Source organism: Micromonospora sp. NPDC023814, from assembly GCF_040639595.1.
Taxonomy (GTDB): domain Bacteria; phylum Actinomycetota; class Actinomycetes; order Mycobacteriales; family Micromonosporaceae; genus Micromonospora.
On record NZ_JBFAAF010000052.1, the window covers coordinates 1 to 56,384 of the forward strand.

The following is a 56,384-nucleotide window of genomic DNA, read 5'->3' on the forward strand; positions in this document are numbered from 1 at the left end:
CCCGCTTCCACCTGCACTTCACACCAACCTCCGGCAGCTGGCTCAACCTGGTCGAACGCTGGTTCGCCGAACTGACCAACCGCAAGCTTCGCCGTTCCACCCACCGCAGCGTCAAAGCCCTCGAAGACGACGTCAACGCCTGGATCGCGGCGTGGAACGACAACCCCAAACCCTTTGTCTGGACCAAAACCGCCGACCAGATCCTCGATAATCTCGCCAACTACTGCACCCGGATCAATAAAGCTTCCAACGACTCAGGACACTAGTAGTGCTTTGTTAGGTCGTTGTGGCGTGTCGCTTGTATCAGCGTCGTGGCGGTGTTTGGCTGCCGCGGTGGATGAGCGGGATCTCGTTCGGGTGCGGGCGCGGTTGGAAGACTTCGCGGCAGGGATCTTCGCGGGGTTGCGGCGGTCGGATCAGCGGGCGACCGGTCTGCGGTATCTGCGGGGGCTGATGCTGGACGGTCGGCGTAAGCCGATGCAGCCGATGGCCGGACGACTCGGGGCCGCGCCGGCCGACCTGGCACCACTGCCCTACCGGACGAACGACCTCGGCCCCGTCCGCGGAGGCTGGCGGCCCTCGTGATGCACGGCCAGGCGCTCCGCGACGGCAGTCGCCTGGGACGGCGCGGCGACTGTTCCGCTGAGCATCTGTTCCCCCAACGCGGTGAGGTGGTGCCGCACGGTTCGACCCTGACGGACGGTGAAGACGAGCCCCGCTCCGCGGAGCACCGTCGCGTGCTCGCTGGCGCTCGCAGGTGAGATCGCCAACCGATGGGCGAGCTCTCCGGTGGTGTAAGGCGCGGTACCGATGCTGCGCAGGGCGTAGGCCCGGGTGCGGCCGACAAGGTCGATCAGCGCGGGCAGCCGGTCCGCTCCGGCGGGCTCGGCCAGGACGGCGGCCAGGTCAAGGGGTCCGCGCATCGCGGGCAAAAAGAGCATCGACGGCGCCTGCTCGTCCAGCCCGCTGGTCCACAAGACGGGCCGTGGGTCGAGGAATGCCGACGGCACCAGCAGCAGCCCTCGCCCGCCGAGATGGATGTCGGCAGTGGATGCACCATGGCCCACCTCCAGCACGGGGTAGCGCCAGCGGGCGAAGGGCACCAGCCCGGCCAGTAGACCCTCTACACCACTGGTGGCGAGCAGGTGGGTGAGGGCGGCGTGCTCGGTATCGAGCCGAGCCTGGATGTGAGACCAGTGCGGCGCCACCGCGACCTTGTGGTAGTCGTGCAGGAAGGTCGCCAGACGATGCCGGTCGGCCCGGTTACCCGCCGGGTCACCCACCCCGGCAGGCCAGCGACGACGGTCCCCGGACCGCCACCTGGTGTCCGCCGCAGCGACCAGCTCGGCGCGCAGGTGTTCCGGGCGCACGGCGAGCAGCGAGGTCAGTCCCTCCTCGATGGACTCGGCGGGGCCGGTGAGGGTGAACAAGTCCAGCCACCTGTTGTCGAACAGGGAGGCGCACGGATGCACCAGGCCGGAAGAGGACCGAGCGACCCGTGTCGACCAGTCCCGCAACCCGTCACCCGGCTGGCCGCGCCGCAACCGCCCCAGGCTCAGATACGTCTCGGCCAGGGGCCCCCAGCTCGGCATCAGCCGGACCCGGGCCAGGTCCTCGGCTGTGAACTGGACACGGTACATGAGCCCTCCGACATGCGCTCCGGTCGATCATCGACCGTACGTGGAAGCTGCGCTCACTGTCACGCCGGGTCGTACAGGGCGGGTCGGCGCCGCGACGCACACCCGCCGTAACCTCCGCTCTTCTGTGTTTCGCGTCAGGAACTTCGGCACCGCGCGTTAGGGCGATGTCTGAACGGATCCTGCTGCTGCTTGCCGTGGCATTGATGGAATCCTTCGGGATCCACACCGCGGTCACGGACGACCCGGAGTACGCCACGCTGCGCACAGCTACGGAGCCACCTGGTCGGAGCTCAGGCGTTGCTCGTGCCGGACAACGTCGCCACTGACGCCCAGGTCCGGCAACTCGTGCCCGGCGATGCGGGCTGTCTGATTCTGGTGACGAGCCGCTCCCCGCTGAGCGCCCTGCGGGAGATCGGACACGTCACGCTGACCTCTCTTCCGCAGGCATTCGGCGCTACCCGCGCCGGTTCCGCACCGGCTGCGGTCACGCTCCCTACTCCAACGGCCTGACCCCGCCGTACGGCTCCGGCGCCCGAAGGCACCATCGACCGCCGAGCGCTGGGACGTGATCGCGAAGGCGCTGAGACCGGTCCACACCGCGCCCACGGAGGCGGCCGCGTAGGAGCGATTTCCGGAGTCTGCCGAGGCGTGGGGCGACAGGTGCCCCGCCGAGGCCGGCTGCAACGCCCCGGATGGCTGGTCCGCTGGAGCATTCCGCTACTCGCACTCGTGGTGGCCACGCCGGTCAGCGCGATCGCACCGATCACGCCCCGACCAGCCGGCGCCGCGCCCGCGGCTGTGCCCACCGCGCCAACCGGGACGGTGGTTTCCGCCCGGGCCTTACGGCCCCATCCCCGTACCCCCGACCGGACCCTGGGTGGTTACGACGGCGCCGAGCGTCCGCTGGCCCTCCCCGGGGTGGCGCTGGTGGAGCCGCCGGCCGGCGGGACCGCGCCGGTCGTTCCGTGGCCGCACCGACGCTGGTCCGGGCCGGCCGGACCCCGGTCGGGGTGGGCGCCGACAGCCCGGTACGGGTTGAGGTCCTGGATCAGAAGACCGCCGCGCGGATGCACACCCACGGGCTTTCCCTGCGCATCGCGCACACCGCCTCAGCATCCAGCGTCGCCACCGTACGGGTGGACTACTCAGGGTTCCGAGGGGCGTTCGGCGGCGACTACGCCGCGCGGTTGCGCCTGATCAGGTTGCCGGACTGCGCGGCCACCAAGGAACCAGGTTTCGCGCCAAGCACCGATACTGCGGCGACGCGTCCCCGCGGCAAGCCGGTCGCGGTGACGCGCCCGCCAGCGCGGCGCCAGCTCCGCAACCAGAGCCTCGATCACCAGCCGGGACAGCCGCGTCATTCGACGATTCATCATGATCGCAGCACCAACAATGACAGGACAACTATCATCGATACCGAATGATCCGCAACCGTGCACGAGGCTGTTAGAGCCGGGCCGAGCGGGTCGGCGCGGCGAGGGGCCGACCGACCCGGAACAAGGCGAGCGGCTTGCCACCCACCCGTTCCGCGAGCCGGGCGGCGGTCACCGGGCAGTCGATGAGCTGGCTGAGCGGATGGACCGCCAGGCCGTGCTCGGCGAGGGCCAGCCACGTGCGCAGGAGACGGCGTCCCGCAGCGATGTGGTCGTCGCCGTCCGCCAGCATGACCAGGATGCTGCCGTCGTACCGCAGCAGGCTCCGGCCGCTGACGGCCAGCAGCACCGCGAGGCCCAACCGCCGGGTGACGGGGTACGCGCGCAGCGAGGCGGCCAGGAACCGCGCTTCGATCCGGGACAGGACGAGAGCCCGGTCGGTGAGTCCGTCGAGGTGGTACCGAAAACGACGACACCAACCCGCCGATCTTTAGCGTTGCTTTTGGTCCGGAAACACGGGCGACCCGACCGCGGGTGGCACCGGTCGGCGGCGCAGCCGCCGGACGTGCAGGACCATGATCGCCGCGGTGGTCAGTTGGACGAGCAGGTTGTAGCCGAGGGTATGGACGAAGGCGTCCCGAGCGGCCACCGTCACCGCCCGGTCCGCGGCCGCGCCCACGAGGGCCGTCCAGCCGTCCGCTCCGGCACAGGAGTGCCCGGTCGCCCCGGTCAGTTCGCCGGCGGCGCGCGCGGCGCAGTCGGCCACGTCCGCCACGGCCCGCTGTGCCTGCGCCTCGGTACCTCCGGAGTCGACGACCGAAGTCTGTACCTCCCAGGCCCGCTCCGGCGCGGTCCGGTCGATCTGGTGGGTGACGAACGCGGTGAAGATGATGACCGCCAGGGCCACCCCGATCTGCTGGGCGATCAGTTGCACCGTGGTGAACACCCCGGAGGCGGTCGCGGCGATGCCCTTCGGCACGTGACGCAGCAACATCTCCATGAGCGGGGTGGTCACCAGCGCTTGGCCGAAGCCGAGCAGCGCGACGCCGGGGGTGAGCCGTAGCACCGTCAGGTCGGTGCCGGCGATGTGCACGGTGAGACCGACGACGACGGTGCCGACCATCATCACCAGCACGCCGACGATGATCACGGACTCGTTAAGCCGTGCCTTAAGCCGCTTGACCACGTCGGCGGAGACGAAGAAGAGCAGGCTGAATGGCAGCAGTGACATGCCCGACTCGAACGGCGAGAAGTCCAGCACCGACTGCAGATAGATGCTGGTGAGCAGGAAGTATCCCGGTGGCCCGAGGAAGAAGATCCCGATCACCAACAGGCCGATGTCGAACTGGCGGTCCCGGAACAGATGCGGCGGCAGCAGCGGGGCGCCACCGGCCCGCGCGGTACGCCGCTCGACCCGGATCAGCACTACCGCGCCGACGGCGGCGAAAAACAGGCAGAGAAGCGTCCACATCGGCCAACCCGCCGGTGGGCCCTGGATCAGCGGCACCAGGACCAGCGCCGTGACGACGGTCAGCGCGAGCGCGCCGGCGGTGTCCAGCCGGGTGGTGGAGGATCGTTTCGTCTCGTCGAACCAGCGGGCGGTACCCAGCCAGGCGAGCAGGGCCAGCGGGACGTTGACCAGGAAGATTGACCGCCAACCCGAGCCGGCAATGTCCGCCTCGATCAGCAGCCCGCCGAAGACCATGCCGCTGGCCCAGGAGAGCCCCATCGCCGCCCCGAAGACCGCGAACGCCCGTTCCCGGTCCCGCCCGGAGAACATCGCGTGCACCGACCCGATCCCCTGCGGCAGCACCAACCCGGCGGCGAAGCCCTGCAGGATCCGGGCCACGACCAGCATCGGGGCGCTCCACGCTAGGCCACCGAGCAGGGAGGCGAGCGCGATACCGGCCATGCCGACCAGGAAGATCCGCCGGCGGCCGTATACGTCGCCGAGCCGGCCGCCGGTCACCACGGTGAGCCCGACCGCGCCGGCGTAGCTGACCGCCACCAGTTGGATCTCCGACAGCGTTGCGTGCAGGTCCTGCTGGATCGGCGGGAGCGCCACGTTGACGATGAAGAAGTCCACCTGGACGACGAACATGCCGGTCAGCAGGGCGGCCAGCCCGAGCCAGCGCCGGACGCGGGCCGGCCCGGCGGGCTCCATGGCGCCGACAGGCACGGTGGCGGCGGACGGCACAGTCATGCCTCCTGACCCGGCCGGGCCACCACATCTGCGGCGAGATCCGCGATCACGGTACGCAGGGCGTGGTCGCCGACCGCGTCCATGTGGTCCCCCGGAAGCTCCCGTACGGTCAGTCGCCCGCCGGTCAGTTCGCGCCACCGGGCCACCTGCCGGTCCCGCCGTTCGGGCGCGCGGTCGGCAACCACGTAGAGCGTCACGGGCACGGTGATCGGCTGCGGGGTGTGCCGGCGCCCCATCGCCAGGTAGACGCTGAAGGTGTCGAACGCCTCCCGCAGGGTCCGTTCACCGTCCCCGTCGTCCAGCAGTCCCTGCCGGGTGGCCTCGTCGACCACGTCCGACCATGTGATCCGGCTTTCCGGTCGGGTGTTGCGGCCCACCTCCGGATGGCGTCCCGAGCGGCGGCGCAACTGCCAGTGGAACTCGCGCAGCAGCAGGTCCCCGTCACCGTCGACCGGCCCGGTCAGCACCTCCGCGTCGAGCAGCACCACCCCGGCCGGCGGCCGGCCCGTCGCCGCCAGGCGTCCGGCCGTGGCGAACGCAAGAAGGCCACCGAACGACCAGCCGAGCAGCCGTAGCGGGTGGGCCAGCGGAGAGGCGGTGAGTAGTTCGGCGTATCGGTCGGCCAGCGTCTCGACATCGGTGTCCCGGTCGGGCGAGCCGGTGACGCGCAGGCCCCAGACCGGCTGCTTGGGGGCGCAGACGTCACGCAGCCGCTGGTAAGGCAGCAGGCTGCCGTCCGAGGCTGGTACGCAGACCAGTGGGCTGAGCGACCCGGCCGGCTGGATGGGTACCAGCCCACCGGTGGCCTCCCGGGACGGTTGCCCGTCGAGGTGGCGGACCAGTTCACGGACGCTCGGCGCGTTGAACAGGGTGCCCAGGCTGACGTCCCGGCCGGTTTCGGCGCACAACAGCGACACCAGACGCATCGCGCTCAACGAATGCCCGCCGGCGTCGAAGAACGAGTCGGTCACCTGGATCCGCTCGTCGCCGAGGACACGTCGCCAGAGCACCAGCAGCCTGGTCTCGACCTCGCTCGCCGGGGTCACCGGCTCGGCGTCGGTGGTCGCGCCCACCGGCAGGGCGGCCAGCGCCCGCCGGTCCACCTTGCCGTTGGCGGTTACCGGCACGGTGTCGACCCGGACGAAGTCGGCCGGAATCATGTAGGAGGGCAGGGTCCGGCGCAGTTCGTCGCGGAACAGCGGCGCGCCGATCTCGTCGTCGGCGAGATAGAAGGCGCGCAGCCGGCACTGGTGCCCCTCGCCGACGGCGAGCACGACCGCGTCCTTGACCATGGGCACCTGCTCCAGGGCCGCTTCGATCTCACCGAGTTCGATCCGGAACCCGCGGATCTTGACCTGGTGGTCGATCCGGCCGATGAACTCGATGGACCCGTCGGCCCGGTGCCGGACCCGGTCGCCGGTGCGGAACATCCACCCGCCGGACCGGAACGGGTCCGGCAAAAATCGTTCCCGGGTCAGCTCCGGACGGTTGAGATAACCCCGGGCGACCTGCGCGCCGCCCAGGTAAAGTTCCCCGGCGACGCCCACCGGCACCGGCCGGCGTCGCTGGTCGAGCACGTAGGCGGTGGTGTTGGCGATCGGCCGGCCGATCGGTGGCCGGGTCGACGCGTGTTCTGGCAACACCACCTCGATCGTGGACAGGATGGTGTTCTCCGTCGGCCCGTAGCCGTTGACCACCTCGAACGGCAGCCCGGCCAGGGCCGGGTGCGCGTGCAGCCGGTCGCCGGCCACCACCACCGTACGCAGCGCCAGCCCCGCCGGCATCTCCTCGTTGAGCATCGCCTCGAACAGCGGAGTGACCAGGAAGCTGACCGTCGTCGCAGAGTCGCGCTGCCACTGCCACATCCCGGCCGGATCGGTCAGCGCCGTACCGGGTGCGATCACCAGGGTCGCGCCGGCCGCGAGGGTCGGCCAGACGTCCATCGCGCACACGTCGAAGCCGACGTTGGCGGTCTGCCCGCACCGGTCCCGGGAGGTCAGTCCGAACCGCTGCACGTACCAGTCGACGAAGTTGGTCAGGCTGCGCCGTTCGATCATCACCCCCTTGGGGTGCCCGGTGGAGCCGGAGGTGTAGATGACGTACGCGAGGTCGTTCTCCGCCCTGAGGGCGGTGTCCGACCGGTCCGGGGTATCCGCGTCTTGCGGGCCAGTCGGGGTGGGCACCGGGCTGGCCTCCCCGGCGGGCGCCGCCCCGACGCAGAGCAGCCGGGTCCCGTCGGGCACCGCGAGGGTGCGTCCCGGCCCGACGAGCACTATCTGGGCACCGGAGTCACGCAGCATGAACTCGACGCGCTGCGGCGGCAGGTCCGGGTCGACGGGCAGGTAGGCCGCCCCGCAGAACAGTACGCCCAGACAGGCCACCACGAAGTTGGGGTCGCGGTCGCCGACGACCGCCACCACGCTGCCGGCACCGGTCCCCGCCGCCGCCAGCCGCCGGGCCACCCCGTCGGCGTGGCGGACCAGTTCGGCGTAGCTCAGTCGCCACCCGTCGCCCTCCACGGCAGGCGCGTCCGGCTGCCGCAGCGCGTGGTCCCGGATCCGCTGTTCGACCGGCGGCCCGGACGGCTGCTCGCGGTGGGTGTCGTTCCAGTCCCGCAGCACCGCACCGACCTCCCAGTCGGTGAGGAACTCGTAGCCGCTGACCGGCTGGTCGGGATCGTCGACGACTGCGGCCGCCAGGCGCAGATAGTGTTCGGCCATCCGGCGGACCTGCCCGACGTCGAAGAGATCCAGGTCGAACTCGACATAGCCGCGCACGTCCCGGTCACCGGGGGCGAGGCTCAGCGTGAGGTCGAACTTCGAGGTACGCCACGGAACCTCGACGTCGGCGACGTCAACGCCGTCGAGGCGCAGCTGCTGGGCGAGCGGCGGTTCGAAGGTGAACAGCACCTGTACCAGCGGGGAGAAGCTGACTTCCCTCCCCCGGTCCAGGTGCTGGACCAGTTGCTCGAACGGCACCGCCGGGTGCTCGTAGGCGTCCAGGCAGGTCTGGCGCACCCGGGCGAGTAGAGTACGGAACGTCGGGTCGTCGCGTACCAGGGTGGCCAGCGGAAGGGTGTTGGTGAACATGCCGACAGTCTCGGCGGCGTCCGTGGGGCGGTTCACGAAGGCGGTTCCCACCACCAACGGTTCCTGCTCGTCGGGGGTGTAGTGGGCCAGCAGCGCCTTGAAGACGGTGAGCGCGACGATGAACGTGGTGGCATCCTCGTCCCGGGCGAGCCGGGTCAGCCGTTGCCACAGCTGCCCGGGCAGCACCAGCGGCACCCGCGCTCCCCGGTACCGCTTGCTGGCTGGCCGTGCCCGGTCGGTGGGCAGGGCGAGCAGGTCCGGCGCCCCGGCGAGCCGTTCGTTCCAGTGCCGCAACGCGCGTTCGCGCTCCTGCGGGGTGGCCGTTCGCTGCCCCGCCTCGATGTACTGCATCGGCGCCGGCAGCTCAGGGCGACAACCGCGCAGTACCGCCGCGTACGCCGTGGAGAAGTCGCGCAGCAGGACCGACATCGAGGACCCGTCCGCCACCGAGTGGTGCACGCAGAAGGCCAGTACGTGCTCCTCGGCAGTGACGGTGGCCAGTGCCATCCGGAACAGTGGTCCGTCCGTCAGGGACAGGCCGGTGGCGGCGAAGTTGGCGAGCGACTCAGCCACCTCGGACTCGTCCGGGCGGTCGGCCCAGGTGAGTCGATCGAATGCCACGTCGGTCGCCGTCTCCACCGACTGGTACGCCCCATCCGGCCCGGAGCGCAGCACCGTGCGCAGCGCCTCGTGCCGGTCGAGCAGGTACTGACCGGCCGCGCGGACGGCGAGCGGGTCGACCGGACCGCGTAGCCGCCAGGCCCGGCAGATGTTGTAGAGCGCCGGCTCGTCGGCGACCTGCTGGTGCAGGTAGACGTTGCGCTGGTGGACGGCGAGCGGCGCCCGGCGCACGGTCTGCCGGTCCGTTCCCAGCTCTGGATAGCCGTAGCCGCGGCCGAGGGCCAGGGTCAACGACGAGAGTGAGCCGAGTTCGAAGCGGCCACGCCAAGCCTCGGCGATCTCCTTTTCGATCTGGCGGAAGCCGGAGAACTTCACGTCACCGGCCATCCGGGATTCCGGGTAGAGCCCGTCGATCATCCGGGTCGCCTGGTCGGCGTACGGGTCGAGCATGGCCTGATGGAACGGCACCCCGACGAACCGCGCGACGTCGCGCAGCACCTCGGCCGGATCGTCGAGCAGGTCCTCGAACCGCACGCGCAGCTGCCGCCCGGCGGGCACCGACTCGAAAAACTCCGCCACGTTGAGGTTACTGACCAGCCAGATCAGCTCGGCGAGTTGGCGCGGGGTGAAGTCGTGCGGATGCCGGAACACCTGGTCCAGCTTCACCTCCTGGTAGGAGGCGATCATCGCGGCCGGGTGGCGTATCAGGTGCAGGTAGCGGGCTTCGGGAAACAGCCGCCCGGCCCGGCGCAGCGCCGACAGGTCCATGGCGTAGGTGCTGGTCTTGTCAACGAGGCGCCGATGCCCGAGCAGCCGCGTGATCAGCTGGTACAAACCGCCGATCGTCAGGTCTCGCTGGCGCTCGATGAAATCGTGTGCCTCCCGCGGATCGCCACCGAGCAGTTCCCGCACCGCCCGGGCGAGCCCGTCCCGGGCGTAGCTGTGCGGACCCTCCAGTGCCCGGGTCCGCTCGGCCATGCTGTCGAAGCCGAGCAGTTCCAGTTCCGGAGGGACGAAGAGGTCCGGGTTACCTGCGAGCATCACCCGCAGCAGCGTCGAACCGGACCGGGGTGCCGACAGCAGGAACACCGGTGCCGGACCTGATAGGTCTACCGGCCGGGACGCACCCGGGGCGGGACCGGTGACCAGGCGGCGAAACCGGGCCACCTGCGCGCTGCTGACCGGCAGGTCCGCCTCGGAGGTGTCGGCGGCGGTGTCCGGCACAGCGGTGGCCTGCGGTACGGGAGTGGGCTCCGGCCCGACGGCGGGCTCCAGCCCGACGGCTGGCTCCGGCCCGACCAGGCCCGCCGCCACCCGGGGATACTCCCGCCGCAGGTAGTCGGCGAACCCGGCCACCGTCGGCGCCTTGAACAGCGCGGTCACGTAGAAGACCTCGGCGTGCGTCTGCGTCAGCCGGTTGATCAACGCGGCGGCGCGCAGCGACGTGCCGCCCAGGGCGAAGAAATTGTCGTCGCGGGCGACGGCGGGGCGACCGGGCAGGACCTCACGCCACAGCTCGGCCACCGCCCGCTCCAGCGCAGACCCGCCACCTGCCAGGCTGACCGGCGCGGCCGGGACTGCGGGAGCCGCCTCTCCGTCCAGCGCACCGCGGTCGATCTTGCCGTTCGGCAGCAGGGGGAACGCGTCCCGGAGGACGATACGGGCCGGCAGCATGGCCGACGGGAGTTCCGCGGCGAGGTGAGCACGCAGTTCCGCCGGGCCGGACACCGGGCGGGTCAGTTGTACGAAGGCATGAAGCTCCTGACCGCCGTCAAACGACTCGACCGCCTTGACGACCGCCTGGCCGATCATGGGCAGCCGGGTCAGCGCCAGTTCGACCTCGTGCAGTTCCACCCGGTGGCCGGCCACCTTCACCTGCTGGTCCCGGCGGCCGAGCAGTTCGATCTGCCCGTCGTCGTCGAGGCGTGCCAGGTCTCCGGTGCGGTAGAGCCGCTGACCTGGTCGGAACGGGTCAGCGACGAACCGCTCGGCGGTCAACCCGGTCTGGCGCCGATAGCCCCGGGCCACTCCGGCACCGCCGAGCCACAGCTCTCCCACGCAGCCGACCGGCACCGGCTGCATCTCGGCGTCCAACACGTACGCCCTGGTGTTCGCCACCGGCCGGCCGACCGGTGGCCGGGCACAGTTCCGCTCGTCGATGCGGGCTGCAGTCGACCACACGGTCGTCTCGGTCGGGCCGTACATGTTCCACACCGCGCGGGTTCCAGCGATCAGACGCCGGGCGAGCGCCGGTGACATCGGCTCGCCACCGCAGAGCGCGGTCACCGGGAGCCGCGTCGTGACCGCGTCGAGCAGCACCCGCCAGGTCGACGGGGTAGCCTGCACGACGGTCGGGCCGGCGCGGTGGATCAGCCGGGCCAGCAACGCGCCGTCCCGGGTCTGCTCCGCGCCGGCCACGATCACCCGCCCGCCGTGTGTCAGCGGACCCAGCACCTCCAGCACCGAGATGTCGAACGACAACGAGGTGAGCCAGAGGATCCCGTCGGACGGGTCCAGGCCGAGCAGTTCACCCATGCCGAGGAGGAAGTTGACCACCGACCGGTGCTCGACCTCCACACCCTTTGCAGCGCCGGTCGACCCGGAGGTGTAGCTGAGGTACGCGAGGTCGGCGGGCCGGGCCCGGTCCGCCGGCGGGTCGGCCGGCTCCGCGGCGACCAGGGTGGCCAGATCGCTGTCGAGGAGCAGCACCCGGCCGTCGTGTCCGAGCGAGGTGGCCCCGGCCCGGTCGGACACGACCAGCGCGGCCGCGCTGTCCCGGAGCATGTGGCGGAGCCGGGCGGGCGGATAGCCGGGGTCCAGCGGAAGGTAGGCGCCGCCGGCGCGGAGCACCGCGAGCAGCGCCGCGACCAGTCCGGCCGAGCGGGGCAGGTACAGCCCCACCACCGAGCCGGGTCGCACGCCAAACCGGACGAGCAAGTTGGCGATCCGGTTGGCCCGCGCCTCCAATTCCCGGTACGTGACGACGACGTCCCCGTCAACCACCGCCACCGACAGCGGAGTCGACCGTGCCTGCTCGGCGAAGAGCTGACAGATCGTCCGGTCAGCCGGGTACGGTCGACCCGTGGCGTTCCAGTCCTCCAGGACCCGTTGTCTGGTCCCGTCGTCGAGCAGCGACAGGGTGCCGTTCGGCGCGTCCGGCCGCCGCACCGCGTCGCGCAGCAGCGCGGACAGCGCCGGCAGCGTCCACGGTGCCTGACAGCCGGCCGGATCAGCTCCGGCGTCGTCGGTGCGGACCGTGACGCCCAGGTCGTCCCGCTCGTCGGTCAGGTCCACCCGCAGCCAGGTGTCGACCGGGTCCCGACCGTCGGCGGGCCCGTCGTCGGCCGCACCCTTACCGCCGGCGGACGCGATGTCGGCCGGGTCCCGACCATCGGCGAGCCGGCTGCCGAGCAGCCCCCGCATCGACGAGGCTGCGGCCAGGTCGTAGACGTGGGTGTGCCGACGTCCTGCCCGGGTCAGCACGACTCCGACCCGGCGGCCGCCCTCCGTGCGACGGTGCAGCACGGCCACTCCGGCGCCCACCGCGCAATACGGCGGGCAGGCGGTGTGCCGGCTCAACCCGTTGAGCGCGTCCACCAGCCCGGCCGGCAACAATTCCCGTCGTTCGACGGGTTTCCGACTCTCCATCACAACTCCCCCAGGGCGGCCCGAGCTGGCTCATCGTTTCCAACGCACCACGCCGACCGTTACGGCGTACCGGTCGGTTCAGCGGCCAAAGGACGTGGCCGGCTTGACCTCGCGGACCCCGAGGATGTTCGTCGCGCGCCACTGCTCGCCGGCTTCCAGCAGCACGGTGTCACCCACGTTGACCTGCACCTGCTCGCCTAGCGGGCTGAACGTCTCGGTGGTCCACAGCGGCCGCCCGGCGTGTGCCAGTTCCTGGGTCCAGATCACGCCGCTGAGCCGTCCCGGGCTCACCGCCTGCAGCGTCAGCTCGGTCGGGAACGGGGTGAACGCATCCGCGGTGTAATCAACCTCGACGAACGGCTGCGGTTCGGAGAGCAGCCGGACGTCCTCACGGTCGAACCGGATGCACGCCATCCGGGTGGGCGGACGCCAATCCCGGGAGGTGGGATCGATCGGCCGGCTGCGCTTGATCGCCAACTCTCGCCGGGTCAGTTCGACCAGCGGGGCGAAGTCCAGGCCGTAGCAGCCGTTGAGTAGGTCGACGGCGTACCGCAGGTCGGTGCTTTCGGTATGCAGGTCCCAGTCCCGGCGCTCGCAGCCGGTCACCTGGTAACGAATCACGCCCGGAACGACCGCGCAGTCCGGGGCTCCGTACCGGTCGCGGAGGGCGAAGACCATGCGTGAGCGGGCCTCGTCCACCAGCGGATGGTTGGTGTAGATGAAGGAGAGTAGGACGTCGAAGGTTTTCGTGACGTCGACCCCGGGGATGTCGAGGTCCATCAGATCGGTCTCGGCGAATGTTATCCGGTCCACCAGGCCGTTGTGTTCGGCGAGCGCCCGGGCCACGTCGACATGCTGGCGGTCCACCGCGACGACGTGGGACGCGCCGGCCCGCAGCGCCATGAACGAAAGGATTCCCGACCCAGTGCCGGCGTCGAGCACACGGCTACCCGGCCGCACCGCTTCGGCGACCGCGCGCTGCAGGTTGTGCCCCCGGTCGAGGCTCAGCAGAAGGCGCATGTGCAGGTCGGTGCTGAAGGACATGTCGACGATGCTCGCCACCTGGGCACACTCCCTTTCGTTAAAGCGAACCGATCACGAGGCACATGCCGGCCTGGACCGGGCATGGCTTGGCCGGCCAACTCGCCGCTGGCTGCCCCCGTACGACCAGGATTCGCTCTCGTTCCGGCGGTCAGCAATTCCTTTCGCCCTCACCCGAATAGTCGCGTCCGGGACCGCATCGACGATGGCCACTCGGCAGTCGGACTTCGCCGACGTCGACCCCGGCCGTATCGCCCTGGGTGCGATCCTCGCTGACTTCGTCCGGGCGCAGGTCAAGGAGCTGAAGAAGCGCCAGAGCCCCGAGCCTGGGCGTGCGGCGAGGAAGAGTGTCGCTTATCCATGACTACAAAGGGCCCGGGAACACCGTGCCGTGTATGAGCGCCGGTTCGGACCGTGACTCCAACAACTCTCGTTGAAGTCGGTGGGGCAGGGACATCTGTCCCTGCCCCACCTGGTCAACGGCATCTACTCATGATCTTCCGGCATGGGTTTGCGACTGCTGAGCATGCGCACGGTTGTGCTGAGCTTGATCGGCGCGTCGTCGGGGCCTCTGAGGAACGGGTTGATGTAAACGGGGCGGCGCAGCGCTCTGCCTGGCCCATGTGGCGGTTGCGCCAGTGGCCGGACACCCAGAACCGGTTGGTTCGGGAGCGTCCCGAGTCGCCTGGTGCCAATCGAGTGCTGGTCGGTGTGGTGCTGTTGTTGGCGCGGATGCGGACGATCCGCACCTCGGGTGCGGGTCGGTTGGTGCGGGCGTAGGTCTTACGAACGGCCTTGTCGATTTCTGCTGTCGTGACTTCAGCGGCCTGCTGCCCGATCAGCAGCCACGTCGCGAGCAGCGCTGCCGCTGGATGGTCACCGGGCAACGTGCGGCCCCTCAGCGACACCCGCGCTCACCAGCACGCCGCAGGGGCCAGGAAAGGAATCTGCCGTGATGACCGCAGGGCATGGCGGCGACAGCCGCAGTTCATCCCGGTCCTGGCCGCCAACCGCGGCCCCCGGCCGACCACCGTTCCCGGACCCGACTTCTGGTTCAACTCGGACTGAACAAGGCGTTACCGACTTCGATGCAACCCAGCAGGAGCGCGCATTTGATCGGAGCGGGTTCCCTTGGCGTTGGTGGCTCAACATGACATGGGTCAGGTCTTGCGGACTGCGCTGGTGAAGCCGGCGATGAAGAGGGTGGCGAAGGTCCAGGCGAGCAGTTGCAGGAACCAGCTGGCGATGGTGAGGGTTTGGCCGGCGGGGGCGTCGGTGGGTTGGCAGCGGTCGCGGGCGCCGGTCTTGATCAGTGGGGCGCCGAGGTCGAGGCCGACGCCGATCTGGTCGATGGTGGTGCAGGCGGTGGCTGTGACTTCTCCGGTGCTCGCCGGCTTCTGGGCGAGGCCGCCGTGGTGGCCGCCGGTGACGCTGAGGATGACTGCGGTCGCAAGCGTGGCGAGGAGCAGGAGCAGGGCGCGCCAGGGCTGGTAGCCGTATCCGAGGGTGATGCCGGTGAGGCGACCCCAGGCGCGTTCGGACCTGGCCAGTCCGGCGCGCTGGATCTGGTCGCGGCGTTGGGCGATGAGGATGGTGCGGGCGTCGCGGTCGTGGCCGGCGGCGCGGTAGGCGGCGGCGAGGTGCTGGTAGGGCTGGGCGGCGTAGCCGGGGGTGTGCTCGCGCAGCAGGGTCAGCCAGCGCGGCAGTGACGCTGGCCGCGGCAGCCCGCTGTAGGTGAGCCCGTCCAACTCGATCAGTGGTCCCTGGTCCGGTGCCGTGTGCGTCGTTCGGTCGGTGTCGAGGCGGAATGTCCCGCCGATCCGCGCACCGGTCAACACCAGCACCGCGTGGCCGTCTGCGCTGGTGGCGGTGAACCCGTCGTCCAGCAGTACGTCCTGGTCGACCCGGAGGCCGTCGGTGTTCAGGGCAGGTCCGGTGGTGTTCTCCAGCCGTGCCCCGCCGCAGTACAGGACGCCGCCGATGTGGGCACCGGGCAGCTGGATCGTGCCCAGCTCGCTGGCGCTGGTGGCGGTGAACCCGCCGTCCAGGGCCACGTCCCGGTCGACCTGGAGGTGGTCGGCTTCGAGGGCGGGCCCGGTGGCGTTCTTCAGCCGTGCCCCGGTGCAGTGCAAGGTGCCGAGGTGGGCGCCGAGTAGCCGGACCGTGCCCTGCTCGCTGGCGCTGGTGGCGGTGAACCCGCCGTGCAGGAACACGTCCTGGTCGACCTGGAGGTGGTCGGCGTTGAGGGCGGGTCCGGTGGTGTTCTGCAGCCGCGCTCCGCTGCAGTTCAGTTGGCCGCCGAGGTGGGCGCCGAGTAGCCGGATCGTGCCTCGCTCGCTGGCGCTGCTGGCGGTGAGCCCGCGCAGGAACACACTCTGGTCGACCTGGAGGCCGTCGGCGTCGAGGGCAGGTCCGGTGGTGTTCTGCAGCCGCGCTCCGCTGCAGTCCAGTGTGCCGAGGCGGGCAGCGAGGAGCCGGACCGTGCCCTGCTCGCTGGCGCTGGTGACGGTGCTCCCTTCGAGTGAGAGCACCCGCGCGGCAAAGCGCGTGGCGTCGACTGGTGCGTCGTCCGAATCTGCCGCTTGCGCGATGCGGCACCCGGTCAAGGCAACCGCCAACAGTTGGGCGTTGCGGAGATTCACGCCGCTGGGCAGTAGACAGTCGCGCAGCTCCAGCGCCAGGTCACCGGTGATGTTCTCCAGATCGATCTGGCCGGCGATCCGGGCTCCGCGTAGCCGCAGGCCGTGCGGGTCGGGCTCGCTGACCAGACGGCCGCGGACGATCTCACGGATGACCGAAGCCGAGACCGTCCGCTCGTCGCCCCAGGACCGCATCGCTGCCTCGTCGACCGGCCCGTCACCGGCCAGGTCGAGCACCTCGCCGCAGGCTACGGACTTGATCAGTCGCTGCTCGACAGGACTGTGCGCTCGACCGCCCGCATTCTTCACCCGCCGGCCACCTACTGAGTTCATGGCACCAATGATGGACAGCCACGCCATCTACCGCGATCCTCCTGACCGGGCCACGGCCCGCGACCCGTCAGTCGTTCCGCGTCGCGGACGGTGGGAAAGGGACGCGGCGGATCAGCTCAGCGGCCCGCCCGCCCCACCGGATCCGGTGGCGGCTCGCCCGGCCCCTGCCGCGCTCACCAGCGCCACGAGGTCGTCGAGGGTGTCCAGGGTGCGGCCGGGACCGTTCAGGTCCACCTCGACGCCGTACTCCAGCTCGATCGCGTCGACCAGTCGCAGCAGGCCGAAGGAGTCCACGCCGAGGGCGACCATCGACCCGCCGGCCAGCACGTCTGCCGCCGCGACCTCCCCGGCCGTGGCCTCGCTCACCAGCTCCGCGATCCGCTCGCGCAGGTCGGTGCCGCCCATGTCAGAACTCCTTTGCGGACTGCGGGCAGCGGGCGGGGCGCCTGCGGAATCGTCGTCATGGCCAACAACCGCTTCCAACCCGACCACGACCGCGCCGTCGGCACCCTGAACCAGATCGGGTTCTGCCGGGTGGACCTGGCCGACCGGCCCGGCTTCGCCGAGCTGCTGTCCCGTACGCGACGCTCGACCCTGGACGCCTACCGGCACGCCTACTACGACCCCGCGGCGTGGGAGCAGGCGGTCACCGAGCTGGGCCACGACCACCGGACCTTCCTGGCCCCGTTCTGCTACCTCAACGACGCCCGCCTGTCGCGCCCCGCCCGGCCCTCGACGGCCGGCCCGGACGAGGCCGACGTGCGGGCCATGCTGACCCGAAGCACCGTCCGGTGGCTGCCGGACCTGGCGCAGTTCCCCTGGCGCTGCCGCCTCCAGGTGCGCGACGCGCCCGACGCGGTCGAGCTGATCGTCACCGCCGACACCCGGTACCTCCCGCCCCGGCGGGCCGAGGGGTTGCTGCGCGGCGTCGAGGCGCTGCTGGTCGAGGCGGCCTTCGGCGACCCGGCGCGCAGCGCGGCCACTCGTTGACTGACCACAGCCTGACAGTCGCGGCTGAGGACCTCCAGCCCTCCGGCAACGCCGACGGCCACGGACGAGGCACCCGGTCTCGGTCAAGGACGCCCGACGTTCGACAGTTCGGCGGCGACGTCTGCGGTCGCGACGCGCCGGCGGACCCGGGCCGGCGGGGCGGGCAGGGCACGCCGGTCGACCTTGCCGTTCGCGGTCGCGGGCAGCTCCGGCAGGATCACGTACCGCAGGGGCACCATGTAGTCGGGCAACTGCTGCGCCATGAAGGCGCGCAGCGCGCGTTCGGCCACCCGCTGCGGGTCGGCGTCGCGTTCGGTCACCACGTACGCCACGAGAGTCGCCGCGGCGCCCAGGTCGTCGCGCAGCAGCACGACGCTGTTGGCGACGAGCGGGTGCCGGTTGAGCACGGACTCGATCTCGCCGAGCTCCACCCGCTGGCCGCGGACCTTCACCTGGGTGTCGATACGCCCGCCGTAGTGGAGGTGCCCGCCCGGCGACCACCAGGCCAGGTCGCCGGTGCGGTACACCCGCTGCGGCCGGCCGGCGACATCCGTCTCGACGAACCGCTCCGCGGTCAGGTCGGGCCGCCCGGCGTACCCCCGGGCCAGGCAGTCCCCGCCGAGGACCAGTTCCCCGGGCAGGCCCAGCGGGGCGAGCGCGCCGCGCTCGTCGAGGACGTACGCGGCGACGTTCGTGATCGGCCGGCCGATGGGGACGGTGTCGTCCGGTTCGGGCCGGCGGCACGGCCAGGCGGTGACGTCGATGGCGGCCTCGGTGGGCCCGTACAGGTTGTGCACCTCGACCTGCGGCAGGACGGTGGTGAGCTTGTTGACCAGCTTCGGCGGCAGCGCCTCCCCGCTGCAGATGACCCGGCGCAGTCCGGTGCAGCGGCCCAGGCCGGCCTCCTCGACGAAGAGGGCGAGCATGGAGGGCACGAAGTGCACCGTGGTCACCGACTCGCGGGCGATGACGTCGACCATCTCCTGCGGGTCGCGGTGCGCCTGCGCCTCGGCCGTGACCAGTGTCGCGCCGGCCATGAACGCCCACAGCAGCTCCCACACCGACACGTCGAAGGTGTACGGCGTCTTCTGCAGCACCACGTCGCCGGGGCCGATACGGTACTCGTCCTGCATCCACACCAGCCGGTTGGCCAGCGACAGGTGCGTCATCTGCACGCCCTTGGGCGCCCCCGTCGAGCCGGAGGTGAAGATGACGTACGACAGACCCCGCACCACCTCGGCCGGGGCCCGGTAGCCGCGCCAGTCGACCGGTGCGGCGGGCAGGTCACCGCCCGTCAGCGGCCGTACGGGCACGGACGGCTCGCCGCCGGAGCCCAGCGCGGCCCGCCCCGCGTCGTCGGCCAGCACCAGCGCGGCGTCGGCCGCGCGGAGCATGAGGTCCAGCCGGGGGCGCGGGTGGGACGGATCCAGCGGCAGGTACGCGCCGCCGGCCAACAGGACGCCGAGCACCGCGACCACCATCTCGGGGCTCCGCTCGGTGCACAGCCCGACGACCGACCCGGGCCCCACGCCCGCGGCGCGCAGCCGCCCGGCCAACGCCGCCGCCTCGTCCAGGAACTCGCGGTAGGTGCGGTCCCGTCCGCCGCCGCGCAGCGCGACGGCGTCCGGGGTGAGCGCCGCCTGGCGGCAGATCGTCTCGTGCACGGGCGTGCGCGGCGCGGAGGTCGGGGCGGGGTTGAAGCCGAGCAGCGTCGCGCGCTCCGCCGGCCCGACCAGCGCGGCCTCCCGGACCGGCCGGTCCGGATGGGCGGCGAGCCAGGCGTGCAGGGTGTCCAGGCGCTCCTGTAGGTACGCGGAATCGCCGTGATGCCGGGCGAACCGGACCGGCACCCCGGCCAGGACCGCCGACACCCCGGGGCCACCCGTCCTGGGCTCTGCCAGCACGACGTCCGCGGACGCCGGCTCCTGCTGCCGGCGGCGCGTCTGCTCGCGTACCTCCGTGAGGGTGTTGTCCGGGGAGACGCGCACCAGGACGTCGCCCCGCGGGCCGTGCACGGCGACCGACGTCGCGGCCGAGAGGCGGTGGCAGAGCACGGCCGCCACCGCCGCGACCAGGTCCAGATCGTCGTGGCCGCTCATGCCGTCACCAGCCCGGCCAGCGTGCGCGGCGTGGGGTCGGCGGAGAGCACCTCGACCGGGACACGCACCCCGAACCTGCGCTGCACCTGCGTGATCATGCGGATGAACAGCAGCGATTCGCCACCCAGCACGAAGAAGTTCGCGTCCGGCTCGATGTCGGGAGTGCCGAGCATCCTGCCCCACAGCTCCATGATCTCGTCCACCACCTCGGTCTCGCCGGCGCCGACGGAGGACTGCTCCGGTTCCACAATGCCGGCGGCCGGCGCCGCCGGTACGGGGTCGAGCCAGTGCCGGGTGCGGGCGAACGGGTACGTGGGCAGCGCGACCCGGCGCGCGCTGCTCTCGCCGCGCACCGCGGTCCAGTCGACGGCCGCTCCGGCGGTCCACAGCCCGCCGAGTCCGGCGAGCACGTCACCGGTGTCGACCTGCGGCCTCGGCCGGAGTTGCAGGGCGAACGCGGGCACCCGCCCCCGGTCCTGCGTCGTCTGCCGGGCCATGCCGGTCAGGGCGGTACCCGGCCCGACCTCGACCAGGACCGGGTCTGGCAGGTCCAGCGCGGTCAGCAGCGCGTCGTGGTAGCGCACCGGGCTGCGCAGCTGCGCGGCCCAGTAGCCCTCGGCACGGGGCAGCCCCCTGCCGAGCAGTACGCCGTCGATGCTGCTGACGACCGGGACGGTGCGGGGTCGCTGGGCGATGCGGTCCGCCTCGGCGCCGAGCAGTCGTGCCGCGTCGGCCATCATCCGCGAGTGGAAGGCGCGCTGCGCGGGCATCGCCCGGCAGTGCACCTCGGCCGAGGCCAGGCGCTCCCGCAACTCGGCGAGCTGCGCCACCGGCCCGGCCAGCACGGTGAACTCGGGGGCGTTGTACGCGGCCACGTCGAGGCCGTCCAGGCCCGCCAGGTGCTCCTCGACGGTGGACGGCGGCGCGAGCACGGCCAGCATGCCGCCCTCGGGCGCGTCCTGCATCAGCCTGCCGCGGGTCGCGACCAGGCGCAGCATGTCGTCGGCGGCCATCTCGCCGGCCAGCGCCGCGGCGGCGAACTCGCCGACCGAGTGGCCGATCAACGCCGCCGGGCGAACGCCCCACGACACCAGCAGGTTGCCGAGGGCGAGTTCGTGCAGCGCCAGCGCGGGCTGGGTGACGTCGGTGCGGTGCACGATCCCGTGCGGGTCGTCGTCGACCAGCACGTCGCGCAGGTCCAGCCCCAGGACCGGGGCCAGCAGCGCCGCCCCGTGGTCGAGGTCGGCGCGGAAGGACGGGTGGCGGTCGTAGAGGCCCCGCGACATGGCGGGGAACTCCGCGCCCTGGCCGGGGAACAGGAACACCACGCTGGGCCGGCGCGCCGCCTCGCGGACCGGCGCCTTGGGCAGCCGGGTCAGCGCCGTGGGGACGTCCCGCGCGGCGACCGCGAGCCGGTGTGGGAAGTGCCTGCGGTACGTCTGCGACGTCAGCGCGACATCGCCGACGGCCAGGTCGGGGCGTTGCCGCAGGTGCTCGCCGAGCTGCTCGGCGGCCTCGCGGACCGCCTCCGGGCTGCGCCCGGACAGCACGATCAGCTCGGTGCGACCGTCGAGCCCGGCGGGACCGGGCGCGACCGGCCCGTCGGCCTCCTCCAGCACGACGTGGGCGTTGGTGCCGCCGAGGCCGAAGGAGCTGACCGCCGCCCGGCGTGGGCCGCCGGCGGAGTCCCACTGCCGGGCCACACTGTCCACGGTGAAGGGGGTCGACCCGTCGAGCAGTTCGGGGCGGGCCTGCTTGAGGCCGGCCAGCGGCGGGATCTGCCGGAAGTGCAGCGCCAGCGCGGCCTTGATGAGCCCGGTGACGCCGGCGGCCGCGTCGAGGTGGCCGACGTTGGCCTTGACCGAGCCGATCGAGCACGGCTGCTCGCCGCGCCGGAACACCTCGGTCAGCGCCGCCAGCTCGATCGCGTCGCCGACCTCGGTGGCGGTGCCGTGCGCCTCGAGGTAGCCGACGGTCGCGGGGTCGACGCCGGCGGCGGCGTACGCGCGCGTCAGCGCGTCGATCTGTCCGGCGATGCCGGGCGCGGTGTAGCCGACCTTCATGCCGCCGTCGTTGTTCACCGCCGAGCCCTTGATCAGGGCGTACACGGTGTCCCCGTCGCGGCGGGCGTCCTCGGCGCGTTTGAGCGCCACCATGGCGACGCCGTTGCCGGGGACGGTCCCGTCGGCCGTGGCGTCGAAGGGCCGGCACGTGCCGTCGGGCGACATGATGCCCTTCGTCTCGTAGAGGTAGCCGGCCTGCTGCGGCACGGCCACGCAGGCGCCGCCGGCGAGCGCGACGTCCGAGTCGCCGGTACGCAGGCTCTGGCACGCCAGGTGCACCGCCACCAGCGACGTCGAGCAGGCGGTCTGCACGGTGACCGCGGGACCGCCCAGGTCCAGCCGGTACGCGACCTTCGCGGCCAGGTGGTCCTTCTCGTTGCCCAGCACCACCGACAGCAGCCCCTGGGTCTCGACCAGGCCGGGCTGCGCGAACACGTGGTGCAGCGCGTAGTAGTTGAACCCGGCCCCGGCGAACACGCCGACCCGGCCGAAGGGCTCGCGGGTGGCCAGGCCGGCGGACTCCAGCGTGGCCCACGCCGTCTGCATCAGCAGCCGGTGCTGCGGATCCATGGTCTCGGCCTCCCGCGGCGTGATGCCGAAGAAGGCGGCGTCGAACAGGTCCGGGTCGGCCAGCACGCCGCGCGCCGGCACGTACGCCGGGTCGTCGAGCCGGTCGGCGGGCACGCCCGCGGCCAGCAGCTCGCCGCGGGTCAGCTCGCTGATCGTGATCTTTCCGGCGGCCACGTTGGACCAGTACTCCCAGACGTCGGCGGCGCCGGGGAACCGGCCCGCCATGCCTACGATCGCGATGTCGCCGTTCATGAGGGTGTGCCTGCTCCTTCGGTCTGGGCGTGCAGATGCCGGGCCAGCGTCTGGACGGTCGGGAAGCGGTAGAGGTCGGTCAGCGCGACGGCCCGGCCGGCCAGCCGCTCCTGAAGCAGCCGGCGCACGATGGCGAGCCGCAGCGACTCCCCGCCGACATCGAAGAACGCCTCGTCGACGTCGAAGTCGTCGGTGCCCAGCGCCTCCACCCAGGCCCCCGTCACCAGCTCCTCGAACTCGGCTAGCGACGCGGAGCGCTGGGCCGGAACCCGCGCCGGCTGCCCGGCCGTCGCGGCGGCGGGCGACGCGGCAACGGCGGAGGGCGCGGCGGCGGGCTGCGGCGCCGTGGCCAGCGCGCCCAGGGCACGGAAGTCGACCTTGCCGTTGCGGTCGAGCGGGAACTCGGCCACGGTCACCCACTGCTGCGGCCGGGCGTAGGGGGCCAGCTCGGCCTCCACCGCGCGGCGCACGTCGGCCACGACAAGGCCGTCGGGCGCGGGCTTCAGCGCGGCGCACAGGCGTACGCCCGTCACCGGGTCGCCGGTGGTGAACACCACCGCGTCCAGAACGCCGGGCTGCGCCCGCAGCCGGCGCTCGACGTCGACCAGTTCCACCCGGTGCCCGGCGATCTTCACCTGGCGGTCGTTGCGGCCCAGGAAGCGCAGTTGCCCGTCCGCGCCCCAGCGCACCAGGTCCCCGGTGCGGTACAGGCGCACCCCCAGGCCCTCGTGCCGCACGAACGACGCGTCGGTGCGCACGGGGTCGTCGAGGTAGCCGTCGGCGAGCCCGCCGCCCGCCGCCCACAGTTCGCCGATCGCGCCCGGCGGGGCGAGGCGCCCCGACGGGTCGACGACGTACAGGTCGGTGCCGTGCACCGCCGCGCCGATCGGCAGCGGGTCGGGCGTCGCGTCGGCGTGCTCGACCGAGTACGTCGTGGTGAACGTGGTGTTCTCGGTGGGGCCGTAGCCGTTGGTGAGCCGCAGCCCCGGGCAGGCCCGCAGCACCCGGCGCACGTGCGCCGGGGAGACCACGCCGCCGCCGGTGAACACCTGCCGCAACCCGGCGAACGCGTCCGGTCGGTGGTCGGCGACCAGGTGGAACACGCCCGAGGTGAGCCAGGCGTGGGTGATCCCGGCGGTGGGCAGGAACTCGGCCAGGCCGCTCGGCGTCGGTTCGCCGGGCGGGAACACGACCACGGTGTCGCCGTTGGCGAGCGGCACCAGCAGCTCCAGCGTGGACGCGTCGAACGCCAGCGGGGACAGCCGCATCATCCGCATGCCCGCCCGGTCGGCGAACAACCGTGGGTCGTCGGCCAGCCGCAGCACGGCCCGGTGCGGCACGACCACACCCTTGGGCACGCCCGTGGAGCCCGAGGTGAAGGAGACGTACGCGGTCCGCGCCGGGTCGGCCGGTGCCGCCTCGACCCGGCCGTCGGACGGCCCGTGGTCGCCCGGTACCGACGTGACCGGGCCGTCTCCCGGCTGCGCCGCCCCGCCGAGGCGGGCAAGTGGGCAGCCGGCCGCGCCCGACCACTCCGGGCCGGGCGCGTCCGCGCCGAGGCGGGCCCGCGGCCCGACGGCCGCGGCCAGGTGCGCCCGCCACTCGCCGGTGGCGTGCTGGTCGACCGCGACGTAGTGCGCGCCCAGCCGCAGCACGCCCAGCACCGCGACCGCCTCGGCCGCCGAGCGCGGCACCTCCAGGATCACCGCGTCGCCGGCGCGCACGCCGTGCGCGTGCAGCAGCCGCGCCTGCTCGACCGCGTGCTCGTGCAGCTCGCGGTAGGTCAGCGTGAGCCCGGCGTGCGGGTCGACCAGCGCGATCCGTTCGCCCGCGGCCTCCGCGTGCGCCGCGAACCGGCTCCACACGTCGTCGGCGGTGTCGTGCGATCCGCCCGCGCCCAGCGACCGCAGCCGGGCGTGCTGCCCCGCCGACAGGGTCGTGACGTCGTGCAGGGCCGCGTCCGGGTCGGCGGCCATCTCCCGCAGCGCCGCCTGGAACGACTCGGCCAGCTCCCCGGCGTCGGCGGCGGTGAGCGCCGACGTGGCGTACTCCAGGGCGAAGCGGGGACGTTCGGACCACGACTGGAGGTAGAGCAGCGCGTCGAACACCGCGCCGTGGCAGTGGCCCTCGTGCACCCGCCAGGTGCGCCCGCCCGCGACCAGCTCTTCGGGCACCAGCTCGTGGTGGGCGGCGAAGCCGAGCTGCGCGAGCGGGTTGCGGCCCGGGTCGGTGGTGACGCCGAGCCCGGAGACGACCCGCTCGAACGGCACGTCGGCGTCGGCAGCCGCCTCGGCCATCGCGTCGGCGACGCCGCGTACGTGGTCGCGCACGCTGACGTCGTCGGGCGCGGCGCAACGCACCGGGACGGCCCGGGTGCACAGGCCCACGATGGCGTCCATGCCCGCCTCGAACCGGCCCGCCGCCGGCACCCCGAGCACCAGGTCGGTCAGGCCGGCGCGGCGGGACGCGGCCAGCGCCCACGCCGCCAGGGCCACCGACGTCACCGTCACCCGGCAGTGCCGGGCCAGTTCGGTCGCGGCCTGCGCCGCCCCGGCGTCGAGGTGGAAGTGCAGGCGCGCGCCGCGCCCGTCGGCCTCGACGACCGGCGGCAGGTCGGTGGGCAGCGCCACCGTCCACGGCGCGCCGTCCAGCCGGGCCGCGATCCGGGCCAGCGCCTCGTCCACCGCCCCGGCCTTCTCCCGCGCGGTGAGCCGCGAGCCGATCCAGTCGGGCGACGGCGCGGGGCCCGCCGGACCGGTGCCGGCGTAGAACTCGGCGAACTCGCGCCAGAGCACCCCGATGCTCCAGCCGTCGCTGATCGTGTGGTGCACCAGCATGGTGAGCAGGTCCCGCTGCCCGGCACGGGTCAACACGAAGACGACCGGCGGCTGCTCGAAGGGGCGCAGCAACTGCGCGGCCGAGCGGCCGTAGAGGTCGTGTACGGCGCGTACCGGGTCGTCGCCGGGCAGCGTCTGGTGCAGCAGCCGGGGCTCGTACGGCGCGGGCAGCACGATCCGGGCCTGGCGTGGCTCGCGGACGAACCGGGTGCGCAGCGCCTCGTGGCGGGTCGTCAGCTCCCGCAGCGCCGAGCGGGTCCGGGCCGCGTCGAGCGGCCCGTCCGCCTCGAGGGTGAACATCAGGTGGTAGGGCGCGTCCTGGTCGAGCAGGTGCGCGGCCAGCATCGACCGCTGGCCGGGCAGCAGCTCCAGCTCGGCGGGCCGCTGGGCGGCCACCGGCGGCGCGGTGTCCACGTGGTCCACCGCGCCGGCCAGTGCCTGCGCCAGTGGCAGCGCCGACAGCAGCCGGACGCTCTCCACGTGCGCGCGCAGCTCCCGCTGACCGAGCGAGACCAGCGCGATGGCCTGCAGCGAGGTGCCGCCCAGGCCGACGAACGACTCGGTGGCCGCCGCGTCCCGGAGTTGCTCGGGGGCGAGGCCGAGCACCTGCGCGGCGAGCGGCGCCCAGGCGGTGAGGTCCGGGGCGGCCATCAGACGCTCTCCGCCACGGGCCTGTCCAGCGGCACCTGGCCGGCGATGTCGCGCAGGTCGGCGAAGCGGGGGTTCTCCAGCACGTGGCCGAACATCACCGCGAGGTTGAGTTCCTGGCGGATCAGGGTGCTCAGCCGCAGCGCGCTGAGCGAGTGGCCGCCGAGGTCGAAGAAGTCGTCCTCGGCGTCGACGGTGTCGACGCCGAGCACCTCCATCCACAGCTGTTCGAGCTCGGCCACCCAGGGCCGGTCGGGTGCGTCGCGCATCAGTGGTGCCTCTCTGTGTCCAGTCGGGTCGCGGGGGCGTCCAGGTAGTGCCGGGTGGCCGCGAAGGGGTAGGTGGGGGCGGGCACGCGGCGCCGGCCGGAGTCGTGCGCGGGGTCCCAGGCGTCGACGACGCCCAGTTGCCACAGCGCGCCGACGGTCGCCAGCAGCCGGGCGTGCCGGTCGGCGGGCAGCGCGGGCTGGTCCGGGCCCAGGTTCGGGGTGACGCTCGTGCCGACCTCGATCCAGAGCACCTGGTCGAGGTCGACGGGCAGCGCCGCCGGCGCGGGCGGTTCGGCCGCCTGCGCCCGCCAGTACGCGAGGTCGTCGTACTCGGTCAGCGGTGCTCCGCCGCACGTGTGGACGGGCAGGTCGGGCGGGCCGAACCGGCTGCCGTCGACGTCGGCACCGCGGATCAGCGCCAGCGCGTCCGCGACGGACATGATCCCGGCCACGACCGCGCAGGCCACCGCGCCGAGGCCGACGCCGGCCAGGGCCCGCGGTGCCACGCCCCGGCTACGCAGCGACCGCGCCAGACCGACGCAGGCCAGCAGCCGGGTGCAGCGCTCCCGGACGGACTCGTCGAGGTCGCGCCCGCGCATCAGCGCCACGCCCTCGTCGACGACCCGGCGGTACACCGGGTCGGCGTCGTAGTTGGGCCGGTTGCCGGTCAGCTCGCCGGCCCCGGTGAGGTGCAGCGCCACACCACGCGCCCGCGCCTTGGCCACGACCTGCCGGAGCGTCGGCGGCGAGGCGTGCGGTCCGGTCAGGAACGCGGCCCGCCACGGCAGCTCCGCCCGGCCGGTCCGCAGCGTGTACGCGAGGTCGGCCAGCTCCCCGGGCGCGGTCCCGGCCACCCGCGCGACGGCGCGGTCCAGGCTGTCCTGCGCCGCGGTGGCGGTCTTGGCGGAGACCAGGACCAGCTCGGTGACGTGGCGGCGCGGCCGGGGCCGGGCGGCCGGGGCCTCCTCCAGCACGACGTGGGCGTTGGTGCCGCCGATGCCGAAGGCGCTGACCCCGGCCCGGCGTACGCCGTCGATCGGCGCCCACGGCCGGGCCGCCGCCGGCAGCTCGAACACCGAGCCGTCCAGCCGGACCGCCGGGTTGGGCGTGGCGAGGTGGGCGATCGGCGGGATCACGCGGTGCTTCAGCGCCAGCACCGTCTTGATCAGGCCGATCACCCCGGCGGCGGTGTCCAGGTGCCCGACGACCGACTTGGCCGCGCCGAGCGCGCAGGGCGCCCGGTCGGGCCGGTCGCTGTCGAAGACCTGCCGCAGCGCCGCCACCTCGATCGGGTCGCCGAGCGCGGTGCCGGTGCCGTGGGTCTCGACCAGGCCGATGGTGTCCGGGTCGACGCCGGCCACGCTCAGCGCCGCCGAGATCACGCCGGCCTGGCCGGTGGGGCCGGGCGCGGTGAAGCCCGCCTTGCGGGCGCCGTCGTTGTTGACCGCGCAGCCGCGGATCACCGCGTGCACGGTGTCGCCGTCGCGCAGCGCGTCGGCGAGTCGCTTGAGCACCACCACGCCCGCGCCGTCGCCGGGCACGGTGCCGTCGGCCGCGGCGTCGAAGGCCCGGCACCGGCCGTCGGCGGAGAAGATCCCGCCGGGCTCGTGCAGGTGCCCGCGCCGCGTCGGCGGGGCCACCGTGGCGCCCCCGGCCAGCGCCAGGTCGGCGTCGTACGTCAGCAGGGCCTGCGCCGCCTGGTGCACCGCGACCAGCGACGTCGAGCAGGCGGTCTGCAGCGTCAGCGCCGGGCCCTGCAGGTTCAGCTTGTACGCGATCCGGGTGCCGGCGAAGTCCTTGTCGCTGCCGATGATCAGCCCCAGGCCGCCGGCCGCCTCGACGGCGCGCTCGTCGGGCCACACGTTGTCGAGCAGGTAGACGTTCAGGCCGGTGCCGACGTACACCCCGATGCGGTTGCCGTCGGCGGCGACCGGCGGGTGGCCGGCGTGCTCCAGCGCGGCCCAGGCGCACTCCAGGAGGATCCGCTGCTGCGGGTCCATCAGCGCGCTGTCGGACGGCGAGTAGCTGAACAGCCGGTGGTCGAAGCAGTCGGCGTCGCGCAGCACCGCCCGGGCGGGCACGAAGTCGGGCCGCTCCACCAGGTCCTTGGGCACGCCCCAGCCGACGAGCTGCTCGGGGGTGAAGAAGGTGACCGCGTCGATGCCGTTGACCACGTGGTGCCAGAACAGGTCCAGGTCGCGTTCGGCGCCCGGGACGCGGACGGCCATGCCGACCACGGCCACCGCCGCGCTGTCGTCGAACTCAGCCACGGCTGCCTCCCCCGCCCCGGCGGGCAGCGAGCAGGGCGCGGCCCTGGCGGCGCTGCGCGGCGTGCGCGTCGGCGACCACGGGGGCCGCCTGCTGCAGGTGCGCGGCGCAGCCGGCGACCGTGCCGGCGCGGAACAGGTCCGTCACGGAGACCTCCAGGCCCTCCTCGGACAGCCGCTGCTGGAGGGCGATCAGCGCGAAGCTGTGCCCGCCCAGGTCGAAGAAGTTGTCGTGCAGCCCGATGTCGCCCCGGTCGAGCACCTCGCCCCAGGCGGCCCGGATCCGCTCCTCCAGCCCGGTGCCGGCGGTGTGCTCGCGTCGCGTCGCGGGTGCGGCGGCCGTGCGCGCGGCGCGGCTGTCGGCCAGCAGGCGGGCGGTGTCCACCTTGCCGTGCGCGGTGAGCGGGACCGCCGCGACGGTCAGGATCCGCGACGGCACCATGTACGCCGGCAGGATCCCCCGCACGTGGGCGCGCAGCTCGCGTTCGGCGTCCGGGCCGACCTCGCCGACGACGAAGGCGACCAGTTGGTCGTTCTCGGCCGCGACGGCGCACGAGCGTACCGCCGGGTGGGTCAGGAAGGCGCCCTCGACCTCGGCCAGCTCGACGCGGTAGCCGCGCAGCTGCACCTGGGTGTCGTTGCGGCCGAGGTACACCATGTTCCCGTCGGCGCCCCACTTGACGACGTCGCCGGTCTTGTACATGACGCCCCCGCCGTACGGGTCGGGCAGGAAACGCGCCTCGGTCAGCTCCGGGTTGTCCACGTAGCCGTGCGCGACGAGCACACCGCCGCAGTACAGCTCGCCGGGCACGTTGAGACCGGTCGGCCGCAGGTCCTCGTCCAGGACGTAGCAGCGCCCCGACGGCAGCGGCACACCGATGGTGCCCTCCGTGACCCGGGCCAGCTCGCCGGTGGGCACCTCGACGATCGTGACGTGGATGGTGCCCTCGGTGATGCCGTACATGTTGACGAACACCGCGCGCAGGCCCGGCGCGCCGGCGACCAGCGACGTGACCCGCGACCAGCTCAGCGCCTCGCCGCCGAGGACGACGTAGCGGATGCTGGAGACCTCGTCCGCGCCCAGCAGCCGCAGGTACGGGGGCAGCAGCCGGTAGAGCGCCCCCGGGGTCTGGAACACCACGGTGACGGCCTCGCGGCGCACCAGCGCGGCGAGCCGCTCCCGGTCCACCATGTCGGCCTGGTCGGCGATGACCAGCCGGCCGCCGGTGCTCAGCGCCCCCCACATCTCCCACACCGAGGCGTCGAACGAGAACGAGCTGGCGGCCAGCCACACGTCGTCGGCGGTGATGTCGAGGCCGGCGGGGGTGGGGCTGTTCAGCGCGTCCAGGCCGCCGTGCCCGACGATGACGCCCTTGGGCACGCCGGTGGAGCCCGAGGTGTAGATGATGTACGCCTGGTCGCCCGGCCCGGGGAACGTCTCGGCGACCACGGACGCCCCGTCGAGGGTGTGCGCGTCGGCCATCCGGATGTCGCGGCCCCGCGCCAACGCGGCGGCCGCGTCCGCGGTGCCGGCCTCCACCAGCATGATCGGCATGGCGGCGCTGGCCGTGATCAGTTCGAGGCGCTGCTGCGGATACTCCGGGTCCAGCGGCACGTAGACGCCGCCGAGCTTCCAGACGCCGAGGATCGCCGCGATGACCGCGGGCGAGCGGCGCAGCAGCAGTCCGACCCGGTCGCCGCGCCGCACGCCCCGATCGGCCAGGCCCGCCGCGATCCGCCCGGCCCAGCGGTCCAGTTCGGCGTAGGTGACCTCCACGTCCCGGTGGCGCACCGCCACGGCGTCCGGAGAGTTCGCCACGTGCCCGGCGAACCGGCGCAGCACCGACGGGTGGTCGACGGGCTGCTCCGGGATCGGCGGGTTGAGCCCCTCGGTCAGCAGCAGCCGCTCCGCCTCGTCCACCATGGACGGCTCGGCGCCCGGCTCGTCGACGACCGACCGGAGGAAGGCCAGGTAGTGCGTGAGCAGCGTCGCGACGGTCTCCGGGGTGAACAGCTCGGTGCTGTACTCGGCGCGCAGGAACGGCGCGGCGGTGGACACGTCGAGGGTCAGCCCCAGGTCGAACTTGGTGACGTCGACCTCGACGTCGACCTCGGTCAGCTTCACCCCGTCGAACTCGGGGAACGCGAACGGGAAGTTCTGCACCGTCAGCGACGTCTGGAACAGCGGCGCGTGGCTGAGCTGCCGCTCCCCCACCGTGGCCCGCACGATCTGCTCGAACGGCACGTCCTGGTTGGCGAACGCGGCCATGCTGGCCCGGCGGGCCCGCTCGACCAGCTCGGCGAAGCCCGGCCGGCCGGACACGTCGAGCCGGATCGGCAGCGTGTTGACCAGACAGCCGACGATCCGCTCCTCGGCCTCGTCCATCCGGTTGGCCACCGGCACCCCGACCACCACCTCGTCCTGACGCGCGTACCGCGACAGCACCGAGGCGTACGCGGCCAGCGTCACCGCGAACAGCGTCACGCCCCGCGACCTGGCCCACGCGGTGAGCCGCTCGACCAGCTCGGGCTCGACGGGGCGGCGCAGCACCGCGCCGCGGGCGCTGAGCACGCTCGGCCGGGGGAAGTCGGTGGGCAGCGCGAGCTGCGGGACGTCCCGCAGCTCGGCGCGCCAGAAGTCCAGCCCGGAGCTGTCGCGCTCCCAGGACTCGCGTTGCCGCTGCGCGTACGCCAGGTAGGACTCCGCCGGTTCGGCGTACGCGGCGGCATCCGGGCCGGACACCGCGGCGTTGTACTCGGCGGCGAGGTCGCGCAGCAGCAGGCCCACCGACCAGCCGTCGCAGGCGATGTGGTGCACCAGCACGGCGAGGGTGTGCTCGTCGGGGCCCCAGGACCGCAGGAAGGCGCGCAGCACCGGCCCGTCGCCGAGCCGGAACGGGCGCCGGGCCTGCTCGGCCACGAGGGCGTGCAGGAAGGTCTCCTGGGTGTCCCGGTCGGCCCGCCCACCCGCCTGGACGTCGATGTCCGCGTGCGGGGTGGCCGACACCCGCTGGGTGAGCACACCGTCGACCAGGGCGAACGTGGTGCGCAGCGCGTCGTGCCGGGCGACGACGCGGATCAGCGCCCCGCGCAGCGCCTCGGGCTGCAGGGCGCCCCGCAGGTGGACCGCGAAGGCCACCACGTACGCCGGATTGCCGGGCTGGAGCTGGTTGAGGAAATAGAGTCGTTCCTGAGCGAAGGAAGCACGACCGGTACGAACCATGCGTCGATCGTGGCCTGCCGGACGTCCCGCCCGGCAGAGCGACCTTCCCCGCCCCACCAGGGAAAACCTCCCGGTCGGGTGCCGGACACCCACACGCTTCGCCGGGCGCGACTCGGCCCCCGGTCCGGCGGGTCAACCGTCGGACCGGGGGCCGGTCAGGCTGGGTACGCCCGGCAGGTCCCCGACAGGACCAGCCGGCGGATGGTGGTGAGGGACGGTTCGGCTGCTCGGGTGGTGCGGGCCCGGCCTGGAGCGGCGCGTGGGGTGGCCGGCAGGTGCCGGCCACCCCACGGCAGTCGGTGGACGGTCAGAGACCGCCGGTGAAGACCAGCCGGTTGGGCGTGCCGGCCAGGTCGCCCTGGACGACGCCGGTGGTGGCGTTGCCGACCAGCCAGCTGTGCAGGGTGGCCTGGGAGGTGTCACCGTTCACGCTCTTGTAGAGCGCGGCGATGCCCGCGACGTGCGGGGTGGCCATCGAGGTGCCGTTGAAGACGGCGGTGGTGTTGTTCGGTTGGGTCGACAGGATCGCCGAGCCGGGAGCGTAGAGGTCGACGCAGGCGCCGGTGGAGGAGTAGCTGGCCCGGGCGTCGGTGCTGGTCGACGCGGCGACGGCCACCGCGGCGGTCACCGCCCGGGGCAGCCGGTCGCAGGAGTCCGCGCCGGTGTTGCCCGCCGAGGTGGCCAGGAAGACACCGGAGTTCATCATCCCGGTGATCGCGGCGGCCATCGTGTCGGAGTAGGTCCAGTTCCACGAGGTGTTGGCCACCGCCGGCTTCGCCGCGTTGGCGGTCACCCAGTCGATCGCGGCGATGGTGGCCGAGGTCTTGCCCGACCCCTGGCAGTTGAGGATCTTCACGGCGTGCAGCCGGACGCCCTTGGCCACCCCGTACGTCTTCGAGCCGATCGTGCCGGCGACGTGGGTGCCGTGCCCGTCACAGTCGGTGTTGCGCCGGTCGATGGCGTTGTAGTCGAAGGTCGCCCGGCCCTCGAAGTCCGGGTGGGTCACGTCGATGCCCGAGTCGATGACGTAGGCGTGCACACCGGAGCCGGTGGCGGTCGTCGTGTAGCTGTTGGACAGCGGCAGCGTGCGCTGGTCGACCCGGTCCAGGCCCCAGGACGGCGGGTTGGCCTGGGTGCCCTCGGCGACGCCGTCGAGCCAGGCGTCCTGCTCGACGGCGAGCACCGCGGGATCGCGGCGCAGCGCCTGCACCTGCCCGGCGGTCAGCTCGGCGGCGAAGCCGTTGACAGCCCGTTCGTAGACGAACCGCGGGTTGACCGACAGGGCACGGGCGATGCCACGCGGTTCGGCGCCCGGACGCAGCCGGACGATGTACTCGCCGGGCACCGGCCGCACGCCGGGCGCGGCGGACGCCGCGTTCACCGGTGCGGACGACGTGGACGCGGGTGCCGCCGCAGCCGGTACGGCGACCAGGGTGCAGCCCGCCGCCACCAGCGAAGCCATCAGGACTCTTGATCTCACATTGCCTCCCAGACTGACCCGGTGTCATCACGGGACGACGCCGCGGTGAAGAGGCACGCTAGTCGGAGCACTGTCGAGCGTCAATGCCTGCCTCGCCCGACGGACCCGAGGGCAAGGTGACGGACGACCGGTCGTGACATCGACCGTCGCGTCCAGCCCGGGGACGCCGGCCAGGGAAGGCGGTGGACACGGTGGCGGCGGGTGAGCCCCGCCGTCACCGCACGCTCAGCAGACCCGGCGTCGGCGTAGCCTGCACCACCTGCCACCAACCCGGGAAACCGTTCCCCCGCAACAAACGCCGCCGAGCCGAACGGAGCAACGACTAGTATTCGCCACGCCCGAAGGCGGCCAGCTCCGCGGAATGGCCGGGGTTGCTGACGTACGTCGCCCCGATCGGGGCGGTCACCCGGCACCACATGTCCAGCCGTTCCACGTCGATGCCGGCCGCCGCGGCCAGCTCGTCGCGCCGGCGCAGCATCTCCGCGCGGTCCAGGCCCTCCAGCACGTAGTCGACCGCGTCGAAGCACGGGTCGCCGGCGCAGGCCATCGGGTCGATGGCGACCAGACCCTTCGCGCCGCCGCTGAGCACGTTGCCCAGGTGCAGGTCGCCGTGCAGCAGCACCGTGTCGGTGGGCACCGCGAACAGGTCGTCGCGCAGCCGCTTCGACCCGGCGAGGTCGGCGCCGCGCCGCACCGCCGAGTTGAACAGCACGTCGATCCAGTCCTCCAGCCGCCGCGGCGCGGCGGCCGGGTCCCCGGCGCCGTGCAGGTCGTTGAGGAACGCGGCGTACTCCCGCGGCGACGGCGGCTGCGGCATCTTCTCCACCAGCGTGCCCGGGTGGATCGACTCCAGCAGCACGGCGCCCTTGACGGCCGCCAGCACCGCCGGCACCCGCCCGCCGGGCGCGAACTGGCGCAGCATGTCGACCTCCTCCCGTACGGCGTAGCTGTCGGGCGACAGTTTCAGCACCGCGTCGCCCTGCGGGCCGCGGCATCGGAACACCACCGAGGAGTTGCCGGACTTGAGCTGGTCGCCGAGGTCGAGCTGCCACTGTGCGACGAGTTCGTCCAGTCGCTGGGGCAGCGTGCCGACCCAGCGGTGCGCCGCCTTGCCGAACCGTGGCTCCAGCCGGTTCGCGATCGCTTCCAGATCCAGGGTCATTCCGCTCACCTCTCCATCGATCGCGCGCCGGTGCAGGCGGCCGAGCCGCCCACCCCCGGCAGGGACATGGCGCCACGCCTGCGGGCCAGCGGTACGCCGCCGCCGGACACCGTGTCGAGACTCGACCCGTACGGCCCGGGGCGTTCCAGCCTGGCCTTGCGGGCGACCTCGATCGCCTCGTGCCGGTCCGACACGTTCAGCTTGCTGAAGATGGTCGAGATGTGGTTGCTGACCGTCTTCGGCGAGAGGTTCAGCCGCGTGGCGATCGCCACGTTGCGCATGCCCGACGCGATCAGTTCCAGCACCTGCCGCTCACGCGTCGTCAGCTCCGGGAAGAGCTGCTGGTTGCGCGGCTCGCGACCCAACCGCCCGATGAGCTGGTCGGCCACCCGGGGGCCGAGGATCACCTCGCCCGTCGCGATGCCCCGGATCGTCCGCACGATGCCGTCGCCCGGGCAGCTCTTGAGCACGTAGCCCCGCGCGCCCGCACGCATGGCCGCGAAGACCGCCCCCTCGTCCTCCACGGCGGTGAAGACCAGCACGGCGGTCGAGGGCGACATCCGGGCGATCTCCTGCAGCGTCACCCCCACCTGGAAGCCCGGCAGCTCGATGTCGAGCACGAGCACGTCGGGGCGCAGCGACGCCGCGCATGTCATCGCCTCCCGCGTGCTCCCCGCCTCGGCGACCACGCTGACCTCAGCCGAGGAGGACAGCAGGGCATGCAGGCCCCTGCGTACCACCGGCTGAGCGTCGGCCAGCACCACCGTCACGGTGCGAGGTTTTGCCTCGTCCGCGACACTTCCCGGATCCCGCCTCATCGTATGTGCCAGTTCCGAGGTCGAGCCAACGCTGACCATTACGACACCTCACCCCGTCCTAACCGGCCCGCGACGCCTCCCTTCCGGAGGCGTCGCGGAAGCGCCGACCTCCGCGTCGGCGTGAACATCTACTGACGGCGAACAGAACAACACATGAAGTCAGTCGGACGGAAGCCATGTCAATCTTCTGACGCATTTTCCGAAATCAATTAAATACGACCATCGGAGACCCTTTTCGACCGACGGAGCAGGCCGCGACAGACCGGGAATGCCGGGACGATGTACCCGCAGGTCCCGCCTCCGCGCCGCACGCCGGGGACCCCTCGTCCACCTGGATCAGGCCGGGCGTCTAGCGCACCGCGCGCCGGACGTCCACCGGGAAAGTTCCCTGCCCACCCGGGAACTCGTCCCGACCCCGGTCCGCCGAACGCCCTGTCCCGCCCGGCCCCGCCGCCGCGAGGATTGACGCCGGCCGCTCCACCACACAAGGATGTGCGAATATGCCCTTGTCACGAATGATTGATTTTTCATCCCGTTTGGTGCCGACCGATCCGCTACGCAGGAAACTGATCGCGATCCGGCTGGCCGAATCGATCGGCAAGGGAGTCTTCCTCAGCGGCAGCGTCGTCTACTTCACGCTCCGCGTCGGCCTCGACCCCAAGCAGGTCGGCCTGGGCCTGTCCGCCGCCGGCCTGTCCGCCTTCATCTCGTCGGTCGTGTTCGGTGTGATCGCCGACCGGGTGGGGGCGCGCAGGCTGCTCGTCATGCTGTTCGCCGCGCTGACGGTGGGCTTCGGGCTCTACGCCCTGGTGGACAACGCGATCCACTTCTTCGCCCTGGTGGTCGCCGTCGGCTTCATCGAGTACGGCACCGGCCCGACCAACGGGGCCCTCGTCGGCAACCTCGTGCCTGCCGAGGAACGGGTCAAGCTCAAGGCGATGATGCGGTCGGTGTTCAACATCGGCTTCAGCATCGGCATCGGGGTGGCCGCCGTCGCCGCACTCGACCAGCGGCTGCTCGTACTGATTCCGCTCACCACCGCCGCGCTCATGGCCAGCGCCGCGCTGCTGGTCACCCGCCTGCCCGACGTGCCGTCGCGTCCCGTCCCGGTGGGCTTCAAGCGCTTCGCCGCCGTACGCGACCCGCGCTTCCTCTCCGTCATCGGCGTCTCGACGGTGCTCGCCTCCCACGTCACCGTCATCCTGGTCACGATGCCGCTGTGGGCGCTCAACCGCACCTCGCTGCCGCACTTCCTGATCCCGTTGCTGCTCATCTTCAACACGGTGTTCGTCATCCTGTTCCAGGTGCGGGCCAGCCGGGGCGCGGACACCGTGGAAGGGGCCGGCAGGCTCGCGCGGCGCTCCGGCTACTGGCTTGCCGGCGGCTGCGCGGTGATCGCGGTGACGGCCCTGGACGACAACGTGGTGCTGGTGTCCGTCGCGATCGTCGCCGCGGTGCTGATCCTGTCGGTGGCCGAGGTGATGCAGGCCGCCTCGGGTTGGGGTCTCGCGTTCGGCCTCGCCCCCGAGCACGCGCAGGGCGAGTACCTGGGCGCGTTCGACCTGCACGTGATCACGCAGAACATCATCGGCCCGGCCGTGCTGTCCGGCCTGGTCATCGCCTTCGGCTTCTGGGGATGGCTCGGCATCGCGGTCGCCGCGCTGGTGGCGTCGGCGCTGATCATCCCGGTCGCGCACCGCAGCCAGGCCACCCTCGTCCCGGAAACGGCCGCCGCGACAAGCCCGTGAGCGCCGCCGTCGGCCGGGCCATCCGGGCCGGCGGCGCGTACGGCAGCGCGGGCCGTCCCCGGTGTGGGGACGGCCCGCGGCTGCGGGATGGGTCAGGAAGGGTCGGGGTCCGCGTGCTCCGGCCGCGCGGTGGCGGTCACCAGGGCGCGGATCTCCGGGGCCATCGTCGCGCTGAGGGGTTCGCGACGCAGCTCGCGCAGCAGCCCGGCGACCATGCCGACCATCACGAACAGGAACGGCAGCGCGGCGAGGATGGTCAGCGACTGCAGGGCGGACAGTCCACCGGCGAGCAGCAGCACGGCGGCCACCAGGCCGGTCAGGATGCCCCACATGGAGACCAGCCATGCCCTCGGTTCGAGGTTGCCGCGCGAGGAGAGCGTGCCCATCACCACCGAGGCGGCGTCGGCCCCGCTGACGAAGAAGAGGGCCACCAGCACCATCACCAGGATCGCGGTGACGGTGAAGAGCGGGAACTCCCGCAGGACCGCGAAGAGCGCAGCCTCCGGGCTCTCCGCCACGGCGGCCGAGAGGTCGGTGCCGCCGAGTTGCAGGTCGATGGCGGTACCGCCGAACACCGAGAACCAGGCGAAGCTGACGAGGCTCGGGATGGCCACCACACCGAGGACGAACTGGCGGATGGTGCGGCCCTTGGAGATGCGGGCGATGAACGCGCCGACGAACGGGGTCCAGGAGATCCACCACGCCCAGTAGAAGATGGTCCAGCCCGCCATCCACTTCTCGCCCCCGAAGGCGCCGGTGCGGAAGCTCATCGGGATGAGGTCGTAGAGGTAGCCGCCGGTCGAGGCGGTGAGGCTGTTGAGGATGAAGACCGTCGGGCCCACCACGAGCAGGAAGAACATCAGCGCCACCGCGAGCACCATGTTGGTGTTCGAGAGGAACTGGATGCCGCGCTTGACGCCGGTGACGGCGGACACCACGAACGCCACGGTGAGCACCGCGATGATCCCGATCGCCAGCGGGGTGGACTTCGGCACGTCCCAGAGGTTCGTCAGGCCGCTGTTGATCTGCAGGGCGCCCAGCCCGAGGGAGACCGCCGATCCGAACAGCGTCGCGAAGATCGCGAAGATGTCGATGGCCTTTCCGGGGCCCCGGTTGGCCCGTTCGCCGATGAGCGGGAAGAACGCGCTGCTGATCAGGCCACGGCGGCCCTTGCGGAAGGTGAAGTAGGCCATCGTCAGACCCACCACCGCGTAGATGGCCCACGGGTGCAGCGCCCAGTGGAAGAACGAGTACTCCATGGCCACCCGGGCGGCCTGCTGTGAGTTCGGTTCGGTGAGACCGCGCGGCGGGGTCCCCAGGTGGGACAGCGGCTCGGCGGCGCCCCAGAACATCAGGCCGATGCCCATGCCAGCGCTGAACATCATCGCCACCCAGGAGACGGTGGAGAATTCCGGCTTCTCGTCGTCCCGGCCGAGCTTGATCCGCCCGTACCGGCTGAACGCCAGCCAGACCGACAGGACGACGAAGGCTGCGCTGGCCAGCACGAAGACCCAGCCGAACGCTCTGACCACCCAGTCGAGCGCCGCGCCGGTGACGGACGCCAGGTTGTCGGTCGCGACGATGCCCCACAGGACGAAGAGCACGGACACCGCGGCGGCGACGCCCAGCACCGTCCGGTCGACGTCCCCGCGACGGCGGCCGGGCTGGACTGGTGCTCCGCCTGGCGGAGTCTTGCTGTCGGTTGACGTACCTGTGGCGGGCACGGCCATGGTCTGTGGACCTCCGTGGGCTCGCGGGAACGCGGGCCGCAGTTCCGGCGCTGTTCCCCGCCGGTGCGCCCGCAGTTCCGGTTTGTCCCGACCTCGTCAGCGGTCTGGGAACTCGGGATGTTGTCTCCGGCTCATAGGCGATCGTGCGTGGATGGCGAACGTACGTGCGGTTCGCCGGGGCTCGACCACCACTGACGCCGGCGACGGGCCGCAATCACTCTCGGTGTCAATCTTGGAGATGACCTTGCGATTCCATGACAGTTCAGTGACAAGACCGGCGAATGTCGCAGACCGTTGACGAAGGCGGGCAGGCTCCGCCGGGGCTGGCTCGCGTCACGGCACCATCCACGACAGCACGGGCGTGGCCTGCAACCCGACCAGCAGGCACATCAGGGCGAGCAGCGCCGCGCTCCAGGGGAGCATGCGCCGGAACAGGTCGCCCTCCCGGCCGCTGAGTCCGACAGCGGCGGCGGCGATCGTGAGGTTCTGCAGGCTGATCATCTTGCCGAGCGTGCCGCCGGAGGCGTTGGCCGCGGCGAGCAGGACCGGGTCGAGGCCGGCCCGTTGCGCCGCCGCCACCTGGAGCGCGCCGAACAGCGAGTTGGACGAGGTGTCCGAGCCGGTCAGGGCGCCCCCCAGCCAGCCGAGGACGGGCGCCAGGACGGCGAACAGGCCACCCGCGCCGGCCATCCAGACGCCCAGGGTGGCGATCTGCCCAGCGGCGTTCATGGTGAAGGACAGGGCCAGCAGCCCGACCACCGTCAGGACCGCCCACCGCAGCTCGAACAGCGTGCGCCCGTACAGTCTCACGGCCTCGCGCGGTGACACCCGCAGCAGCGCCATCGTGATCAGGCCGGCCACGACCAGCAACGAGCCGGGGCGCGGCGAGCCAGGCGAAGCGGAAGGTCGACAGCGGTGACGGGGCGCCGGACGCCGTACGCACGTGCAGGCCGGGCCAGGCGACCGTCAGCGTGCCGGCATCGAGCAGGCGCTTGACGGCCGGCACCTGGGAGACGGCGAAGACCGCCACGATCGTCACGTACGGCGCGTACGCCCGCCACTGCGAGCCCCGCGGCGGCGGCGCGTCGCGCTCGGGCAGGCCCCCGCCAGCCGCCACGGGAACCGCCTGCCGCACCGCGGGCCGGCGCGTGACGAGCAGCAGGGCGACCGTCCCCGCGAAGGCGGCGACGATGTCGGCGAGCGCGGCCGTCAGGAAGTTCGTGGTGACGAACTGGGCCGCGGCGAACGCGGTGCCGCACGCCAGCGCCGGACGCCACAGCTCCCGTACGCCCCGGCGGCCGTCGACGACGACGAGCAGGACCAGCGGGACGACGACCGCGATCACCGGGACCTGCCGGCCGGCCATCATGCCCAGCTCCGTCGCGGGCAGCCCGGTCACGCCGGCCAGCGTGGTGATCGGCAGGCCGAGCGGCCCGAAGGCCGCCGGAACCGTGTTGGCCGCCAGCGCCACGGCGGCCGCCCGGACCGGGGTGAAGCCGAGCGCCAGCAGCATGACCGTCGTGACGGCCACCGGCGTGCCCTGCCCGGCCAGCGCCTCGAGCAGCGACCCGAAGCAGAACGCGATCACCATGGCCTGGACACGGCGGTCGTCGCTGATCCGGCCGAAGCCCTGCCGCAGCGTCTCGAAGTGCCCCGTGTGCACGGTCAGGCGGTAGATCCAGATCGCCGTGCCGAACGTCCAGACGAGCGGGAAGAGGGCGAAGGTGGCGCCCTGACCGGCGGCCAGCAGCGTCTGCGACAGCGGCATCCGCCACAGCCCCCAGGCCAGGACGACCGCCACGGTCAGCGCGCCGGAAGCCGCGACCCAGGCCCGCGTCCGCACGACCCCGAGCAGGACGAACAGGGTCAGCAGGGGCAGCGCGGCGCAGGCGGCGCTGAGCGCGAGCGAGTCGGCGACAGGTTGCAGGGGGCTGGTGGTACATCGAGACCGCCTCCGCTGCGGACGCCCCCGGTGCCGGCGGCGTGGAGTACGGCTCATCTCACCGGACCCGGCCGGCGCGACGCGCCTTCCACCTTGCGCAAGCTGGGCACACCGAGTCGACGGGCAGGTGGACGCCGATCAGCGCGGCGGAGGGATCATGCGAAGCGGGACGGGTCTCCTGCCCCCACGCGCAGGATCTCCGGCTCGGGTTGCGACAGGTCCACCACGGTCGTCGGCTCCTTTCCGCAGTCGCCGGCGTCGATCACCGCGTCGAGGACGTGGTCAAGTCGTTCCTTGATCTCCCAGCCCTGGGTCATCGGCTCGTCGTCGCCAGGCAGGACCAGGGTGCTCGACACCAACGGCTCGCCGAGCTCGGCCAGCAGCGCCTGGGCGACCGTGTGCCGGGGGACGCGTACGCCCACCGTGCGTTTCCTGGGGTGCAGCAGCCGGCGCGGCACCTCACGGGTGGCGGGCAGGATGAAGGTGTAGCTACCCGGGGTGCTCGCCTTGACCAGCCGGAAGACCGAGTTGCTGACCTGCACGAACTGGCCCAGTTGGGCGAAGTCCCGGCACACCAGCGTGAAGTGGTGACGTTCGTCCAGCCGACGGATTTCCCGGATCCGATCCAGCCCGGCCCGGTTGCCCAGTTGGCAACCGAACGCGAAGCACGAGTCCGTCGGGTAGGCGATCAGCCCGCCGTCCCGGATCAGGTCGGCGACCTGCCGGAGAACCCGGGGCTGGGGATTGTCCGGGTGCACGTCGTAGTACCTCGCCATACGCCGAGACTAGTACCAACGCCGTTCAGTTAAGGTGGATGAGATCACGGATCATGGGTGCAAAGATTGCCATCTCGCGGCCGGTACCCCGGGTACGGCCTGCGCGAGGATCCCGCCGTCGGGCGCCCTTCTCGGGCGGCTCATGCGCGGCCTCGATGTGGACAGGCGGTACCTGCCGTACTCACCGGAGGTGCTGCGGCGCCCCGCGCCCACACACCCTCAGTTCTCGGATTGGAGGTATGGCCTGGTGATCATTTCGATGGCGTGGCCGGCGGGGTCCTTGAAGTAGACGCCGCGCCCGCCGTGCTCGGTGTTGGTCTGGCCGGGGCGTGTCATCTGGGGGTCGGCCCAGTGCTCGATGCCCAAGGCCTGGATGCGTGCGTATGCCCGGTCGAAGAGGTCGTCGTCGGCCAGGAACGCGTAGTGCTGCATGTGGATCTCGTCGACACCTGGCAGTTCGGCGAACTGCAGGAGCACGCCCTCGTCGAGCAGAACGTTGGTGAACGGGCCCCATGACGGCGCTTCGGGGCGCTCGAAAAGCTCTCGGAAGAATCGTGCCGACTCGTGCCGGTCTTTCGCCGCGATGATGGTGTGGTTGAACGTGACAGTCATGGCCTTCTCCTGTTCTGGGGTGACGGTTCCGGGTTGACGGTGATGCGGGCGAGGGCGCCGATTTCCAGCGCCGCACACAGCGCTCCGTCGTGTCCGAGGGCGGTGTCGTGCGGCTCGGAGCGTGGTGTTGGCGGGTCGTGCGCCTCGAAGAACGCCTTCGGGAGTGATCGAGCCGACGCGGCTGCCGCCCCACTCTGTGAACACAGGTGACCGTTGCCGCCGGTGGTGATGGCGGGCGGTCGGCCGGCGCGGGCGGGCAGCGGAACTCTACGATCGTGCCGTTGGTGGTGATCCGTCCGACTGGCCGGCGGCGATCTCGACGAACCAGAGGGCGCCGCCCCGGCCTGGTGATGATGATCGTCGGCCCGCACGTCGGATCGAGTTGGTGGCTGGTGGGCTCACCCGCCGGGGACGAGCCGGCCGATCTGGCCACTACGGACCATGATGAACCACAGCTCGCGGTCCGAACCGGTGACGATGGCGTGGGAGCCACTGGCGGTCGGCCACGACGTCCTCGTGGATGGACACGGCTGTCACGGGGCTTGCTCCAGTCCGTTCTCGATGGCGATGCGTTCGATGTCGGCCGGTGCGCCGGACAGGATCGTGCGGACGTGCTCGGTGACCAGGTCGGCGGGCCAGTCCCACCATGCGGCGCGCAACAGCCGGCCGATGTCGGTGTCGTCGAAGCGATGCCGGATCGGCCTGGCGGGATTGCCGCCGACGATCGTGTAGGGCGGCACGTCGGCGGTGACCACCGCGCCGGCCGCGATGATGGCGCCGTCGCCGATCCGCACGCCGGGCATGACGGTGGCCTGGAAGCCGAGCCAGACGTCGTTGCCGACGACGGTGTCGCCTCGGCTCGGCATGGCGGTGACGATGTCGACGGTCCGCTCGGTCCACTCGCCGCCGAAGATGGTGAACGGGAAGGTGGAGACGCCCATCGTCGGGTGGTCGGCACCAGCCATCAGGAACCGGGTGCCTGCGGCGATCGCGCAGTACCTGCCGATGATCAGCCGTTCGGGCCCGTAGCCGTAGAGCACGTTGCGGTCTTCGAACCCGGTCGCGCCGTCGGGATCGTCGTAGTAGGTGTACTCGCCCACGACGATCTTGGGCGACGTGACAAGCGGTTTGAGGAACACCACGCGCTGGTGCGCCGGCAGTGGGTGAACGGCCATGGGATCAGGTGTCAACGTGGGGTCCTATCGAGTCGAAGGTCTTGCTGGCGGAACGGGCTGTCAGGTGATTGGTCGGCCCGCGGGTGGAGTGCCCGATCCCGCGCCGGTGGTGAGAGCGGGTACCCCTGTCATGGCGCCCGTGCAGGTGGCGTACCGATATGGAATCGCCAGCCGGGTCCCAAGGACGCTGCCGAGCATGGCCGTCCGGTCCCGGAGCCGAGCCAGCTGCCCACCGGCGTTGGCAGGGTCGGTTCCCGGCCCAGGAATGCCGCGCCCTGCACATCACGCCGCTGCGTCGGCGCCGGCGGGCTCAGGCGGTCCAGCCTCCGGTGGCCGCCACGTCTCGGCAGTAGTCGGTGAAGTCGCGGGGTGGCCTGCCCAGAGCTCGTTGAACTCCGTCGGCGAGGTGGGCGTTACGTCCGTCGAGCACGGTGGTGAACAGGTAGGTCAACAGGGTGACAGCATCGGTGGGCACGCCATGGTCGGTGAGTGCGGTCGCGTAGTCCGCGGCGCTGGTCGGCGCGAATCGGATCGGGCGGCCGGTCGCGGCGGCGATCTCCGCGACCGCGTCGGCGAAGGTCAGCAGTCGTGGTCCGGTCACCTCGTACACCTGACCGGTGTGTCCCGCTTCGGTGAGCGCCGCGACCGCGACGTCGGCGATGTCGTCGGCGTCGACGAAGGGCTCGGCCACCTCTGCGGCGGGGAGGATCACCTCGCCGGCCAGTACCGGCTCCAGCAGGTAGTTCTCGCTGAAGTTCTGGTTGAACCAGCTCGCCCTGATGATCGTCCAGTCGACGCCGGCGTCCTGGACCAACTTCTCGCAGGACTGTGCCTCGTCCTCGCCTCGGCCGGACAGCAGGACGAGCCGCTGGACGCCGGTCGATACGGCGAGGTCGGTGAAGGCCCGGATGTCGTCGATCGCGCCGGGGACCGCGAGGTCCGGGGCGTAGGACAGGTACACCGCGTCGACATCGGTCAGAACGGCAGACCATGTGGCCCGGTCCGACCAGTCGAACCGGGGTGCGCCGGAGCGGGAGCCGACCCGTACCGGCACGCGGCGTGCGGTCAGCCGGTCGACGATCCGGCGACCGGTCTTGCCGGTGCCGCCCAACACCAGGGTCGTGGGGATGCTGCTCATGTCAGGCCTCCTGCTGTTCCGGGCCCGGGGTGGCCCATTCGACGAACTGGACGGTGATGCCGCTGGGATCGGTGACCTGGAACAGGCGTTCGCCCCACGGTTCTTCCCGTAGCGGCATGGTGATGGGAACGCCTGCCGCGCGAAGTTTCCTCTCGTGGGCGGCGAGGTCGGTGACGGTGAACGCGACGATGACTCCGGCGGCATGCTCGTCGCGGAATCCTTCGGGCAGCACCTCGGTCCCGCGACGCAGCAGCACGATGTCGACGGCCGCGTCGTCGCGCCCGAGGGAGGCGAACCCGTCGGCGGCCATGCGTTGGTTGAACCCGAGATGGGTGGTGAAGAAAGTGGCCGACTCGGCCACCTTGTCGACGGTCAGGGAGATGGTGGATGCGGTGATGTGCACGGGCGGGCTCCAGGTCATGTCTGAGCGGTGTAGGTCAGGAGGGTGACCCCGCTGTCGAACTCCCGCGTCGAGGTGGGAGCGAACCGGGTCGGCTGGTAGTTGCCGGCGAGCAGCGGGATTCCCGCGCCGGCGACGATCGGGTGGCGCTTGATGATCAGCGTGTCGATCTCTGCGAGCAGGTGACCGGCGAGGTGACCGCCGCCGCACAGCCAGATGCCGGCGCCGTCTTCCTGTTTGAGACGGCGGATGAAGCCGATCGGGTCTTCGGCGACGACCTTCACTGTCGGGTCGTCGACGGTCAGTGACCGGGACACGACGTACTGGCGCAGGTGCGGGTAGGAACTGGTGGTGCCCACGCTCAGGGTCGGCTCGTAGGTCCCACGGCCCATCACGACCGCGTCGAACCGTCGGTGGGGGACGCCGACCAGCCCGAAGTGGTCCCGCAGGTGCACGGGAATCGTCTCGGGAAACTCCGCCGCCAACGCGGCCATGTGGTCGCCCTCGTGGAGGAAGCTGTCGTATTGCCCCTGCGGGCCGGCGATGTAGCCGTCGAGGGTCGCCGCGACGTAGTAGACGAGCTTGCGCTGACGCATCGTGCTCCTAATGAGGTGGACGGGTCGCTGGTCACCTGCCTGCGGTGGCCCGCGTGTCCTGGACCGAACATGCAGGCCTGCGGGGCGCATCGTTGCCATGGGGCAGCTCCTCTATCGGGTCAGGGACCCGGTCAACCGGTTCGCTGTCCACGATCGCCCGGGCCCCGAACCGCAACAACCCAAGATCCAGTAAGGTTCGATAATCGATGGGTTATCGATCGCCAGCGCTCGAGGGGAGGCCGCGTGGAACTGCGCGATATCGAGATCTTCCTGACGCTGGCCGAGGAACTGCACTTCGGGCGCACCGCGACGCGCCTGCACGTGTCCCAGGCCCGGATCAGTCAGTCGATCGCGAAGCAGGAACGCCGCGTGGGCGCCGCGCTGTTCGAGCGCACCAGCCGCCGGGTAACGCTCACCCCGATCGGCGCCCGCCTACGGGACGACCTCGCCATCAGCTACCAGGGCATCCTCACCGCGATCGACACCGCCACCACCACCGCGCGCGGAATGCACGGAACACTCACGCTCGGCACCATGGGTGCCCTCGCCCAGGCCGTCGCCGACATCACCGGCCTGTTCCGCGCTCGACACCCCCGCTGTGAGCTGCGGTTCCGGGAGGTGCACGTCGCCGACCCGTTCACGCCGCTGCGCACCGGCGAGGTCGACGTCGCGCTGCTGTGGACACCGGTCACCGAGCCCGATCTGACCGTCGGACCGGTCCTGCGCGCCGCCCCGATCATGTTCATGGTCGCCAACGACCATCCGCTCGCGCGAAAGGGTGAGGCCAGCATGGAAGACCTGGGTGACTACCTCGTCCCCCAAACCGCCACGCCCATCCCCCGCTACTGGGAAGAAGCGCTCGTGCCGTTCCACACCCCGACCGGCCGAGAAGTACGCCGCGGACCGACAGTCGCCACCTGGCAGGAAGTCCTCACCGTCGTCGCGGCCGGCACCGTCGTGCAACCAGTGCAGGTCGAAGCCTCCCGCTACTACTCTTGGCCGGGCATCACCTACCTACCCGTACGCGCCGCCCCCACATGCTCCTGGGCCCTGGTATGGCGCACCGCCGCACACACCGCCCTGATCGCCGCCCTCGCCCAAGCCGCCCACGACCGCCGCCCAGCACCCAACTCAAACCTTTCAGGTCCGGCGCAAAGCCAATAGCGGGACCTTTTCGCCCAGGGGCGTGGCCCGCGCATGTGAGGAGTCGATGACTCCTCGCCCGCGAACTACGGGCATACCTACGCTGGCGCACCGCCAACGCCAGCCATCCCGACGTCCTGGCAGCTCAACGCCGTGAACGCGCCCGCGTCCGCAGCGAACGCCAACAACGATGGGGCTGCCCGCGACCGAGAGCCGCGTGGCCCGTCAGACCCGGTGAACGTACCTGGTTACCGCACTAGATGATCTCCTCGAACACCTTGCCGCTCACACCGCCGCCGCGGCCCGCATGCGGGCGTACTCGACCTCCATGTCGGGTGGGCCGAAGCCGTAGTTGGGGTAGTCGGCACTCATGTCCTCGATCGCGGCGTCGAGCTCGGCCGACGGGCCGCCCTCGGCGAGCAGCACCACCAGCGGCTCCCACATCGCGCCGCCGAGGTCGGGTATGCCGCGCAGCGCGTCGAGGTAACGGCCCGGGCGGAGCAGGTCGAGCGCGGTGTGGGCGAGCTTGTCGGCCGCACCGGCCAGCAGCGCCGCGGCGTGGTCGAGTTCCTCGGTCGTCGTCACGGTCGCCGGGTACCTGTCAGGGTCCATGCGCAGGTGGTAGTAGCTGTCCTCCGGGCATTGGCGGGTCTCGACGAACCCGATCCGGTAGGACGTGGCGTTCTTGTCCAACGGGATCGGAGGTTGGCCCCAGCGGGCGGCGCGCCAGTTCAGGTACTCCCACCAGGCAACCGGCACCACATCGATGCCCACGTTGACGAAGATGGTGCCGCCGCCGACGCTGCGCATCACACTCCGTCCGACAGTGACCTGTGCGACGCCGTCGATCGTGACGATCGACCAGGTCCCGCGAGTGCCGTGGAAGCCCAGCGGCCGCACAACGGCGCCGATGTCCTTGTTCAGCCGGCTCGTCGTCTGCGCGGGAGTGATCATCCGGTAACCGTAACCGCTCGACGCGCCCGTCAAGACGGCAGCGGGCGTTCGTATCGGCCGTCCCGGTCGGCTGCCAGGCTCGCGCAGGGCCCGACGGACGCCGACAGGGCCGAGAGAAGACAAAGTGCTGGTCAACACACACACGGGGCGGACCTGCCGGCCGGGCGGCGGGTCGGTTGGCCAGCGCTGGCCCGCCCCACCACCACACGGTGGGAAGTCGCTCGCCATAAGGCGATGATCCACAACTGCCGCTGACCGGAGGACCGCCTCAACGGCGCATTCCTGGCCGGTCTACCCGAAGGGCTCGGACCGGCAGGCCATCCCGGATGGATGGGCAGCAGTTGTCGTGCGGACGGTTGAAAGATCCGGACCCCGTGTCCCGGCCGCCCGGGACAGCGGACCCTGTCGCTGGTACCCCCCGGGCCGACAGACTTGCGGACGAGGTGGCCGGCAGACCCGCCGGAATCGTTGCGCGGCAACGGCTACGCCCGGCACAGCCCGCTCGCACCACACCGATGAACGGGCGGGCCACCACGACATCCGGACTCACGTTCCCGTGCCGACATCGGCCGTCGGAGCGGCGTCCGCACGGGGAGGGGAAAGGCATGCGACCACGTCGGCACCTGGCCCGGCACTGCCGGTGTTACCGCGCCGCGATGCCCGGCGGCAAGCCGGCGTCGGGTCTCCGTCAGAGGAACGGACTGAGTGGGCACCCGGCCCGCCCGGACGGCTCGGCCCGCCCGTCGTGGATCCGGTGGTTGCCGAACGCCGGGACGGGTCTTCCGCACCGTTGCCCGGTAGGCGCGGCGGATCCCGGCGACTTCAATCGTCGTAGACACCGCGCGACTCCCACCGTCCCGTCGCTCGGCCGTGGGCGAAGGGATGCGCGATGACTGCTCCGTCAGGTCTGCCACTGGTGCTCAGCGGTCCCGTCGTACGTCGGGTCGACCCGACCGGCGTCACAGTGTTCGTCGCGCTGCGCGCGGAGTGCACGGTGACCCTGAACGTGTTCGCGGTCGGCGCGGCTCCCGGGTTCGCCCGCGGCGCCACGGTCGGCACCGCCAGCCGTACGACGGTGCGGCTCGGGGAGCGGCTGCACGTCGTCGCGGTCACCGCGAGCGGGATCACGCTGCACCCCGGCGTCCTCTACGGCTACGACCTGGGGTTCTCCGGCGGCTCGACCGCCGGGAGCCTGTTCGACGCCGGCGTGGTCGCCGCCGACGCGGCGGCGGCGCGGGCGGCCCTGACGTACGTCGGGCACCCGCAGGCGCCGGCCGCCGCGCCCGCGTTCCCGACCCTCGCCACCCCGCCGGGTGACCCGAACCGGCTGCGGATCTTCCACGGGTCGTGCCGCAAGCCGCACGGCGAGGGCTACGACGCGTTCCCCGCCCTGGACCCGATCATCGCGGCCGCGGCGGGCGACCCGGCCCAGCGCCCGCACCAGCTGGTGCTCGGCGGGGACCAGATCTACGCCGACGACGTGGCCGACCCGCTGCTCGCGCTGATCCACGGCCACGACGCGCTGGCGGCGAACGGCAGCGACCCGGCGGTGCCCGCGTACCTGGGGGTGGCCGCCCGGCTGGGCCTGGCCGCCGAGGTGCTGCCGGTCGGGACGACCGAACAGCCGACGGACGCGCGGTACGCGCCGGGCAAACGCGCCGACACGATGGCGAAGGACGCGAAGTTCACCTCCGGCGCGGCCGACAGCCACCTGATGTCACTGCGCGAGTACCTGTGCATGTACCTGCTGGTCTGGTCGGACGTGCTGTGGCCGGAGAGCTGGCCGAGGTTCGAGCACGTGCTGCCGGCAGACACCCGGATCCTGAAGGACCCGCAGGACCGCCGCCCCGGCGAGACGGTGTACGACCTCATGCTGGCCGGGCGGGCGTACACGCCCAGCGCCCAGCAGAAGGAGATCATCGAGCGGTTCGAGCGGTGGCAGCGACAGGCGCTCGCGCTGCGGACGTTCCGGCAGGGGCTGGGCGCCGTGCGCCGGCAGCTGGCGAACGTGGCGACGTACATGGTGGCCGACGACCACGAGGTCACCGACGACTGGAACATGACCAGCTCGTGGGTCACCGACGCGGTGGTGACCTCCCCGCTGGGCCGGCGGGTGGTGCGCAACGCGTTGGCCGCGTACGCGGTGTTCCAGGCGTGGGGGAACACCCCGGAGCGGTACGCCGAGGCCGGGGCGGCCGGGGAGCCGGGCCGGGCGGCGCTGGCCGCGCTGCGCGGCTGGGTCGCCGCCCCCAACGACGGCGACGACCTGGCGTTGCGGACCCGTCTCGGGTTGCCCACGGCGGTCACCAGCGAGGGCCGGCTGGCCCGGCCGGCGGGCGCGCTGACCTACCACTGGACCGTCACCTGGCCGCGCTACCAGCTGGTCGCGTTGGACACCCGCACCTGGCGGCAGTACCCGGCCGGCGCGGGCAAGCCGGGCGGTCTGCTCTACGACGACCAGCCGCTCAACGAGATGATCAGCGGCGGCGGGGTGCTCGGCGACGACGCGGTCACCGTCGTCGCCCAGCCGGTCGCCCTGTTCGGCGTGCCCGTCCTGGAGCAGCTCGCGCAGCCCCTCGCGAAGGTGTTCGCCGGCCGGTACGAGGCCGACGCGGAGGACGCGTGGGTGACCAGCGACGCGGCCGTACACAAGATCCTGGCCCGGCTGTTCGCGGCGGCGCCACCCGGCGCCGACGGGGTCCGGCGGCGGCGGCTGGTCATGCTCGGCGGCGACATCCACTTCGGCTCCGCCGAGCGGATCCGCTACTCCGCCACCCTGCCGTACGCGTGCGGGCCCGATCCGGCGAAGCCGTTCGAGGGGGTCAACCGCACCGAGGGGGTGCTCGCCGGGTTCGTGTCCAGCGGGTTCCGCAACGAGGACGGCAAGACCCGGATCCTGCACGCGCTCGGGTACGTGCCGCTGCTGGACGGCACCGGCCGCATCGACCTGGTGGGTTGGGCCAACGAGCTGCCCGACAAGGAGGGCCAGCGCATGCAGGCCGGCGTGCAGGTGACGCTGGCCGCCGACGACGTGACCGGCTGGTGGGTGTCCGGGCGGCCCTCGGTCAGCGACCTCGACGCGCTGAAGGTGCTGACCCGGCATCCCGAGTGGAACGTGCACGTGCAGTTCGTCCGCCACGACGAGGCCGACCCGGAGGTCCGCCGCGACGGCACGCCGGAGTCGGTGGTGGACCCGGCGGGACTGCCGCGCGACCAGGCGCTCGCGCAGTACCTGGCGGCGGCCCGCAACCTGGACCACTACAAGGGGTCGTGGGGCAACGGCAAGGAGATCGTCGGCCGCAACAACCTCGGCGAGGTCACCTTCGACTGGCCTGACGGGGAGTGCAAGTCGGCGACGCAGCGGCTGTGGTGGCACCTGCCTGGCGAGAACCGGGCGGCCGCGCTGACCACGTTCACCGTGGATCTGTCCTTCGGCTGCTCGCTGGCCGTCACCCCGCCGTACGGGGGGTGGAACCTGCGCGCCGACGACCGGGACGCCACGGTGACGGCCAAGGCCCGCTATGACGGGCTGGAGCGGCCGGTGGATCTGGTCAAGGACCGCTGGGTGACCCGGCTGCAGCAGGACCTGGCCACGCTGGGCTTCCTGGCACCGGCCGAGGTCGACGGGGTGTACGGCCTGCTCACCTACTGGGCGGTGCTGGAGTTCCAGACGTACGCCCGCCGGGAGCGGGCCGCGGTCGAGCCGGCCGGTGCCACCGCGCCCCGCTACTCCGACCGGTTGCAGCCGGTGGACGTGCCGGAGGCCGAACGGTACCTCGGGCCGGTCAGCGGCATGGCCGATCTGGCGACCCAGGTGGCGATCAAGCACTGGCTGGACAAGCGGTGGCGCTCTCCCGTCGTGGTCGAGGCGTGGCAGGTGGCGGGGGACGTCCCGCAGCGGCTGGACCAGCCGAACGTGTGGAACTTCGACGAGGTGACCGCCGCCGACCGGCGGGTGTACTCGCGGGTGGTCACCGGGCGGCCGTCGGGGGCGGGCCGCGCCCCGGACGGGTACCCGGAGCTGATCCGGCTGGGCGCGTACCGGGCGCACCCCACCGGGGCCGAGTGGAGCGGCCCGGTGCTCGACGCCGAGTTGGAGCTGCTGCCCGAGGCGGTGCTGCCGCGCCCGCAGGACCACAGCGGCGGCCCGTCGCTGGCCGCGCTGGTCGCGGCGATCGGCGCCGGCGGGGACGCGGGCGCGCGGGCCGCCCGGCAGCTGTCCACCTTCAAGGTGCTGCGGGCCGTCGCCGAGAACCGGGTGCCGGACGCCGCCGGCGGCTACCTCGACGCGGTCGCCGCGGACGACCCGGCGGTGATCCGGTTCGGGCCGTTCGGTTGGCGGGCGCACGGCCCGCTGGTCACGCCGACGTCGGTGCCGACCTTCCTCGACCTGAATTCCGAGCCGGGCGAGATGTGGGCGTACCTGGCGTTCCTGCGCGCCACCGACCGGGACGCCTACGACGCGCTGGGCGGGCTGGCGGGCGTCACCGCCGTGCCCGGGTGGGGGCGCGACGGCGGCGGCCTGCTCTTCACCGACCTGCGGGTGCTGCGGGCCCGCCCGGCGCGAACCGACGCGACCGGCGCCGCCCGCGAGGGCATCAGCACGACGCTGGAGCTGCTGGGGCTGCGGTCGTGGCACTGGATGCACCGCTACGCGCTGGCGCTGCGCGGCCACGACGGCGTCCGCCGGGGGATCTGGGCGTTCGCCCGGCAGCGGCTGCACGACCTGCTGGCCACCGACTGGGACTCCCCCGACCCGGACGTCTCCCCCACGGTGGCGAACGTGCCCGGGGCGGACGGCAACCCGCGGCGGGCCCGCGTCGGTGACCTGTTCACCTCCGAGCGGGCGGTGGCGCTGCTGGCCTGCTGGCAGCAGCACCGGGCGCACCAGCTCGTCGCGGTCGGGCCGCCGTCGGCGAACGCGGAGAAGCCGGAGTTCCGCACGCGGGCGCGCGCCGCCACCCCGCTGCACCTGGTGCTCACGAAGGCCAGAGCGCTGGGCGCGGACTTCAGCGGGCCACCCACCGGCTGGACCGACGCGCACGAGACCGCGCTGATCACCGCCATCGGCCAGGTCGTCGCGGGCGACGCCGAGGTCACCGCCGCGCTGACCCGGCTCGCCGCCTGGCCGTCGTGGCCGACGGGGCGGCACTACACGCTGCCGCTGGACGCGCTGCCCGCCGCCGAGCGGGGCCTGTCGGCGGCCCGTGGGTCGCTGCGGCTGGACCTCGGCGACCTGCCGCGGGTGACCGCGTGAGCAGCACACCACCGGCGACGGACAGCGGCCGGCAGCACAAGGGACGGGGTGAATGATGAGCGACTCCAAGAACGCGCTGGCACTGCTGTGGAACGAGATCCGGCTGCTGGCCGAGCCGGTGCTGGCCGCGTACGACCCGTGGCAGCGGGCCCGGCTGATGCGCGCGTTGGGCTGGGACCTGGAGGCGGTCAGCGGGTTCGAGGCCGCCCGCTTCGAGGACTGGGTGAAGACGATCGGCCCGGCCCTCGAGGCGCTCGGCGCGGCGGCCGAGGCGGAGCTGGACAGCCTGGAGGCGGTGAAGAAGCTCGGTGCCACCGCCGGCGACGCGTTCGGCAGGATCGGCACCCTCCCGCCGACGCTGCAGGGGCAGCTGCCCGACGTGGCCGGCCTGCCCGAGGAGCTCGCCGACGCCCTGCTCGACCTGCTGGTGCTGACGTACCTGCTGCGCCGGGCGCCGTGGACGGTGCCCGTGCTGGACCTGCTGGGCCTGGTCACCCCCGCCACGGACGGCCTGCCCAGCGCGCCGATGCCGCCCGGCGACGCCCCGATCCGGCTACCCCGCCGGCGCGACGAGCTGCACCTCGAACGTGCCGTCGACCTCGTCGCCGACCCCGGCGGCTACTTCCGCGACCTGTACGCCCCGGCCGGCTGGGACACCCCGGAGGGCGTGGCGGAGCTGTCCGCCCGGCTGCTGCCCCGGCTGGCCCGGGCGCTGCGTGCCCTCGGCCTCGACGCCGACCAGGGCGTGCGCCCCGGCGTCGGCCCCGACCAGGGCGAGGTGGGGCGACGGCTGGCGGACAGCCTGCTGCGGCTGCGGTTCACCGGGCTGCGCACCCCCGGCGGGGAACCCCCACCGACCGGCGCCGGGCTCGCGCCGTGGCAGCCCACCTTCGGCGTCGGCGTCACCCTCGGCCTGGCGAGCTGGGACGGCCGGTTCACCGTGGTCCTCGCCCCGACCGGCGAGGCGCACCTGGAGGGGTCGATCGGCGCGTGGAACGTCGCCACCGACCTCAGCGGCGCCGGCCCCGCGATCGCCGTCAACAGCGACGGGGTCACGTTCAGCGGCGACGCGGCCGTCGTCAAGTGGGCCGCCGAGATCGCCCGGATCGCGCCGGCCGGCGAGCCCGGCTGGATCATCGGCGCACCGGAGGGCACCCACCTCGCCGTCGGGCAGCTCGTCATCACCGGCCGGGCCAGCCTCGGCGCCGGCCGCGACGACGTCGAGCTGGGCGTGCAGGCCGGCCGCGCCGAGCTGGTCATCCGCGCCGGCGACGGCGACGGGCTGCTCGCCAAGCTGCTGCCCGCCGACGGGCTGCGCCTCGGCCTCGACCTCGGCGCCGCCTGGTCGATGCGCACCGGCCTGCACCTGGCCGGGGCCGCCGCCCTGGCCGCCGAGTACCCGGTGCACCTGTCCTGGCATGGCATCGGCATCGAGGGGCTGCGCATCGCGCTGCAGGCCTCCACGCAGACCCGCGCGGTCAGCCTGCTAATCACGACCACCGTGCAGGCCACGCTGGGGCCGCTGCGCGTCACGGTGGAGAACATCGGCGTCCGCGCCGACCTCACCTTCCCGCCGGCGCTGCCCGCCGGCAGTGGGGACGCCGCCCGCGGCGGCAACCTCGGCGTGGCCGACCTGGCACCCGGGTTCAAGGCACCCGACGGCGTCGCGCTGCGGATGGACAACGGCCTCGTCTCCGGCGGCGGCTACCTGTTCGTCGACGAGCCCCGCGGCATGTACGCCGGCGCCCTGCAGCTCGGCATGACCTCCACCACGCCGCTCGCCCCGATGAAGGGGTTCCGGCTCCAGGCCACCGCGATCCTCAACACCCGCAACCCCGACGGCAGCCGGCTGACCGAGGCCGACGGCGGGCACAGCTTCTCCCTGCTGCTCGCCGGCACGTACGAGTGGTTCCCCGGGCTGATGCTGTTCTGGGGCATCTCCATCACCGGCCTGGGCCTGGTCGTCGGGCACAACCGGCGCAGCAACCCCGAGGAGTTCCGCAACGCCGCCCGCTCCGGCACCCTCGACGCGCTGCTGTTCCCGCAGGACCCCGTCGCCAACGCCCCGGCCGTCATCGCCACCCTCAGCCGGCTGTTCCCGGTCGACACCACCGGCACCGTCCTCGGGGCGATGGTGCGGCTGAACTTCCTCGGCGGGCAGGTCGTCGCCGACCTGGGGGTGCTCGTCGAGTTCCCCGACCCGGTACGCATCCTGCTGCTCGGCAAGCTGGTGATCGACTTCTCCGACGCCGGCAGGTTCCGGCTGGACTCCTTCGGCATGGTCGACTTCGCCCGCCGCGAGATCAGCCTCGATGCCGCACTCATCGACTCGAAGCTGTTCGGCCGGCCGGTCTCCGGGGAGATGGCGCTGCGGGCCCGCTGGGGCGCCTGGCGCACCTTCGCCATGTCGATCGGCGGCTTCCACCCCCGCTACACACCCCCGCCCGGCTTCCCGCCGGTCAAACGCTTCAGCATCGCCCTGCAAAAGTCCGGCAAGGGCATCGACCTGCTGGCCTACCTGGCGGTCACCAGCAACACCGCCCAGTTCGGCGCGGAGCTGAAGCTGCACTTCGAGGGCGGCGGCTTCGTCATCGACGGCCGCGCCTGGCTCGACGTGATGTTCCAGTTCAAGCCGTTCTGGTTCACCGCCGAGATCGGCGCCACCGTGTCGCTGAAGTACGGCGACAAGGAACTCCTCGCGATCAACCTGCTCATCGGCGTCTCCGGGCCCGGCCCGTGGAAGGCCTGGGGCGAGGCCCAGATCAAGTTCCTGTTCTGGGAGGTGTCGGCGAAGTTCAGCTGGACCGACGGAGACACCGCCGCAGCCGACGAACCCACCCACGTCGACGCCGCCGAGACGCTGCGCGCGGCGCTGTCCGCACCCGAGGCCTGGGAGATCCGCCCCGCCATCGGCGCCGGCAAGCCGGTGACGCTGCGCGACCTGACCGGCTGGACCGGACCGATGCTGCTGCAACCCGGCGCGCAACTGTCGGTGCGGGAGAACGTGCTGCCGCTGGACACCGACCTGCAGCGCATCGGCACGTCCCGGATCAGCGGACCGAACCGGTTCACGCTGACCGGGGTGAGCGTCGGCACCGGCGACGACACCGTGACCGGCAGCCTCGGGAAGACCGTCGAGGACGACTTCGCGCCCGGGCAGTTCCGCGACCTGTCCCCCGTCGAGCAGCTCACCACCCCCGGGTTCGTACGGCTGGCCGCCGGGCGGACCGTCGCGCTGCCGGAGAACACCACCCTGCCGACGGCCGACCTGACCACCTTCGCCGAACTGGCCGACGACTCCGCGTACGACCGGATCATCATCGACGACCCGGACGCCGCCGGCCGGCCCCTGCCCGCCCAGCCGGCGACGGCGCGGCTCGCCGCCCGCGGCGGTGACCTGCTGGCCCGGTTCGCGGCCACCGCACCGGCCGCCTACGCGGGCAGCCGCCACGGCGGCGCCGCCCGCTTCACCGGCCCCACCCTGGACCTGGCCGCCACCGCGCCGGCCGCCAACGCGCCGCGCGCCGCCGCCGCGACCGTGCCGGCGCAGCGTGACTCATTACCGGCGTCAGCAGCCACCCGTGGTGTCTCGGCCGCTGCGGCCGAAGACACCTCCACCGTCGACCCTGTCCGCCGCTGAGCGTCGAG

32 protein-coding genes and 4 pseudogenes are annotated in these 56,384 nt (G+C 72.4%); 10 read left to right on the top strand and 26 right to left on the bottom strand.

The annotated features are described in order from the left end of the window. Both AB0G14_RS24480 and AB0G14_RS24485 read left to right on the top strand, forming a co-directional pair. Window positions 1-266, top strand: a pseudogene (locus AB0G14_RS24480) (IS630 family transposase); the annotation flags it as partial. Window positions 267-333: 67 nt separating this feature from the next. Next, window positions 334-504 (top strand): annotated as a pseudogene (locus AB0G14_RS24485) (transposase); the annotation flags it as partial. 29 nt (window positions 505-533) lie between these two features. Here AB0G14_RS24485 and AB0G14_RS24490 read toward each other — a convergent pair. Continuing rightward, window positions 534-1,640, bottom strand: coding sequence for a winged helix-turn-helix domain-containing protein (locus AB0G14_RS24490; RefSeq protein WP_357701075.1), 1,107 nt, complete (start codon window positions 1,638-1,640; stop codon window positions 534-536). 965 nt (window positions 1,641-2,605) lie between these two features. Here AB0G14_RS24490 and AB0G14_RS24495 point away from each other — a divergent pair. Beyond that, the gene (locus AB0G14_RS24495) at window positions 2,606-3,064 is read left to right on the top strand and encodes a hypothetical protein (protein WP_357701077.1); all 459 of its coding nucleotides are present in this window, start codon (window positions 2,606-2,608) and stop codon (window positions 3,062-3,064) included. 22 nt (window positions 3,065-3,086) lie between these two features. On the opposite strand, the gene AB0G14_RS24500 is transcribed toward AB0G14_RS24495, so the two are convergent. The 4 genes from AB0G14_RS24500 to AB0G14_RS24515 form a co-directional block, all read right to left on the bottom strand. After that, on the bottom strand, window positions 3,087-3,374 hold the full coding sequence (locus AB0G14_RS24500) for a hypothetical protein (RefSeq protein ID WP_357701079.1): 288 nt from the start codon (window positions 3,372-3,374) through the stop codon (window positions 3,087-3,089). A 129-nt stretch (window positions 3,375-3,503) separates the two neighbouring features. After that, entirely contained in the window at window positions 3,504-5,216 is a 1,713-nt protein-coding gene (locus AB0G14_RS24505; protein WP_357701081.1) for an MFS transporter, read from the bottom strand. Further along, the gene (locus AB0G14_RS24510) at window positions 5,213-12,574 is read right to left on the bottom strand and encodes an amino acid adenylation domain-containing protein (RefSeq protein WP_357701083.1); all 7,362 of its coding nucleotides are present in this window, start codon (window positions 12,572-12,574) and stop codon (window positions 5,213-5,215) included. Before AB0G14_RS24510 ends, AB0G14_RS24505 begins: the two co-directional genes overlap by 4 nt. Window positions 12,575-12,652: 78 nt before the next feature. After that, on the bottom strand, window positions 12,653-13,618 hold the full coding sequence (locus AB0G14_RS24515) for a class I SAM-dependent methyltransferase (protein WP_357701085.1): 966 nt from the start codon (window positions 13,616-13,618) through the stop codon (window positions 12,653-12,655). On the opposite strand from AB0G14_RS24515, the gene AB0G14_RS24520 reads away from it, so the two are divergent. Next, a complete protein-coding gene (locus AB0G14_RS24520) occupies window positions 13,605-13,979 on the top strand; it encodes a hypothetical protein (RefSeq protein WP_357701087.1) in 375 nt (124 codons plus the stop codon). The two genes, AB0G14_RS24515 and AB0G14_RS24520, sit on opposite strands and share 14 nt — an antisense overlap. A 796-nt stretch (window positions 13,980-14,775) precedes the next feature. On the opposite strand, the gene AB0G14_RS24525 is transcribed toward AB0G14_RS24520, so the two are convergent. After that, window positions 14,776-16,587, bottom strand: coding sequence for a hypothetical protein (locus AB0G14_RS24525; protein ID WP_357701089.1), 1,812 nt, complete (start codon window positions 16,585-16,587; stop codon window positions 14,776-14,778). 111 nt (window positions 16,588-16,698) lie between these two features. Continuing rightward, window positions 16,699-16,992, bottom strand: a complete 294-nt coding sequence (locus tag AB0G14_RS24530) for an acyl carrier protein (protein WP_357701091.1) — start codon at window positions 16,990-16,992, stop codon at window positions 16,699-16,701. Window positions 16,993-17,049: 57 nt separating this feature from the next. Here AB0G14_RS24530 and AB0G14_RS24535 point away from each other — a divergent pair, with 57 nt between their 5' ends. Next, window positions 17,050-17,577, top strand: coding sequence for a hypothetical protein (locus AB0G14_RS24535; RefSeq protein WP_357701093.1), 528 nt, complete (start codon window positions 17,050-17,052; stop codon window positions 17,575-17,577). Between the two features lie 83 nt (window positions 17,578-17,660). Here AB0G14_RS24535 and AB0G14_RS24540 read toward each other — a convergent pair whose 3' ends face one another. The 9 genes from AB0G14_RS24540 to AB0G14_RS24580 form a co-directional block, all read right to left on the bottom strand. Continuing rightward, on the bottom strand, window positions 17,661-19,676 hold the full coding sequence (locus AB0G14_RS24540; protein WP_357701095.1) for an amino acid adenylation domain-containing protein: 2,016 nt from the start codon (window positions 19,674-19,676) through the stop codon (window positions 17,661-17,663). Next, complete coding sequence (locus AB0G14_RS24545; protein WP_357701097.1) at window positions 19,673-22,561, bottom strand: beta-ketoacyl synthase N-terminal-like domain-containing protein; 2,889 nt, start codon at window positions 22,559-22,561, stop codon at window positions 19,673-19,675. The genes AB0G14_RS24540 and AB0G14_RS24545 overlap by 4 nt, the downstream gene beginning before the upstream one ends. Next, window positions 22,558-26,049 (bottom strand): amino acid adenylation domain-containing protein, encoded by a 3,492-nt coding sequence (locus AB0G14_RS24550; protein ID WP_357701099.1) that lies wholly within the window; start codon window positions 26,047-26,049, stop codon window positions 22,558-22,560. The genes AB0G14_RS24545 and AB0G14_RS24550 overlap by 4 nt, the downstream gene beginning before the upstream one ends. Continuing rightward, window positions 26,049-26,315: a phosphopantetheine-binding protein gene (locus AB0G14_RS24555; protein ID WP_357701101.1), complete on the bottom strand. Its 267-nt coding sequence runs from the start codon at window positions 26,313-26,315 to the stop codon at window positions 26,049-26,051. The genes AB0G14_RS24550 and AB0G14_RS24555 overlap by 1 nt, the downstream gene beginning before the upstream one ends. Beyond that, the gene (locus AB0G14_RS24560) at window positions 26,315-28,585 is read right to left on the bottom strand and encodes a beta-ketoacyl synthase N-terminal-like domain-containing protein (protein WP_357701103.1); all 2,271 of its coding nucleotides are present in this window, start codon (window positions 28,583-28,585) and stop codon (window positions 26,315-26,317) included. The genes AB0G14_RS24555 and AB0G14_RS24560 overlap by 1 nt, the downstream gene beginning before the upstream one ends. Beyond that, window positions 28,578-31,805, bottom strand: a complete 3,228-nt coding sequence (locus AB0G14_RS24565; RefSeq protein ID WP_357701105.1) for an amino acid adenylation domain-containing protein — start codon at window positions 31,803-31,805, stop codon at window positions 28,578-28,580. The genes AB0G14_RS24560 and AB0G14_RS24565 overlap by 8 nt, the downstream gene beginning before the upstream one ends. Window positions 31,806-32,112: 307 nt before the next feature. Continuing rightward, window positions 32,113-33,267: a S8 family peptidase gene (locus AB0G14_RS24570; RefSeq protein WP_357701107.1), complete on the bottom strand. Its 1,155-nt coding sequence runs from the start codon at window positions 33,265-33,267 to the stop codon at window positions 32,113-32,115. Between the two features lie 340 nt (window positions 33,268-33,607). Next, entirely contained in the window at window positions 33,608-34,447 is an 840-nt protein-coding gene (locus AB0G14_RS24575; RefSeq protein ID WP_357701109.1) for an aminoglycoside phosphotransferase family protein, read from the bottom strand. A gap of 5 nt (window positions 34,448-34,452) precedes the next feature. Then, on the bottom strand, window positions 34,453-35,217 hold the full coding sequence (locus AB0G14_RS24580; RefSeq protein WP_357701111.1) for a response regulator transcription factor: 765 nt from the start codon (window positions 35,215-35,217) through the stop codon (window positions 34,453-34,455). A 548-nt stretch (window positions 35,218-35,765) separates the two neighbouring features. On the opposite strand from AB0G14_RS24580, the gene AB0G14_RS24585 reads away from it, so the two are divergent. Continuing rightward, window positions 35,766-37,013 (top strand): MFS transporter, encoded by a 1,248-nt coding sequence (locus AB0G14_RS24585; protein WP_357701113.1) that lies wholly within the window; start codon window positions 35,766-35,768, stop codon window positions 37,011-37,013. Between the two features lie 92 nt (window positions 37,014-37,105). Here the strand turns inward: AB0G14_RS24585 and AB0G14_RS24590 are convergent, their stop codons facing one another. From AB0G14_RS24590 to AB0G14_RS24630, 9 genes and pseudogenes are all read right to left on the bottom strand, one after another. Continuing rightward, complete coding sequence (locus AB0G14_RS24590; RefSeq protein WP_357701115.1) at window positions 37,106-38,644, bottom strand: BCCT family transporter; 1,539 nt, start codon at window positions 38,642-38,644, stop codon at window positions 37,106-37,108. 432 nt (window positions 38,645-39,076) lie between these two features. Continuing rightward, on the bottom strand, window positions 39,077-39,604 hold the full coding sequence (locus AB0G14_RS24595) for an L-lactate permease (RefSeq protein ID WP_357701117.1): 528 nt from the start codon (window positions 39,602-39,604) through the stop codon (window positions 39,077-39,079). 163 nt (window positions 39,605-39,767) lie between these two features. Next, a pseudogene (locus AB0G14_RS24600) lies at window positions 39,768-40,742 on the bottom strand (L-lactate permease); the annotation flags it as partial. 98 nt (window positions 40,743-40,840) lie between these two features. Next, complete coding sequence (locus tag AB0G14_RS24605) at window positions 40,841-41,461, bottom strand: L-threonylcarbamoyladenylate synthase (RefSeq protein ID WP_357701119.1); 621 nt, start codon at window positions 41,459-41,461, stop codon at window positions 40,841-40,843. A 219-nt stretch (window positions 41,462-41,680) separates the two neighbouring features. Continuing rightward, window positions 41,681-42,073, bottom strand: a complete 393-nt coding sequence (locus tag AB0G14_RS24610; protein ID WP_357701121.1) for a VOC family protein — start codon at window positions 42,071-42,073, stop codon at window positions 41,681-41,683. A 533-nt stretch (window positions 42,074-42,606) separates the two neighbouring features. Further along, entirely contained in the window at window positions 42,607-43,248 is a 642-nt protein-coding gene (locus AB0G14_RS24615) for a CatB-related O-acetyltransferase (protein WP_357701123.1), read from the bottom strand. Between the two features lie 310 nt (window positions 43,249-43,558). Further along, window positions 43,559-44,386, bottom strand: a complete 828-nt coding sequence (locus tag AB0G14_RS24620; protein WP_357701125.1) for an NAD(P)H-binding protein — start codon at window positions 44,384-44,386, stop codon at window positions 43,559-43,561. 1 nt (window position 44,387) lies between these two features. Next, entirely contained in the window at window positions 44,388-44,789 is a 402-nt protein-coding gene (locus AB0G14_RS24625; RefSeq protein ID WP_357701137.1) for a VOC family protein, read from the bottom strand. A gap of 14 nt (window positions 44,790-44,803) precedes the next feature. After that, complete coding sequence (locus AB0G14_RS24630; protein WP_357701127.1) at window positions 44,804-45,382, bottom strand: dihydrofolate reductase family protein; 579 nt, start codon at window positions 45,380-45,382, stop codon at window positions 44,804-44,806. Window positions 45,383-45,625: 243 nt separating this feature from the next. Between AB0G14_RS24630 and AB0G14_RS24635 the strand changes: the two genes are divergently transcribed. Both AB0G14_RS24635 and AB0G14_RS24640 read left to right on the top strand, forming a co-directional pair. Then, on the top strand, window positions 45,626-46,546 hold the full coding sequence (locus AB0G14_RS24635) for a LysR family transcriptional regulator (RefSeq protein ID WP_357701129.1): 921 nt from the start codon (window positions 45,626-45,628) through the stop codon (window positions 46,544-46,546). A 50-nt stretch (window positions 46,547-46,596) separates the two neighbouring features. Next, window positions 46,597-46,785, top strand: a pseudogene (locus tag AB0G14_RS24640) (hypothetical protein); the annotation flags it as partial. Window positions 46,786-46,810: 25 nt separating this feature from the next. Here AB0G14_RS24640 and AB0G14_RS24645 read toward each other — a convergent pair. After that, on the bottom strand, window positions 46,811-47,479 hold the full coding sequence (locus AB0G14_RS24645; RefSeq protein WP_357701131.1) for a hypothetical protein: 669 nt from the start codon (window positions 47,477-47,479) through the stop codon (window positions 46,811-46,813). An 889-nt stretch (window positions 47,480-48,368) separates the two neighbouring features. Between AB0G14_RS24645 and AB0G14_RS24650 the strand changes: the two genes are divergently transcribed. Further along, the gene (locus AB0G14_RS24650; RefSeq protein ID WP_357701133.1) at window positions 48,369-52,736 is read left to right on the top strand and encodes a peptidoglycan-binding protein; all 4,368 of its coding nucleotides are present in this window, start codon (window positions 48,369-48,371) and stop codon (window positions 52,734-52,736) included. A gap of 55 nt (window positions 52,737-52,791) precedes the next feature. Continuing rightward, complete coding sequence (locus AB0G14_RS24655; protein ID WP_357701135.1) at window positions 52,792-56,376, top strand: DUF6603 domain-containing protein; 3,585 nt, start codon at window positions 52,792-52,794, stop codon at window positions 56,374-56,376. Window positions 56,377-56,384 lie beyond the last annotated feature (8 nt).

Excerpts from the sequence above, each read along its gene's own strand:
- AB0G14_RS24490 (WP_357701075.1), bottom strand. The coding sequence starts at position 1,640 with ATGTACCGTGTCCAGTTCACAGCCGAGGACCTGGCCCGGGTCCGGCTG.
- AB0G14_RS24505 (WP_357701081.1), bottom strand. The coding sequence starts at position 5,216 with ATGACTGTGCCGTCCGCCGCCACCGTGCCTGTCGGCGCCATGGAGCCC.
- AB0G14_RS24510 (WP_357701083.1), bottom strand. The coding sequence starts at position 12,574 with ATGGAGAGTCGGAAACCCGTCGAACGACGGGAATTGTTGCCGGCCGGG.
- AB0G14_RS24515 (WP_357701085.1), bottom strand. The coding sequence starts at position 13,618 with ATGTCCTTCAGCACCGACCTGCACATGCGCCTTCTGCTGAGCCTCGAC.
- AB0G14_RS24525 (WP_357701089.1), bottom strand. The coding sequence starts at position 16,587 with ATGAACTCAGTAGGTGGCCGGCGGGTGAAGAATGCGGGCGGTCGAGCG.
- AB0G14_RS24530 (WP_357701091.1), bottom strand. The coding sequence starts at position 16,992 with ATGGGCGGCACCGACCTGCGCGAGCGGATCGCGGAGCTGGTGAGCGAG.
- AB0G14_RS24535 (WP_357701093.1), top strand. The coding sequence starts at position 17,050 with ATGGCCAACAACCGCTTCCAACCCGACCACGACCGCGCCGTCGGCACC.
- AB0G14_RS24540 (WP_357701095.1), bottom strand. The coding sequence starts at position 19,676 with ATGAGCGGCCACGACGATCTGGACCTGGTCGCGGCGGTGGCGGCCGTG.
- AB0G14_RS24545 (WP_357701097.1), bottom strand. The coding sequence starts at position 22,561 with ATGAACGGCGACATCGCGATCGTAGGCATGGCGGGCCGGTTCCCCGGC.
- AB0G14_RS24550 (WP_357701099.1), bottom strand. The coding sequence starts at position 26,049 with ATGGCCGCCCCGGACCTCACCGCCTGGGCGCCGCTCGCCGCGCAGGTG.
- AB0G14_RS24555 (WP_357701101.1), bottom strand. The coding sequence starts at position 26,315 with ATGCGCGACGCACCCGACCGGCCCTGGGTGGCCGAGCTCGAACAGCTG.
- AB0G14_RS24565 (WP_357701105.1), bottom strand. The coding sequence starts at position 31,805 with ATGGTTCGTACCGGTCGTGCTTCCTTCGCTCAGGAACGACTCTATTTC.
- AB0G14_RS24570 (WP_357701107.1), bottom strand. The coding sequence starts at position 33,267 with ATGGCTTCGCTGGTGGCGGCGGGCTGCACCCTGGTCGCCGTACCGGCT.
- AB0G14_RS24575 (WP_357701109.1), bottom strand. The coding sequence starts at position 34,447 with ATGACCCTGGATCTGGAAGCGATCGCGAACCGGCTGGAGCCACGGTTC.
- AB0G14_RS24585 (WP_357701113.1), top strand. The coding sequence starts at position 35,766 with ATGCCCTTGTCACGAATGATTGATTTTTCATCCCGTTTGGTGCCGACC.
- AB0G14_RS24605 (WP_357701119.1), bottom strand. The coding sequence starts at position 41,461 with ATGGCGAGGTACTACGACGTGCACCCGGACAATCCCCAGCCCCGGGTT.
- AB0G14_RS24610 (WP_357701121.1), bottom strand. The coding sequence starts at position 42,073 with ATGACTGTCACGTTCAACCACACCATCATCGCGGCGAAAGACCGGCAC.
- AB0G14_RS24615 (WP_357701123.1), bottom strand. The coding sequence starts at position 43,248 with ATGGCCGTTCACCCACTGCCGGCGCACCAGCGCGTGGTGTTCCTCAAA.
- AB0G14_RS24620 (WP_357701125.1), bottom strand. The coding sequence starts at position 44,386 with ATGAGCAGCATCCCCACGACCCTGGTGTTGGGCGGCACCGGCAAGACC.
- AB0G14_RS24630 (WP_357701127.1), bottom strand. The coding sequence starts at position 45,382 with ATGCGTCAGCGCAAGCTCGTCTACTACGTCGCGGCGACCCTCGACGGC.
- AB0G14_RS24645 (WP_357701131.1), bottom strand. The coding sequence starts at position 47,479 with ATGATCACTCCCGCGCAGACGACGAGCCGGCTGAACAAGGACATCGGC.
- AB0G14_RS24650 (WP_357701133.1), top strand. The coding sequence starts at position 48,369 with ATGACTGCTCCGTCAGGTCTGCCACTGGTGCTCAGCGGTCCCGTCGTA.
- AB0G14_RS24655 (WP_357701135.1), top strand. The coding sequence starts at position 52,792 with ATGAGCGACTCCAAGAACGCGCTGGCACTGCTGTGGAACGAGATCCGG.